Raw genomic sequence first — 57,671 nt, 5'->3', positions numbered from 1 at the left:
CCAACAGCAGGGGACTCATGCCCGTGGCGGCGTCGGTCACTTGACTGCCCTCCCCGCGGTGAGGCTGAAGGTGAACCCGATCACGGCGCACGCGATGCCGAGGATGCCGGCGACGTTGCTCAGCGACGATGCGAGCTCGCCTTCGACGAACCGGGAGATGATGAACAGGATGACCGCCGCCGCTCCGACGATGGAGATGGCGATCACCTGGATCCTGAAGACCAGGGTGGTGGTTGGTTTGTTGGCTGGGCTTCCGCTTGCGGTGCTCATGGGCCGTATCATCCTCGTCCACCCGGTCCACTCTCAAGCGATTCGGTTTCCCGGCTTGTGCAAAGCTTGGGCCCATGGCGCCCCTTGTGCTCACGTTCCCCGACATCGATCCCGTCGCGATCAACATCTTCGGACTCAAGATCCACTGGTACGCGATCATGTACCTGATCGGGTTCGCCGTCGCGTACATCCTGCTGCGGCGCAGGCTGAAGCACGAGCCCTACCGCTCCATCACCAAGCCCGAGAAGTGGACCCCGGCCGACATCGAGGACCTGCTCCTCTACGCCATCGCCGGCGTCATCGTCGGCGGCCGCCTGGGCTATGTCCTGTTCTACAAGCCCTCGTTCTACCTGGCCAACCCGCTGGACATCATCAAACTGTGGGACGGCGGCATGAGCTTCCACGGCGGCGCCATCGGCGTGATCGTCGGCATCGCAGTGCACGGCCTCATCAAGAAGCGCCCCTTCCTGCAGGTGGCCGACTTCCTCGTGCCGGCCGTGCCTTTCGGCCTGATGGCCGGCCGCATCGGCAACTTCATCAACGGGGAACTCTGGGGCCGCGAGGCCTCCGCGGACCTGCCGTGGGCGATGATCTTCCCCACCGGCGGCGACGTGCCGCGCCACCCGTCGCAGATCTACCAGGCCCTTCTCGAGGGCCTGCTGCTGTTCGTCCTGCTGTGGCTGTACGCCCGCAAGCCCCGCTTCCGCGGCCAGGTGGCCGGCGCGTTCCTGTTCGGCTACGGCGCCTTCCGCTTCATCGGCGAGTTCTGGCGCGAGCCCGACTCCTACCTCGGCCTCCTCGGCGGCGGCCTCAGCATGGGCCAGTGGCTCTCCGTCCCCATGGTGGTGGCGGGCCTCATCATCTGGACCTGGTCCCGCACCCAGGCGATCAGCGACGTCGAGGCGGGCGGCGACGAGGCGACTGGGGATGCCCAAGGTGAGGGCGAGCCGGCCTCCGATCCTGACGGGTCCGCGGAGCCGATGGGGGACAAGTCCTCCGAACCTGAGGACGAGACGTCTGACGATATTGCCAACGCCCCCGAGGGTGCCCCCGAAACCACTGTTGACGAGGGTTCGGACCCGGCTGAGGTTCCTGAGGAACAGCGTTAAACGAACTGTGGATAACTCCGGTCAAGTTGTGGAAGAACTCCCGGCCCGAGCCTGATGGACCCAAGATCCGGACCTGTGGGTAGCACACTTCCCGCGCGGATGTGGAATCTTGCGAGACGCGGTTTCCACGCGTGATTCACGCTCGATTCGGCCCTTCGGCCACTTTTGAAACCGGGACCTTTCCCCAAGGTTGTGAACAACTGTTGAAAACTGGGGATCAAGGTGTGGTTGACGCTTGGAAACTGTGGGCAACTTGTGGAAACGGATGTGTATCCGAGGGTGGGTCAGGGGGCCGTTTCAAAAGTCGCTTCGGAGATTGGTCTCGGGCCCTTCGAGGCTCGCTGCCGCTCGGGCCTCAGGGCGACTGGGTGGGGCTGGGCCCTTCGAGGCTCGCTGTCGCTCGCGATTCAGGGCGACTGGGAGGGCGACTGGGTCAGGGCAGGTGGGCGACCAGGGCGGTGGGGCCCCCGAGGGTGAAGCGGCCCGGGGCGGGCTCGGTCGGGGGGTGCCAGGCCGCCAGGACCTCGGCGCCGGGGCCCAAGTCCACGTCCACGGGGCGGGTGGCGCGGGTGGCGGCGACGGCGAGGTTGCCCCGGCGCATCAGGAGGGTGTCGTCGTCGATGATCTCCACCCGAACGGCGGCCAGTGACGGGTCGAGGGCGTCGGGGTGGGTGTGCCGGATGCGGATCAGGTCCCGGTACCACGCCAGCATGCGGGCATGGGTGGCCTCGTCGCGTTCGTCCCAGCGCAGGACGGCGCTGCGGAAGGTGGCCTCCGCCTGCGGGTCGGGGGTCTCCTCGGCCCAGCCCATCTCGCCGAACTCGCGGCGGCGGCCCTCGGTCACCTTCGGCCCCAGCTCCGGGCCCAGGTGGGAGAAGTAGGGGAAGGGCGTGCTGGCGGCCCACTCCTCGCCCATGAACACCATGGGGGCCAACGCGGACAGCAGGTACAGCGCCGCCCCCGCGGCCTGTGCGCCCGCCTCGACGGTGCGGCCGATGCGGTCGCCGGTGGCGCGGTTGCCCACCTGGTCGTGGTTCTGCAGGAACGTCACGAACGAGTGCCCGTCGTAGAGCCCGGAGTTCGGGTCCACGGGCGCTCCCCAGTCCTTGCCGCGGAAGGTGGAGTACCCGCCGTCGTGCACGAACACCCCGGTCAGTGCCTTGCGCAGCACGTCCACGGAGCCGAAGTCCACGTAGTAGCCCTGCGTCTCGCCGGTGAGGAAGCTGTGCAGCGCGTGGTGCACGTCGTCGGCCCACTGCGCGTCCATGCCGCGCGCCCCGGGCACGGACCCGGTGGGAGAGACCATCTCGACGCGGTTCAGGTCGGACTCGGCGATCAGCGCCAGCGGCCGCCCGGTCTCCGTCTCCCAGCCGGTCACCGTGTCCGCCAGCTCGGCCAGGAAGTGGCGCGGCGAGTCGTCCACCATGGCGTGCACGGCGTCGAGCCGCAGCCCGTCGAGGCGGTAGTCCACCAGCCACAGCCGGGCCGCGCCCAGCAGGAACGCGCGCACCTCTGCGGAGTCGACGTCGTCGAGGTTCAGCCCGTCGCCCCAGGGCGTGTGGTGCCGCGGGGTGAAGTACGGCCCGAACTGCGCCAGGTAGTTGCCCTCCGGCCCGAGGTGGTTGTGCACGACGTCGAGCACCACGCCCATCCCACGGGCGTGGGCGGCGTCGATGAACCGGACGAACGCCTCCGGCCCGCCGTAGGCGCGGTGCACGCCGTAGAGCCCGACGCCGTCGTAGCCCCAGCCGCGCTCCCCGGGGAAGGGAGCCACCGGCATCACCTCGACGTAGTCCACGCCAAGCCCCGCCAGATGGTCCAGCCGCTCGACTGCCGAGTCGAACGTACCCCCGTCGGTGAAGGTGCCCACGTGCAGTTCGTAGCCGACGCCGCCACGCACGTCCCTGCCACCCCAGTCCGGACGGCGGGTGAACAGTTCAGGGTCGACGACGGCGCTGGGCCCGTGCACCCCGTCGGGTTGGGCGAGGCCGCGTGGATCGGGCAGCGAGGGCCCGCCGTCGAGGCTGAACGCGTAGCGGGTGCCGGGCTCGAACCCGTGCTCGTCGACCCACCAGCCGGCGCCCCCGGAGGGTCGCATCGGGCGGCGGAACTCGCCCGCCACCACGTCGACGCGGGTGGCGTGCGGGGCCCAGACCTGCAGTGCCATGGTCACCAACTCCCTGCGCTCGTGCCGCCGCCCCCGCCGCCGCCGCCACCGCCGCCGGAGAAGCCGGAGGATCCGCCGGAGCCGCCGCTGCTGGACCAGCCCCCGCTGTAGGAGGAGGAGGGCGGCGCGGGCAGGGAGGCCACGTTGGCGCTGCTGGTGAGCGTGCGCAGGCTGCGGGAGAAGTCGTCGGGTGAGAAGTCGGCGGGGAACGCCGTCCCCAGGGGGGCGATCTTGCCGGCGGCGGCCAGCTGCTTGCAGATCCTCGTCCAGCGCTCGGTCAGCCCGAACAGCACCGCCCACGGCAGGTAGCGGGAGTAGATGTCCTGGTCCGCCTCGAAGTCCAACTGCGCCGCCTCGGCGGTCTCCAGGTACAGCCTGAAACCGCGGATCTGGTCCAGCAGCGCGGAGCCGGTGGCGCCCAGTGAGCGTTCGGCCTTGGCCGTGCCCACGATCCCCAGCGCCACGAAGCCCCCGACGGCCAGCCCGATGCCGCCCAGGCGCAGGATCCAGTTGTCCAGGAACACCGCGAGCAGGATCCCCGCGATCGGCACCCCCACTCCCAGCACCAGGATGCCGAGGCCGCGCCACCTGCTGGACGGGCTGCTGCTCGACGGCTGGAAGTAGCGCTTGTCCCGCACCACCTTCAGTTGGTGGGAGTTCACGATCCGGTTCAGTGCCTGCGCCGTGGCAGCGAAGGCCGCGCCGGAACCTTCATCGTGGTCCAGTTCCGCGGCCAGTTCCAACTCCAGTTCTCCCGTGACGGCGTCGGCGTCGGCCAGCTGCACGGACAGGGGCGAGGACTTCACCCTCACCGCCCCGTTCACGGCCATCTGCGTCAGTACCGCGGCCGTGTGGGTGCCGCGGAACTCACGGTCCAGGAACAGGCCGGCGGTGGCGACGTCCACCTCGGGCGGCTCGAACTGCACCGCCACCTGCGGGTGCTCCCGCACCGTGGCGGTGCGGCCGCCGGAATCCACCAGCCCAGGGCTGACGTCGGTGTAGCGCAGGTCCTGCGCCCGGGAGGACCGCCTGCGGACCCACAGCCCCGCCACCACCATCAGCCCGACCCCGCCGATGGCCGTGGCGGTGGAGCCCACGGCGGTCATCCGGTTCGCCCGGTCCCGGCTCGGCTCGACGATGGCGGTGGCCCCGCCCACGGCGTCGGCCGGCAGCGTCACCTCGAAGCGCATCAGCGAGGTGCTGGAGGCGCCCGTGGGGCTGTCCAGGGTGACGGTGTCCCCGTCCACCACCAAGGTCTCGTCGTCCGCGCAGCCGCGGCGTCGGTCGTTGCCGTCGAGGTCCAGACGCACGCAGTCGGCCCCCTGCACCTCGCTCGGCAGCCGCCAGGTGAAGGTGGAGGCGACTTCCCCGTAGTGGTCGGCGTCGCCCAGCGGCAGCCGGAAGGTGGCGGTGCCGTCATCGGAGTCCACGGCACCCTCCATGCGGTAGCTCACCACCACCGTGGCGGTGGGTGGCACCACGGGTGCGTGGACCTCGATGTGGAGCGTCTCCTCGCTCTCGTCCTCGCCGCGGATGCGGGTCTCGATCTCGTAGGGCGCCCCGAGCTCGTTGGTGGCCACGAGGTCCGTGACGCGCCAGAGGCGGTCCACATGGCTGTTGAGTGGGGCCCGGGTGTCGATCCTCAGGTCCAGAGTCTCCTCGTCGGCGTCGTCGGGAAGGGCGTAGACGAGGGTGTGCTCGACGGTGGTGACCCCAGCCTGGTCCACGGTGAAGGTGCTGTCCTGCCGTGCCAGTTCGGGGATGATGAGGCGGCGGTCCTCGAGGATGGGTTCGGCGTTGGCGACGGAACCGGCCGGGAAGGCGGCGACGGCGGTGATGGCGTCGCCCTCCTCGACGTCGCTGCCACTCAGCGTGGCGACCCCACCCGCCACCTGCTGCTCGCACTCCTCGGAGCCCACCAGGCAGCGCGCCCGGTCCACGCCGTCGGGTCCGGTGACGGTGACGGTGAACTCGTCGATGGGCGGGTAGTCCCAGCCGGTGACGTCCCAGTTCAGTTCCGGCACGCCGTCGAAGGTCCGCATGGCCCCGACGACGGTGTAGCTGATCTCGTAGGTGGCGGTCTCGGTGTCCAGCGCCTTGTCCGGGTCACCGATGCGGAGCATGACCTGGCCGTCCGAGCCGTAGTCCAGGACCGTCTCGTCCCACATCGCCGGTGCCCCGCTGGGGGAGGAGACCTGGATGTCGGAGACCTCGTAGACCACGTCCTTGGAGCGGTCCTGGTCCCAGGACTCGCGGGTGGCGATGCCGAACTCGATGCCGCGTCGGCCCTTCTCCCCGAAGTCCCAGTCCAGCAGGTAGCGCACGTCGACGGAGCCGTCGGCGTTGACGTCGAAGGTGGCCTGCAGGTTGCGCACCGTGTCCGTGGCGGCGTGTGCCGGGGGCGGCGCCATCACAGGGACGAGGACGGCGAGCACCAGGGCGAGGGCGGTGGCGGCGAGGCGGGCGAGGTGGGTCATGGCGTTCCCGACGATACCGGTGGGGCGGCTCCCGAGGACGACTCAGGCCGAGCGGATGACGGCCGTGATGTAGCCCATGAACGAGCCCAGGGCCACCCCGCAGGCGATCGGCAGCCACAGGGCTGCGGGTTCGGTGAACACGAACAGGTGCAGCAGGACCGCGGCGGCGGGCAGCAGCAGGGTGAACACCACGCCGCCCACCACCAGCGCCGTCACCTTGGCCGCGCCGCTGCTGCGGCGCACGTGCGCCCCGCCGGGCAGCCCGATGCCCAGCACCAGACCGGCCGCGGCCACGACGCACACCGCCAGACCGATGACGAGGTGCACCGCGAAGTCCCGGCCGTTGGGGTTGGCGAGATCCAGCGCCACGCCCGGCACGGAGTCCCCGGGCACGTGCACCTCCAGCAGGGAGGAGGTGGCACCCCTGCGGTACGGCAGCGTGTCCAGGACGACGGTGCCGCCGTCAATGCGGGGACTCTCGCGCAGGGTGCAGGTGCAGTCCACCACCAGCACCGCGCCCGGGAACCGGACCATGGTGGTGGCCTCCTCGGCGGCGCTGATGTCAGTGACGGCCAGGGGCCAGCGAAAGGTCGCGGTCTCGTCGGTGTCCTCGCTGGTGCCCACGGCACCCGCGACGTCGTAGGCCAGCACCACGGTGGTCACGGCCTCGGTGGGTGGGAGTTCGGCGGTGACGGTGGCGTGCTGGTTGCGGTCGAACCCCTCGGGCTCGGTGACCTCCACCGCAAGCGGCGTCCCGTCGGCGCGCTGCAGCGAGATGTTGGACACGACCAACAGGCGGTCCGTGTCGTCGTCGTGGCGGGCCCGGACGGGGATCTGGAAGCGCAGCTGGTCCGGGTTCAGCAGTTGCGGCACGGCGTAGGTGAGGGTGTGTTCGACGTGGGTGCTCCCGCCGGGATCCACCACCAGCTCACTGTCCTGGGCGATCACCTCGGGGGCGTCGGCGCGGGGCTGTTCGAGGATCGGCTCGGCGTTGCTGACGGACCCGGCCGGGAACTGCGCCACGGCCACGAGCTGCTCCCCGTCCGCCGCCAGGATGCCGTGCATGGTGGCCACCCCGTCGACCACCTCCCGCTCGCACTCGTCGGGGCCGACGTGGCAGCGGGCCATGGTTACGCCGTCGTGGCCGGTGACGGTGAACTCGAAGTCCTCCACCAGGGGGTAGCTCCAGTCGGTGACCCGGTGCACCAGTTCGGGGACGCCGTCGGTGGTGCGCAGCGCACCGCGACGTCGTAGCTGACCGCGTACCGCAGGGTGCGGCCGGTGGAGTCCGGGTCCCCGATCCGGAGCTTGACCTGGCCGTGGGAGCCGGCCTCGTAGCCGGTCTGCTCGTACTCGACCGGATCGCCCTGCGGGGTGGTGACCTGAAGGTTGCTGACCTCCCGCACCAGGTCCTTCGGGGAGCCGCCCTCGTCCCAGGGCTCGCGCGTGATGATGATGAACGGGGCGGTTCGGAACTCCCCGCCGAAGTACCACTCGACGTCGTAGCGCACGCTGAGCGTCCCGTCGGCGGCCACGTCGAGGGCCACCTCGAGGCTGCGCACGGTGTCCTCGGCCGCGTGCGCGCTCACGGGCACGAGCAGTGTGGCCAGCGCCAGCAGGAGGGCGGTGACCGCGGACAGGGCGCGGGTGGTGCTCATGGTGCCACGAAGGTACCGCGGGGCGGGGTCCCTACCAGCTGCTCGCGCTGGTACCGCCGCCACCGGAACCGCCGCCGCCGGAGGAGAACCCGGACGAGCCGCCGGAGCCGCCGCCGGAGGAGGAGGTGGGCGTGGTCAGGCCGGCCGACGAGGCGCGGGCCTGCAGGCTGCCGAGGCTGCTGGTGAGCTGCGCCGTGCTGACGCCGCCGGCGAAGGAGGTGTCCAGCGGCGGGATCAGCCCGGCCGCGGCCAGTTCCTCGCAGACCTCCGTCCAGCGCTTCGTGAGCCCGAACAGCACCGCCCAGGGCAGGTAGCGGCGGAAGATGTCCCGCTCCGCCTCGAAGTCCAGCTGCTTCGCCTCCGCCGTGGCGATGTAGGTGCGGAAGCCCCGGATCTGGTCCCGCAGCGCCGTGCCCCCGGCCGCCAGGGGCGTGCGGGCTCCGGAGCGGACCAGCCCGCGCAGGCAACCGAAGAAGGAGCCGAACGCCACCCCGGCCAGGCCCAGGAACAGGCCGAGCGTGAGGTCCCAGGGCCCGAACAGCGCCACCCAGATGGCCGCCGCGGGCACGGCCAGCATGAACACCGCCATGAACACCAGCCGGACGGCGCAGCCGCCGGTGACGGCGCGGAACAGGGACCTGTCGGCCAGCACCGTCTTCTGCACCCGGTTCACCGCCCGGTTGACCTTGCGCACCTGCTCCGCGGACATCCGCTTGCCCGGCTTCTTCGGGATGGCGTTGTAGACGGCGTGCCCGACGGTGCCGTCGGCCTTCGCCCGGCTCCGGCGCACCAGCCGCAGCGGCTTGGTCTCGATCCCGATGGCACCGTCGACGGCCAGTTGGGTGAGCGCGGCGGCCGTGTGCCGGGCGTTGTGGGCGCCGTCGAGGATGACGCCGGCCTTCACCAGGTCCAGCTCCGGCGGGTGGAAGCGGACCGGGACCTTGGCGTCGCGCTTGGTGGGACCCACCGCGCCCCCGTCGCCGGTGAGTCCCGGCGGCACGCCGACGAAGCGTTCGTCCTTGCGCTGCATCAGCCCGCCGACGCGCCCCAGGCCGAAGATGAGGGCCGTGAGCCCGACCAGCCCGCCACCGGCGCCGGCCACCAGCCCGAGGGTGTTGGCCAGGTCCTTGCTGGGGGCCAGTTCGAACTGGGCGCCGCCCACTGCCGCCGCGGGCAGCGTGACCTCCAGCAGGTGGGTGCGCGGGTTGGGCCCCATCTCGCCGGCGGGCACGTGGACCGTGTCCCCGGCCACGGTGACGGCGCCGTCGAAGCAGCTGCCCCGGTCCTCGCCGGAGAGGCTGATGGCCACGCAGGTGGCGCGGTCCACCTCGCCGGGGAATCGCCAGGTGGCGGTGGCCTCGGGGGCGTGGGTGAGGTACTCGTGGGTGATGGGCCAGCGCAGCGTGGTCTCGCCCGTCTCCTCGACGAGGCCGATGGCGCCCGCGACGTCGTAGCTGAGCACCACCGTCGCGGCGGAGTCCACCGCCGTCACCTCCACCCAGACGGCGCCCTCGTCGAAGCTGTCCTCGGGCTCGGCGAAGGAGGTGCGGTGCTCCAGGGCGGCGCCGGCGGCGTCGGTGACCGTCAGGTTGGAGACCGTCAGCACCCGGTCCTGCGTGGTGCTGTGCGGGAGCCGGATCGGGAACAGGTAGAGCCTGCTGCTGGTGGGGCGGTCCACCGGGAACCGGTAGGTGATGGTGTGCTCGGCGTGCAGGCCGCCGCCCTCGTCGACGTCGAGGGTGCTGTCCTGGCCCACCACCACGGGGGAGGTGAGGCGGCGCTCCTCGAGGATCGGCTCGGCGTCGGCGATGGAGCCGGCCGGGAAGGCGGCCACGGCGGTGATGGTGTTGCCGCGGGCGACGTCGGAGCCGGTGAGGGCGGCCACGCCGTCGGTCACGGACTGGCCGCACTCCTCCGGTCCCGTCAGGCAGCGTGCCCGGTCCACACCCTCTGGGCCGGTGACTGTGACGGTGAACTCCCGGATCTTGGGGTAGGAGCCGCTGGTGACGTCCCAGTGCAGCTCGGGGACGCCGTCGAAGGTGCGCAGCGCGCCGCGCAGTTCGTAACTGATGACGTAGGTGGCGTCGCGGGTGTCCAGGGTGGTGTCCGGGTCCCCGATGCGGAGCCGGAGCTCACCGTCGGAGCCGGCCTCGTGGTCCGTGCGCTCGAACTGGTCGGGTGCGCCGCTGGGGGAGTCCACCTTGAGGTCGCTGACCTCGTAGACCACGTCCAGCATCGGGTCGGCCTCCCAGGGCTCCCGGGTGGCGATGTTGAAGTCGATGCCGTGGCGGCCGGTCTCGGCGAAGCGCCAGTGCAGCTCGTAGCGGACGCCGACGGAGCCGTCGGCGCGGACGTCGAAGCTGACGGCCATCGAGGTGACCTCGTCCTCGGCCGCGTGTGCGAGGCCCGGGGCAACGACGATGGCTGCCATGGCGAGCAGCAGCGAGAACAGGGCACACATGGTGCGGCGAAAGGTCTGGGTCATCGCCTGAGACCGTACCAACCCCGCGGGCCGTCAGCCCTCCGCGACGACGTCGAGCACGGCCTGCCCGTAGCGTTCCAGCTTGGCCTCGCCGACGCCGGAGACGCCCCGCAGTTCGCCCAGGCTGGTGGGCCGGACCTGCGCGATCCCCGCGAGGGTGGCGTCGTTGAACACCACGTAGGCGGGCACGCCCTGCTCCTTCGCGACGGCGCCGCGCCAGCTGCGCAGCTGCTGGAACAGGTCCTGCTGCGGTTCGTCCAGTTCCACCGGTGCGGTCCGGGCCCGCGAGCGCCGCGGCGTGCGCACCCGCTCCTGTTCCCGGCGCAGCCACACCTGCTGCTGGCCGCGCAGCACCGGACCGGCGGCCTCCGGCAGGGAGAGCACCCCGTACTCGCCCTGCACCTCCAGCAGCCCCTGCGCCAGCAGTTGACGCACCACGCCGCGCCACTCCTGCTCGCCCAGCTCGGTGCCGATCCCGAAGGTGGTCAGGCCCGTGTGCCCGAGGCGGGTGACGCGTTCGGTCTCGCGGCCGAGCAGGATGTCCACGAGGTGGCCGGCCCCGTAGCGCTGCCCGTGCTCGCGCTGCAGCCGCACGACGGTGGACATCAGCTTCTGCGCCGGGACAGTGCCGTCGAAACCCTCGGGCGGCTCGAGGCAGGTGTCGCAGTTGCCGCAGGCCTCGCTGTCCTCGCCGAAGTAGCGCAGCAACTGGCGGCGGCGGCACTGGACCGTCTCGCACAGCGCGAGCATGGCGTCGAGGTGGAGCGATTGCGCGCGCTTGCGCTGGGCGTCGCCCTCGCCGTCGGCGATCATGCGACGCTGCTGCACCACGTCCGCCAGGCCGTAGGCCAGCCACGCCGTCGACGGCAGCCCGTCGCGCCCGGCGCGGCCCGTCTCCTGGTAATACCCTTCGATGCTCTTGGGCAGGTCCAGGTGGGCGACGAAGCGGACGTCGGGTTTGTCGATGCCCATCCCGAACGCGATGGTGGCCACCATCACCACGCCCTCCTCGCGGAGGAAGCGGGACTGGTTGGCGGCGCGCAGTTCCGCGGGGAGGCCGGCGTGGTACGGCAGGGCCGTGACGCCCTTGCCCGAGAGCCACTCGGCGGTCTTCTCCACGGATGCGCGGCTGAGGCAGTAGACGATGCCGGCCTGCCCGGGGTGCTCGGTCTCGATGATGCGCAGCAGCTGCGAGCGGGCGTCGCGCTTGGGTGCGATCCGGTAGGAGATGTTGGGCCGGTCGAAGCTGGAGACGAACACGCGGGCCTCGTCCAGGCGCAGGTTGCGGATGATCTCCTCGCGCGTCTCCGCGGTGGCGGTGGCGGTGAGCGCGATCCGCGGCACGTCCGGCCAGCGCTCGTGCAGCATGGTCAGGCCCAGGTAGTCGGGGCGGAAGTCGTGGCCCCACTGGGCCACGCAGTGGGCCTCGTCGATGGCGAACAGCGCGATCCGCGCCCGGTCCAGCAGCCCCGCGGCCACGGGCAGCCGCTCCGGGGCCAGGTAGAGCAGGTCCAGCTCCCCGGCCAGCAGGCGGCGCTCGACGTCGCGGCGCTCGTCCGGGATCTGCGTGGAGTTCAGGAAGGCGGCGCGCACGCCGAGCTGTTCGAGGGCGTCCACCTGGTCATGCATCAGCGCGATCAACGGGCTGACCACCACGCCCGTTCCCTCCCTGACGAGGGCGGGGATCTGGTAGCAAAGGCTCTTGCCGCCGCCGGTGGGCATCAGCACCAGCGCGTCGTCGCCGCGGGTCACCGTCTCGATGATCTCGGCCTGCTGGCCCCGGAACGCGTCGTAGCCCCAGATGTTGTTGAGGGCATCCAGAGTGGCGGTCACGCAGGCCACCCTATGCGAGCCCACTGACGTCGCCTCGGGGGCGGGTCACCAGGTGAAGTCGCCGTCGTCGAGGGGTTCGGCCCAGTAGATGAACTCCTGGCCGTCACGGAAGGGCTCAAGCACCTCGAAGTTCTCGAAGCTGGTGCCGCCGGGGATGGGGGACTCGCTCGCCCAGTAGGCCCAGCGGCCGTTGACCAGCACCTCCAGTTGCGGGCTCGGGTCCGGCACGCGCCAACCCTGCACCGCGCGGCGACCGACGTAGCTCCAGTGCTGCGCGGTGCCCGGTGCGGCGACCGCCTCGTGCGGGGCGCGCTCGTCGGGGGTGGCGGCGACGACGACCCCACCGTCGGGCGCCGGCTGCAGCTCGGAGAGGCCGAAGCGGCCGTGGTCTGCGAAGTCCGTCCGCTGGAAGCCCGGCCACAGCTCCTCCGCAGTCACCACCCGCTCGCGCAGGTGGAGCTGCCGGAGCCTGGCGAAGTTGCCCATCGTGGCGGTCAGGACGCAGTGCACCAGCTCCGCCGATCCCGGGCGTCGGAACGCGGCCAGGGAGACCTCGTGCGGACGGTCGGCGCGGAACCGGACCCGCACGGAGACCTCCGCCCCGTTCTCGAACCGCTCGGAGTGCACCCAAACGCTCAGGTGCTCCACGCCGTCGACCTCCTCGACGACGCCGCGGGTGGGTGCCTGGGGGTCCTCCGGCACGTCCGCTCCGAGGGAGTCGGAGCTCCAGAACCGCTTGCCCGGCAACCCGTCCAGGGCGCTCGGCTCCAGCTCGGAGAAGCCCCGGGCGTGCTGCCCCGCCACCACCGGCTCGACGGCGACGAAGTTGAGCAGCCGGTTGCGCTCGTGGTCCAGGTACGGGGTGAACAGGCGCAGCAGGCCGCGTGGACCGGGCGTGGGGGACAAGCCCACCTGCAGCCCGTCGGGATGTCCCCAGCGGGGCTCGGCGGGGTGGTCGGCCGAGGGTCGCAGCCACTGGCCGTCAGTCTCCGGCAGCTTGCCGACGTCCTGGAATGGTGGGGTGTTCGCGTTCAACGGGGGCCTCCTTGCCACTCGGCTCCCAACGCTACGTCATCGGCGCCAGTTCGGCGGCGGACACCGCCACGTCGTCGTCGGGCTGCTGCACCTCGGGCGACGATGGGCGGGGCTGTGTCAGGTACAGCACCAGCATCAGTGCGGTGGTGACCAGGTAGAAGCTGTGCAGCACCCAGATCGGGCCGGCCGGCAGGCTGAACACGTAGACCGAGTGCACCAGGTTGCCCACGTTGGCCAGCGCCAGGTTGCCCGGACTGTAGGAGGACAGGTCATGGGTGCGGACTGCCTTGAGGACCATCGGCAGCACGCTGACCGCGAAGATGACGCTGGAGACCGTCCCGGCCAGCAACGCAACGTCGATTCCCATGCCGCACCCCCTCGTCGGGCCCCGGATTCGGGGCACCCTCCGAAGCTACGGCCGCGGGTGAGGGCCGCGAATCGGCCGAATGCCCCATCTTCCGGCAGCGGCATGGGGCATTCGATGCAGGCAGGTCGGTGGAGCGGACGGCACCGGAGACGGAGCCGTCCGCTCCAGCCACGCGCGCCGGTCAGGAGTCGGCGGGCACCAGTAGCGCCACGGGCAGGTCGGTGAGGACGTCGGCCAGCAGCGCCTGGCCACCTTCCACCTCGCGCCCGGACAAGACGTCCCGGAACCGACCCTCCGGCAGGATGATCGCGTGCTCGGCCCAGCCCTGCTCGCCCAGCTGCGACGGCAGCCTCGTCGCGACGGTGATGGCCGTCACGCGCTCGGCCCCGGCCTCGGCCCGTGCGAACGCCACCGCGTGGCCCGACGTCGTGGCCACCGGCCGGTACTCCGCACCGGCGCCCCGGAACGCGTCCGGGTGCTCCGCGCGCAGCCGGAGCGCCCGCGTGGTGACGAGGAGTTTTTCGGTGTCGAGGGATCTCGACACGGGCGCGGGGCGCCCTACTCGATCAGCGGTGCTGGGCGCTGCTGGGTCGGCTTTCAGCGCGGCCAGCAGGTCACGTCGCAAGGCGTAGTCCACCGCGCGGCGGTTGTCCGGGTCCACGAGGGAGAGGTCCACCAGTTCGCAACCCTGGTACACGTCCGGGACGCCGGGCATGGTGAGCTGCAGCAGCGCCTGGCCCAGCACGTTGGCGCGCACCGACGGGGCCACCGCTTCGGTGAACGCGTCCAGGGCGGCCGCGCACGCGTCGTCGGACAAGGCGTGCAGCGCGAGCCCGATGACGGTGTCCTCGTAGGCGGTGTTGGGTTCGGTCCAGGTGGTGTGGGACTTGGCCTCGCGCAGCGCCTTGGTCAGGTAGTCCCGCAGCCGCTCCTCGGAGATCGGCGCGGTGCCGGCCGCGCTGCCGGGCAGCCGCCAGGTGCCGGCGAGGGTCTGCCACACGAACATCTCGGTGGCACCGTCGAGGGGTTCGGCCCGCTGCTCCTCGGTGGCCGCGCGCAACTCCGTGACGCACGACTCCCACTCCTTGGGGTACTCGGTGAGCGTGGACAGGCGGGCGCGGACGTCGGCGGAGCGCTTGGTGTCGTGGGTGCTGAGCGTGGTCATGGTGGCGGGCCACTGTTCGGTGAGGGTGCTGCAGAAGTCGTGGAAGCCGTCGGGGGTGATGCCCACCATGGTGGGTTCGCTGCCCACCTCGTTGACGCCGATGAACCGGTTCCAGCGGTAGAAGGCGGTGTCCTCCTTGGACTTGGCCATCACGGGCCCGCAGGTCTGGGCGAAGCGCACCATGAACTCGGCACGCAGTTCCAGCACGTCCGGGCTCTCGTCGGGCAGTTCCGTGGTGACGGGACCGTGGCCCGGCTCGGGCAGGGTCTCGGCGCCGCGGCCCTCGTCCCCGGTGCCCGGGTCGCCGCAGGCCAACGCCACCACCAGGTCCAAGGTGTCCAGCTCGTCGGGCGCGAGGGTGGCGCGTGCCCGGTCCGCGGCCTCGGCCACCACCTCGCGCTCGGCCTCGGCCGCCGGTTGCCCGGGCTCGACGTAGGCGCGGTAGCGGTCCATCTCCACCAGCAGACGGCGGATGGCGTTGCGGAGTTGGCGACGGGTGTGGTCGCGCAGCCGGATGTCGCCGTCGCAGATGGCCACCGCGATGGAGGTGAGCCGGTTCACCTCCGCGAACAGGATGGAGCGCACCACCTCCTGCTTCGCCTGCGTCAGCACTGACCCGAACCACTCGCTCGAACCGGAAACCCGCTCCCACAAGGCGTTCAGGCGGGGCAGGCCGGCGGCGTCCTGGAACAGGCCGCAGATGCGCAACAGGGCGTCGTAGCCGGTGGTGCCGTCGCACTCGAAGCCCGTCGGCAGGGTCTCGTCGGCCTCGAGGATCTTCTCCACCACCACCCAGCAGCCGCCGGTGAGGCCCTGCAGGTCAGCGAAGTACTGGCGCGGGTTGGCGAGCCCGTCGGGATGGTCGATGCGGAAGCCGTCGATCAGGCCCTCGGAATGGAGGTCCGCCAGCAGTCGGTGGCTGGCCTCGAACACGGACTCGTCCTCCACCCGCACCGCGGCCAGGGTGTCGACGTCGAAGAAGCGCCGGTAGTTGAGCTCCTCGCTGCCCACCTTCCAGTGCGCCAGCCGGTACCACTGGGCCTCCAGCAGTTCCGGCAGCGGCAGGTCCTCGGTGCCGGGGCGGACGGGGAAGACGTGGTCGTAGTGCACCACCACGGGCTCGACGACGCTGCCGCCGTCGGGCGTCGGCACCGGCCGCTCCTCCACGGTGATGGTGCCTGCCTCCAGTTCCTGCCCGATCCGGTTGCCGAGCACCGGCATCAGGATGGCCTGCTGGCCGGTGAGGTCGACGTCGAACCAGCGCGCGAACGGCGAGTCCGAGCCGCGGCGCAGCACCTCCCACAGTTCGTGGTTGTGGAACAGGGGAGTGGGCACCGCCATGTGGTTGGGCACCACGTCGACGACGATGCCCAGCCCCAGCGCCCGCGCCGCCTCGGCGAACCGCCGGAAGGCCGCCTCCCCGCCCAACTCGTCGGAGATTCGGGAGTGGTCCACCACGTCGTAGCCGTGCATCGATCCCGGCGCGGCCTGCAGGATCGGGGAGCAGAACACGTGCGTGATGCCCAGCGCAGCCAGGTGGTCCAGCTGTGCCACGGCGTCGTCGAAGGTGAAACCGGCGTGCAGCTGGAACCGGTAGGTGGACGTCGGAACCGGGTGTGTGCTCACGCCTCCACTCTAGGGACGGCCGCGGCTTTCCGGCGGAAGGTTGATTCGCTTGGACTCCAACGAAATTGTCGCGGCCACCTCTGGGACGTGCCACGATGGCGGCATGGCCCAATCCAATCTGAGACGTGCGGACCCGAACTCGGTCCGGAAGTGGAACGAGTACCTGGTGGTGTCCGCGCTGGGGGAGGGACCGCACAGGATCTCGGCCCTGGCAAGGGCCACCGGGCTCACGCCCGCCCCACTCGGCGAGGTGCTGCGTGGGCTCGAGGCCAAGGGGTGGGTGGCCTCCAGCCGATCCACCGGCGGCGGTCCCGGCCGCCCCGCCCAGGTCTACTCGCTGGTGGTCCCGAAGGGTTCGGTGATCGGCCTCGACGTCGGGGGTCGTGCCTTGCGGTGCGTCCGGTTCGACCTCGAGGGCGGCCAGCGGGCAAAGGTGGAGCGACGGCTGCCACGCGGCGCCGACGAGGCCCTCCGCCGTCGCACCATCGCCGAGGTCACGCGGGAGGCCCTGGGGGACGGCGGCCCGCTCTGGCTGGCGGGGCTCTCGGTGACGGGCAACATCGGCGTCGACGGCCGGATGGTCGAGTCCGCCGCCATGCCGGAGCTGAATGGACAGTCGCCCGAGGACCTGTGGGCCGAGGCCATCGGAGGGCGAACCTTCGTGGTCAACGACGTCCGCGCCGCCGGCTACGCCGAACACCGCGTGGGCGCGGCCCGTGACCACGGTGACGTCCTGCTGATCCAGTTGGGCCGACGCCCCACGCTCGGCCTGCTGTTCGGCGGCACCCCCCGCGGCGGCGCCCACGGCGGTGCCGGCGACCTTTCCCACAACAACTTCATCCCCACTGAGGCCGGCATGGAGTGGCTGGAGCCGTTCCGCGACTCCGAGGACCCCATCGGCGACGGGGTGCGCGCCATCCTCGACGGTGACCAGCAGGCCCTGGCCGGAGTCAAGACCTACATCGAGGCGATGGCGCCGTCACTGGCGCTCACCACCGCTGTCGTCGACCCGGGAGTGGTGGTGCTGTCCGGGGCGTTGACCCCCGTGGCGCCCCACTTCATCGATGACCTCGCCACCGTGATCCGCGAGAACGTCGCCCGCACCCCGCCCGTGCGGATCTCGGAGCTGGACCAGTTCTCCGCGGCGGTCGGAGCGGGCCTGGCCGCCCTGCAGCGGCTGCGTTCCTCCCTGGCCGACCCCACCACCGGCGTCCAACCGTTCACCCTCGAGGCGTTCGCCGGGCTCCCACTGGGGACGGATCCCACCGCCAGCGACGTCCGGGTCACCGACTGACGCCCGCCGGCTGCCTGGGTGTGGTGATTCTGCTGGTGCACCGTCGCAATCACCACACCGAGCCGACCGGGCGACCCACTGGCGACGCCGATTCGCCAGTCAGCGTCGGCGAAAGCGCTTGCCCCAAGGGGTAGCATGTCCGGGCTGCCCCGAACAGGGCGGCCGGTAGGGAGTGGAGGGCGACGGTGAGCACGCACAGGGAATCGACCAAGGGTCATGTCCCCCCGCTTCCAGAACTCCTCGCCGTGATCGGACCCCACGTCCGGCCGCACATCGGCAGGCTGGTGCTGGCGCTGCTGGCCACCATGGTGGGCTCAGTGGCGGCGCTGCTGATGCCGCAGGTGCTCGGACGCCTCATCGACGGCCCCATCGCGGCCGGTGACCGCGGTGCGCTGATCCCGGCGACGCTGCTGGTGGGCGGGCTGGGCCTGTTCGAGGCGGGCATGGTGTTCCTGCGCCGGATGGTGATGATCCCCGCCTCCACCACCACCGAGTTCAGCGCCCGGATGGCCCTGTTCACCCGCCTGGTGGACTTGGACACCACCTTCCACGACCAGTGGCCCTCCGGCCAGTTGCTCACCCGCGTCACGCAGGACCTGAACCTGATCCGACGCTGGTTCGCGTTCGGCCTGATCATGCTGATCAACGACATCGTGATGATCATCGTCGGCACCGTCCTGATGGCCGGCACCAACGTCATCCTGGCCGCCGTGTTCCTCGTCGGCTCCGCGCCGCTGGTGTTCCTGATGCTGCGCTTCGAGCGGCAGTACACCCGCCTCACCCGCCGCGCGCAGGACAAGTCGGGCGACGTCGCCACCGTCGTCGAGGAGTCCGTCAAGGGCATCCGCATCCTGAAGGCGTTCGGCCGCGCCCCCGAGGCGCTCGAGCAGTTCGGCTCCGAGGCGGAGGAGCTGCGAGACCTGGAGGTGGCCCGCGGCCTCGCCGACGCCCGGATGTTCCGCTGGCTGACGCTGATCCCGAACGTCGTCATCGCCGTGAGCCTCGTCGTGGCCATCTGGTTCGCCGCGCTCGGCTGGGTCACCATCGGCGGTGTGGTGGCGTTCTTCGCCACCGCCACCATCCTGCGCAACCCGGTCTCGTTCCTCGGGTTCCTCGTCGCGTTCGCGCTGGATGCCATGAGCGCCCTGGCCCGCTACAAGGAGGTGATGGACCGGGAGCCGCGCATCACCGACCCGACGGATCCCACCACCATCCCCACCCCGCTCGACGGCGCCCCCCACGGAGCACGCCTGGAGTTCCGCAACGTCACCTTCCGCTTCGACGACCAGGGCCCCGGCGAGGACCCCCTCCTGAGCGGCCTGGACCTCGAGGTCAACCCGGGTGAGCGGATGGCCATCGTCGGCCTGACCGGCTCCGGCAAGTCCACCCTGATCAACCTCGCCGCCCGCCTCTACGACGTCACCTCCGGCTCGATCCTCGTCGACGGCGTGGACGTGCGCGAGGTCTCCCGCCACCACCTGCGCGAGCAGCTCACCGTCGCCTTCGAGGACCCCACCCTGTTCTCGGCCTCCATCCGCGACAACGTCCTGCTGGGCGACCCGGACGCCCCGCAGGAGATGCTGGACAAGTCCCTCGCCGTGTCGGCCGCGGACTTCGTCGACGAACTGGACTCCGGTGTGGAGACCGTGATCGGCGAGGAGGGCCAGGGGCTCTCCGGCGGCCAGCGGCAGCGGCTCGCGCTCGCCCGCGCCATCGCGGCCAGGCCCAGGCTGATGCTGCTCGACGACCCGCTGTCCGCGCTCGACGTGCACACCGAGGCCAAGGTCACCGCCGCGCTGGATGACACCCTCGGCGACACCACCGTCCTGATCGTCGCGCACCGCCCCTCGACGGTGGCGCTCGCGGACCGCGTCGCCCTGATGGACCGCGGCCGCGTCGTCGCCGTCGGCACCCACACCGAACTACTCGCCACCAGCGAGCGCTACCGCTACGTGATCTCCTCCTTCGACGAGGACGACGATCCCAGCACCGAGAAGGCAGGTGACCTGCGATGAGCACCAGGCCCGAGAAGAAGCTGCCGCGCCGCCAGGACTCGCCCTCCACCGTCCGCGGCACCATGGGCGAGGAGGCCGAGCACCACACCCGCGCGGAGAACGTCGCACTGCGCCGCCGCTCCATGCGCCTGCTCGGCTCGCTGCTGCACCCGGTGCGCTGGCAGGTGGCCGAGGTGGCCGCCGCCACCCTCATCGGAACCGCCGCGAAGGTGGCCGTGCCCGCCCTGGTGGGCCTCGGCGTCGACGCCGGCTTCCACGCCCTGGACACCGGCCAGTGGTCCCGGTTCATCCTCATCGCGACGGCCACCCTGGTCAGCGCGCTGCTGGCCGGCCTGCTGGAGGGCCACGCCAAGGCCGTCACGCCCAAGTTCGCGCAGGCGCTGGTGCTGGAGCTGCGCCGTCGCCTGTTCGCACACTCGCAGCGCCTCAGCATCGCCTTCCACGAGCGCTACACCTCGGGCCGGCTGATCTCGCGCCAGACCAGCGACGTCGAGGCCATCCGCGAGTTCGTCGCCGGCGGCATCTCCCAGTTCGTCAGCTCGCTGCTGTTCCTCGGCATGACCGTCGTCGCGCTGATGCTGCTCGACGTCCCCTCCGGCCTGATCCTGCTGGCCGGGCTGGTGCCGACGGGGCTGTTCGCGTTCTGGTTCGTCATCCAGTCCCGCAACCGGTTCCGCAAGGTGCGGGTGGCCTCGGCCAGGATGATCGGCTCCTTCGTGGAGTCCATGGTGGGCATCCGCGCCGTCCAGGCGTTCCGCGCCGAAGAGGTCCGCACCGGAGAGTTCAAGGAACGCGCCGAGAGCTATCGCGACACCAACGCCGACGTGTTCTTCGTGTTCGCCGTCGCCAACACGTTCATCGTCGCCCTGTCCGGGATCGTCTCGGCCGTCCTGATGTTCTACGACGGCAGCCGCGTGCTGGCCGGCACCCTGCCCGTCGGCGTGCTGCTGTCCGCAGTGCTGTACGCGCGGCAGTTCTTCGACCCGGTCACCGAGATCATGATGTTCGTCAACCAGCTGCAGGGCGCCACCACCGCCCTGGAGAAGATCTCCGGCGTCCTGGAGGAGGAGCCCACCCTCGCGGACCCGGAGGTGCCCGTCGCGCTCGACGGCGCCAAGGGGCACATCGAGGTGGACGGCGTCACCTTCTCCTACACCGACGGCACGCCGGTGCTGCCGCGCATCGACCTGAACATCCCCGCCGGCCAGGTGGTGGCGCTCGTGGGCGAGACCGGCGCCGGCAAGACCACGCTGGTGAAGCTGATCGCCCGCACCGTCGACCCGCAGCAGGGCGCCGTGCGGATCGACGGCACGGACCTGCGCGACGTCACCGACGCGGACCTGCGCCGCACCATCGTCTCCGTCACCCAGGAGTCCTACCTGTTCTCCGGCACGGTGGCCGACAACATCGCGCTCGGCCGGCCCGGGGCCTCGCGCGCCGACATCGAGGCGGCGGCCATCAACGTCGGCGCCGACGGCTTCATCCGCGCCCTGCCCGACGGCTACGACACCGACGTGCGCAGCCGCGGCGGCCGGCTGTCCGCCGGGCAGCGGCAACTGGTCTCGTTCGCGCGCGCGTTCCTGGCGGACCCGCAGGTGCTGATCCTCGACGAGGCCACCAGCTCCCTGGACCTGCCCAGCGAGCGCCTCGTGCAGCGCGGCCTGCAGACCCTGCTGAAGGGCCGCACCGCCATCATCATCGCCCACCGGCTCTCCACCGTCTCCATCGCGCACCGCGTGCTGGTGATGGCCGACGGCCGCATCGTCGAGGACGGTGACCCGGAGGTCCTGGTCGCCGAGGCCACGGGCCACTTCGCGTCGCTGCACGGGCAGTGGGAGACGTCGCTGCGCGGCTGACGCCGGCCCCAGCAGGGTGGCGCATCTGGCTCCGTCTCCGGTGCCGAACGCGCCAGCCAAGTGCGCCACCTTGGTAGCCCGCCGCACTTGGCTCCGTCTCCGAGGCCAAGTGCGCCACGTAACCGAGCCGGGCGTGCAAGACTCGGGACATGAAGGCGCCGAACCGATGGTCGCCGTGGTGGGCGATCGCACTGACGTGCGTGGCGCTGCTGGTGCCCGTCGGCATCCTCGGGGTGGGGCTGCAGCAGCTGTCGGTCGGGATGTCCGGCGCCTACATGTCAGAGCTGTCGCTGGCCATCGCACCCGTCGTGATCGCCATCGGCGTGTTCCTGCTGGTGCCCGGGGTGCTCTACTTGGTGGTGCGCCAGAAACTGCTGTTCGTGGCCACCATGGTGGTCACCGCCGGGGTGCTCGCGGTCCCGGCGCTCACCTACGCGTTCTGAGGCTCACCAACGCTCGTGCACGTGCGCGCGGATGTGCCTGTCATAGAGGTCCTCCAGCGCGTCGAGCTGCTCCTGCGTCAGCGGCAGCACGTCGGCGGCGGCCGCGTTCGCCGTCGCCTGCTCGGAGCGGCTCGCGCCCGGGATCACCGCGGAGACGCCGTCCTGCGCCAGCACCCAGCGCAGCGCGAACTGCGCGGGCGTGACGCCCTCGGGCACCAGCTCGACGAACTCCCGCGCGGCCGCGACGCCGACGTCGTAGGGGACCCCGGAGAACGTCTCGCCCTGGTCGAAGGACTCGCCGTGCCGGTTGAAGGTGCGGTGGTCCGAGGCGTCGAAGGTGGTCTGCTCCGTGAACTTGCCGGTGAGCAGCCCGCTGGCCAGCGGCACCCGCGCGATGATCCCCACCCCGGCAGCCTTCGCGGCGGGCAGCACCTGCTCCAGCGGCTTGCGGCGGAACACGTTGAGGATGATCTGGATGCTGGCGACGCCGGGGCGCTGCAGCGCGGTGAGGGCCTCGTCGACGGTCTCGACGGAGACGCCGTAGTTGCGGATCCAGCCGTCGTCGACCATCTCGTCGAGCGCGTCGAAGACCGAGTCGGTGGAGTAGACGGGCGTGGGCGGGCAGTGCAGCTGGGTGAGGTCCAAGGTGTCGACGCCGAGGTTGCGCCGCGAGCGCTCCGTCCAGGCGCGCAGGTTCTCACGCGTGTAGGTCTCGGTGGTGAACGGGTCCGCGCGGCGGCCGAGCTTGGTGGCGACGAAGAACGAGTCGTTCGGGCGTTCGGCCAGGAACGCACCCACCAGTTCCTCGCTGTGGCCGTCGCCGTAGACGTCGGCGGTGTCGAAGAACGTGACGCCCGCGTCGGCGGCGGCGTGCAGGACGGCGCGGGCGTCGTCGTCGCTGACGTTGCCCCAGTCCCCGCCGAACTGCCAGCAGCCCTGGCCGATGACCGAGACGGAGCGGAGGGTGCGGCCGAGCAATCTGGTTTCCATGCCCAAAGGCTAGTGGGTGCGTGCAAGACTTCGCCCATGTCCGACGTCACTTCCCGACGACGCACCACCCTGTTCTGGGTGCTGGGGACAGCGCTCGCCGGTCTGGTCTTCGACGGTTACGACCTCGCCGTCTACGGCGCCGTGATGCCGGAGTTCCGCGAGCGTGGCGGCCTGATCTTCGAGGCGCTCGCCCCGGAGCTGCAGACCGCGCTGACCGCGTCCGTGGGCGTACCCCCTGACCAGCTGACCGACGGCATGAAGGAGGCCATCGCCGCCGCCTCGGGACTCGGGGGCGTGCTCGGCAGCCTGGCGCCGTTGGGGATGCTGCTCGGGGCCCTCGGGATCGGGGCCGTGGGAGACCGGATCGGCCGACGCATCCCGATGCTGGCGTCCACGGCCTGGCTGTCGGTGGGGATGGCGCTGACCGCGATGGCGCCGGACGCCGCCACCTTCGGGGTGATGCGGCTGGTCACCGGTATCGGCATCGGGGCGCTGGCGGCCACCACCGCCGTCGTCGTCTCCGAGATGGCCCCGGAGGGGCGCAAGAACCTGTCGAACGCGATCGTCTTCAGCGGCATCCCCCTGGGCTCGATGTTCGCAGCCGCCTCCGCCCTGGTCGCGTTGGACCTCATCGGCTGGCGCGGCCTGTTCTGGCTGGGTGCGCTCCCGCTGGTGACGTTGCTGCCGCTGACGTTCTGGAAGCTGCCGGAGTCGGTGGTCTGGCTGGAGTCGCGCGGCAAGCACGAGGAGGCCCGACTGGTCTCCCAGCGCCGCGGCATCCCAGTGCCGGGGGCGCCAGTGTGGCCTGTCGACGAGGAGACCGGGGGCGGTTTCATGGAACTCTTCGGAGGACGCTTCCTGCTGCCGACGGTGGTGCTGGGCCTGCTCAGCGCCGTCGGAATGCTGCTGGTCTACTCACTCAACACGTGGCTGCCGCAGCTCACCGAGGGCCTGCTCGGCGAGCAGTCTTCCCTGGTGTTGCTGCTGGCGCTCAACGTGGGTGCCGTGGCCGGTGGGCTCGGGGGCTCGTGGGCGGCCGACCGCTGGGGCGCCAAGCCGGTGATCGCCGTCCTGTTCGCCGTCGGCGCCGTGGGCATCGTGCTGGCCACCACCACGGCCACCCCCGGCCTGACCTCGCTGATGATGACCGCCGTCGGCATCGTGGGCATCGGGACCTCCGGGACCCAGACCCTGATCTACGGCTTCGTCGCGAACTACTACCCGACCACCTCGCGTGCGGCGGCCACCTCCTGGTGTGCGGGGTTCGGCCGCCTCGGGGGCGTGGCCGGCCCCCTCGTCGGAGGTGTGCTGGCGGCGGCCTTCCCCGAGGACCTCTCGAGGGTGTTCTACGTGTTGGCGGCCATCTGCGTGTTCGGGGTGGTCCTGGTGATGGTCACGCCCCGCTCACCCGAGGCGGACCAGCCCGCGTGAGCGGACCTCAGGAGCCCCGGCCGTCGGAGGCGTCGAGCTGTGCCAGGCCCTCGACGGCGAGCTGGTTCCCCAGCGCAGCAGCCCGCTCCAGCAGCGCCCGGCCGCCGTCGGCGTCGCCCTCCTGGAGCAGCCGCATCGCCAGGAACACCATCGAGTCGGCGTTCCCGCCCTCGACGGCGCGCCGCCAGTGCTGCTTGGCGAGGTCCACCTCGCCCGCCTCGTAGAGCGTGAAGCCGAGGATGTGCATCGCCGGCGTGTACCCGGCATCCGCCGCGCGACGCCACTGTTCGCGGGCGCCGTCGACGTCGCCCTCGTCATTCAGCACGACGCCCAGGTAGTAGCTGCCCTGCGGGTGGCCGGTGTCGGCCGCGCGCCGCAGCCACGCCGTCGACTCCGCCGGGTTGTCGTCCACCAGGAGCAGGGCGTACTCCACCATGGCGTCGGCGTCGCCGGCCTCGGCACGGGCGTGCAACTCGGCGTGGCCCGCCAGTGGCGCGCCCTTTCCGGAGCTACCGCGGCGGCCGGTGATCCTGTCCCAGATGCTCATCATCATCCGACTGTAGGCGACGCTGCGGCGGCCCGAGTTGGGCGCGGGCCGCCGGCGCGTGGCGCTAGATGGTGGCCAGGTCGGTGTTGCCCAGCAGGCCGTAGTGGCCGTGGATCTGCACCTTGCGCTCCAGGTCCTCGATGATGGCGATCGAGAAGTTCTCGTCGTAGAGCTGGGACGCGCTGCCCAGCCCGCCGGGGCTGAAGACATTGACCTCCATCAGCTTGTCACCGACGATGTCCAGCCCCACCAGGAACATGCCGTCGGCCACCAGCTTCGGGCGCACCACGTCCACCAGGCCGAGCATCTCGTCGGTGACCTGCACTGCCTTCGCCTTGCCTCCCACGCTCATGTTGGAGCGGATGTCGCCGCCCGAGGGGGTGCGGCGGAAGGCGGCGTACTTGCCGTTGCGCATCAGCGGGCGGCCGTTCATCACGAACATCCGCACGTCGCCCTCCTGGGCGGCGGTGAGGTACTCCTGGGCGACGACGTAGCCGTCGCGTGCGATGGCCTCGGTGATCTGCTTGAGGTTGGGCGACTCCTTCTCGTTCACCAGGAACACCCCGCTGCCGCCGGAGCCCTGCAGCGGCTTCAGCACCGCCTTGCCGCCGAGCTCGTCGACGAAGGCGGCGATCTTGGCCTGGTCGCGCGAGATCATCGTGCGTGGCCTGACCACCTCGGGGAAGTGCTGGAAGTAGGCCTTGGACAGGGCGTTGGCGAGACTGCCCGGGTCGTTGACCACGAGGACGCCGGTGTTGGCGATCAGCTGACCGAACGCGACGCCGGCATTGTTGGCCCACGGGGCCTCGGAGGCGTCGGCGGCAGGGTCCGAGCGCAGCATCACGACGTCGAACTCCGAGAGGCTGATCTGTTCCTCGACCTCCGGCTTCTGCACGTCGTCGAGGTAGCGCTCGGTGGAGCGATAGTTCTTGCCGCCGACGCCGCGCGCCTTGGCGCTGAGGCTGCCGTCGACCTCGTAGGCGAAGTCGCCCATTCCCATCAGGAACGCCTCGTGTCCCATGTTGGAGGCCTGCATCGCAAGCCTGACGGTGGTGTAGACGGGATCTTCAGTGGCGACGTCGTTGACGACGAATCCGATTCTCATGCTGCTCCTTGGATCAGTTGGGCGGGGTCGGTCTGGGTGGCGGCCTCGGCGAGGCGTTGGCGCCCTTCCTCGTTCTCGTACCAGTGGGGTAGTAGGACGGGCTCGTGCAGTACGCCGCGGTTGTTCAGCTCCTCGACGAGGGGTAGGTCCTCCAGGGCGAACTTGCCCAGGAACAGGGCGTCGAGGGAGCCGCCCCGCGAGAGGTGCTCGAGCAGGTCCAGCAGGCCGCGCAGGTAGATCGCGTCCTTGGTGAGGCCGCCGGAGCGGAAGACGCGCATGGTGGTGGTGAACGCGCCACGGCGCGGGAAGCCGGCGTCGACGAGGTCCTGCCAGCACTCCACGAAGGAGGCGCCCTCCACCATCGAGTGCACCGTTACGACGCGGCCCGCGAGCTGCCGCATCCGGCCCGTGGTCAGCGCCCCGGCGGCGATCTCGGCCAGCACGGCGAGGCCCTCCTGGGTCTCGTCGTAGCCGGCGAGCCCGGTGCCCAGGACGTTCAGGGGCTGGTGGGAGCCGTTGACCTGGGTCACCAGGTGCGTGCCGATCTCGTGCTGGATGAGAGCGTTGGCGCGCCCGGTGGCCACCTTCGACTCGGGTCCGACCAGCAGGACGTTTTCGCTGACCATGATTCCGGTGGAGTCGTGGCGGATCTCGGCGTGGATGTCGATGTCGGGGTTGCTCTGGCGGTAGCGGTCGATCTCCGCCTCGGCCATGGCGAGGAACTCCTCGGCGTCCAGGTGCTCGCCGCGGTACGGCTCGGGGTCGACCCGTTCGATCACCGACCTGGCGGCCGTGAGCAGGTTGGGTGCCACGCCGCCGTAGAGCTCGAGGCTGAGGGCGTGGAAGTCGCTGGTGCCGCGGGAGCGGAGCATCGCGAGCTGCAACTCCAGCTCCCTGTGCTTGCCGCGCAGCAGCGCGCCGACGGTGTTGTCCTCCACGCTGGCCACGTCGACGTCGGCGAGCATCTTCGCCGCCACCTCCGGGTCCACGCCCACCTCGCGGTAGGTGAACTCGGGTTCGTGGGGTCGCTCCAGGAAGGCGACGCTGACGTCGTCGGCGTCGACGGGGGTGACGTCTAGGATGAACCGGAAGCTCGTGCCCAGCTGGGAGAGCTGGTGGTCCACCGCCTGGTCATTTGTCGAGAGTGGGTTGTCGGCGGGTGTCATCACTTGGGCAACGCCCCCAGCATGGGCTCGAAGCAGCGGGCCAGGCCGTCTGCGAGGAAGTCGATCCGCTCGCGGTCCGGCTCACCGGTCCACTCGTCCATGAACTCCTTCTTGAACTCGAGCGCGAGCACGCAGCCGGTGCGCGGGTAGCGTTCGTGCACCCACCAGGCGAGGTTCTGGCCCTTGAACTTGACGTTCTCGCGGACGTCGAAGTGCTGGGCCGCCATCGCGAGCCGGAAGGCGGCGTCGACGTCGCCGAAGAGGTCCATGTTGAGCGATCCGGTGCCGAGGTTGATCTCGGGGTTCTCCATCACCGGCTCGTCGGGCTGCCGGGGTCCCTCGCGGCGGAAGTTGTAGGAGTGGACGTCGAGCACGATGAACGGGCCGCGGGCGGCCACCTCGTCGAGCCGCTCGCCCAGTGCCTCGAAGAACGAGTCGTAGACCTCGAGGCTGCGGCCGATGACGTCCTCGGGCAGCGGGTACTCGTCCCACAGCTCGAGCCCCCACGCGTCGGCGGGGTTCTTGTAGACGGCCTTCTCACGGATCCGGTTGAGGTCGGTCTCGAAGCGGGACCGGTTCACCACGACGCGGGCGGGGGCACGGGCTCCCAGCAGGTCGGTGAACGGGTCCTCCTCGCGCAACCGGGTGGCCTCGTCGAGGACGAGCCGCTCGGCGATCTCGGGCCGCAGGTCGTGGCCCGCATGAATGGCGGTCGCGATCAGCTGACCGCTCCAGTCCCCCTCGAACGTGAATGGATCCATGTGTCATGTCTACCGGTATCCGGGGCCAACCGTGCAAAACCTGGGTGAAGACACCGGCCCTGTTCCTCGTTACCTGCCTTGTAGGGCAGGTGTCCGGGAACAGGGCAGGTGACGGGGGGATCAGGGGATCAGGTATCCGGCTTTCTGCATCAGCCCGTACCACTCGGGGCGGGTGAGCGGGATCTCGGAGCCCTTCGCCGACGCCGAGACGCGCGCGGGCGTCGTCGTACCGAGTACCACCTGCATGCCGGCGGGGTGGCGGGTGATCCAGCCGGTGGCGATCGCCTCGGGCTCGACGCCGTACTTGGCGGCAAGCTCGTTGATCATCGCGTTCAGCTGCGGGTGGTGCTCCGAGCCGAGGAACACGTGGCGGTCCGGTACCCGGGTCTGCATGGGGGACCACGCCTGGATCGTGATGTCGTTGAGGCGGCAGTAGTCGACGATGCCGCCGCCGTCGAGGTTGTACGCCTCCTGGCGGCCCTCGACGTTGATCGCGATGCCCTGCGCCAGCAGCGCCGCGTGGCCGATGGACAGCTGCAGCTGGTTGGCGACGAGGGGCTGCTGCACGTACTTCTTCAACAGCTCGATCTGGCCCGGCGTGTGGTTCGAGACGCCGAAGTGGCGCACCTTGCCGGAGCTGTGGAGCTCGTCCAGCGCGCGGGCCACCTCCTCGGGGTCCACGAGCGCGTCACTGCGGTGGAGGAGCAGGATGTCGATGTAGTCGGTCCCCAGCGCCTCCAGTGAGCCCTCCACCGTCGAGACCAGGTGCTCGTAGGAGAAGTCGTAGTACGGCCCGTCCTTGATGATGCCGGCCTTGGTCTGGATGGTGACCTGCTCGCGCTCCGGCGGGCTGAGCTGCATCGCCTCGGCCCAGCGGCGCTCGCAGGTGTGGATGCCGGTCCCGTAGATGTCGGCGTGGTCGAAGAAGTCGATCCCCTCGTCGCGCGCCGTACGCGTCAACTCCCGGATCTCGTCGTCGCTCTTGTTCTCGATGCGCATCAGTCCGAGGACGACGTTGGGGGCGACGATGTCGGTTCCGGGCAGCGTGAATGTCTTCACAGTTGTACACCTCTTCCTTGAGTCTCGATTGAAACGTTACTCCCGTCCGAACGGGCGGGCGCCCAAAGCCCACCCAGTGACGCGGATTCGGGTGTCGGGAGCGCACTTCCCGAGAAGGAGGATAGGGCCGTCAGCGCTTCCTGCGGTAGTTCTGCAGGCGCAGGCTGTTGTGGACGACGAGCACCGAGGACAGGGACATCGCCCCGGCCGCGATCAGCGGGTTCAGCAGCCCGATGGCGGCGATGGGGATGGCGGCGACGTTGTAGCCGAACGCCCAGAACAGGTTCACCTTGATGGTGCGCAGCGTCTTCCGCGACAGCCCGATGGCGTCGGCGATCACCATCAGGTCGTCCCGCACGAGGATGATGTCGGCGGCCTTGAGGGCGACGTCGGTGCCGGTGACCACGCCGAGCCCCAGGTCCGCGGTGGCCAGCGCGATCGCGTCGTTGATGCCATCTCCCACCATCGCGACCCGCTTGCCCTGCGCCTGCAGCTCCTTCACGACGTCGGCCTTGCCCTGCGGCAGCACCCCGGCATGGACGCTGCCGATGCCGAGCTCGCGGGCGATGCGCTCGCCGGCCTGCTGCGAGTCGCCGGTCAACAGCACCGTCTCGAGCCCCTGCTCGTGGAGTGCGGCGACGGCGCGGGCGGCGTCGGACTTGATGGCGTCGGTGAGCGCCAGCAGGCCGACGAGCTCCCCTTCGCGGGCCACCAGGACGATGGTGTTACCCTCGGCGTCGGCGCGGTCAATGGCCGCCTGCGCGGCGGGGGTGATCTCGACGTCCTGCTCGCCCAGCAGCTTCGGGTTGCCCACCACGACGCGTGCACCGTCGACCCGTGCCGCGGCGCCGAGGCCGGGCAGGGTCTGGAACTCCGTCGCCGGGCGCAGCACGAGCGCGCGCTCCTCGGCGGCGGCCTCGACGGCGCGGGCGATGGCGTGCTCGGAGCCGCGCTCGACGGCCGCGGCCAGGGCCACGACGTCGTCGTCGGAGGCGGTGAAACCGGAGACCTCGGCGACGCTCATGCGTCCGCTGGTCAGGGTGCCGGTCTTGTCGAGGACGACGGTGGTGATGCCGCCGCTGGCCTCGAGGGCGTCGTGGCCCTTGATCAGGATGCCGAGGGTGGCGCCGCGGCCGATGCCCACCATCAGGGCGGTGGGGGTGGCCAGGCCCAGGGCGCACGGGCAGGCGATGATCAGCACGGAGATGCCGATGCCGAAGGCCACCACCGGTGCGGTGCCCAGCAGCACCCAGACCAGGCCGACGACGATGGCCAGGGCAACCACGACGGGCACGAACCAGGCGGTGATCCGGTCCACGAGCTTCTGGACGCGGGACTTGCGGGCCTGCGCCTGCTCGGTGAGCACGGCCATCTGGGCCAGCTGGGTGTGGGCGCCCACCTTGAGCGCCTGCACCTCGATGCGGGCGTCGGTGGAGATGGTGCCGCCGGTGACGTCGTCGCCGGGGCCGCGTGGGACGGGCATCGGCTCGCCGGTCATCATCGACGTGTCGACGGCGGCGTTGCCCACCAGGATCCGGCCGTCGGCGGGGATGGACTCGCCGGGCAGGACGACGAATGTGTCGCCCTTGCGGAGCTCGGCGATCGGCACCACGGACTCGACGCCGTCGCGCAGCACCCGCGCGGTGCTGGTGGCCAGGGCGTTCAGCGCGCCCAGGACGTCGCCGGCGCGCCGCCGCGAGCGGGTCTCGAAGTAGCGCCCGGCCAGCTGGAACGTGGTCATGCCGGCTGCGACGTCGAGGTAGATGGAGTTGGCGCCCTCCGGGGTGGCGCCGAAGCCGAGCCAGAAGCCGGTGTCGGTGGCCTCGCCCAGGCCGAACAGCAGTGTCGCCACCGCCCACCCGAAGGAGGCGGTGATGCCAATGGAAACGAGCGTGTCCATGCTGGCCGAGCCATGGCGCAGGTTGCGCAGGGTGGCGCGGTGGAACGGCCAGGCGCACCAGGTGACGATGGGCAGGGCAAGCAGGATGCACAGCAGTTCCCAGCCGGGGAAGCGCCAGTCCGGCACCAGCGCGAGGACGATGGTGATGTCCATCAGCGGCACGGTCAGGATGGCCGACAGGATCAGGCGGCGTCGCAGCGAGACGATCCGGTCCTCGGTGGCCCGCTTCGACCACTCGTCGTCGGCGCCGTCGTGGACGTGGGCGCCGTAGCCGGCCTTCTCCACCTGGGCGAGGACTTTCTCGACGCCGTGGGCGCCGTAGCCGGTGACGTGGGCGCGGGCGGTGGCGTAGTTCACCGTCGCGGAGACGTCCTCGAGCTTGTTGAGGGTCTTCTCGACGCGGTTCGCGCACGCGGCGCACGTCATCCCGGAGATGTCGAGTTCGATCATCTCCTGCGCTGCGGGGGCACTGGTGTCCAGGGTCACGGCTGCGGGTCCTCCTTCACGGGGGCCTTGGGTGCCTGCGGGTTGCGCTGGGCGAGCCGCGCGAGCATGGCGTTGTAGTCCTCGAACTCCTGGTCGCGGCCGGAGTCCATGTGCCGGTCCTTGCGGGCGGCCTCCTTGCGGTCCTGCCTGGCCCACTGGATGCCGAGCGCGATGATCACCACCAGTGCGGGGATCTCACCGCCGGCCCAGGCGACGCCGCCGCCCAGTTCCTGCGCGGCCGCAAGATCCATCCACGGCAGGTCGAGGTAGGTGTAGAAGGTGGCGGCGATGATGGTCTGGCTGCCCATCAGGATGACGCCGAAGAACGCGTGGAACGGCATCGCGGCCATGATCAGGCCCAGCCGGCCGAGGTGCGGCAGCGGCTTGGGGGCGCGGTCGACGCCGATGATCAGGCCGTAGTAGAGGTAGCCCACCAGCAGGAAGTGCACGTTCATCAGCTGGTGCGCCCAGTGGTAGCGCACCATCGTCCCGAACAGCTCGGTCAGGTAGAGCACGTAGTAGGAGCCGATGAAGGCGATGAACACGATCAGCGGGTTGTAGAGGAACCGCACCACCTTCCAGCCCATCGCCTGGCTGACCCAGTCGTGCAGGTTGTGCTGGGTGTCGCCGTCGGCCTTGTTGGCGCGCAGCAGCAGCGTCAGGAACCCGCCCAGCACCAGCAGCACCGGCGCCATCATGGACAGGCTCATGTGGACCATCATGTGGATGCCGAAGTGCGCGGCGGAGTACTTCCCGAAGCCGGAGCTGGTGGCGAAGACGACCAGCGCCCAGCCCAGGGTCCAGGCGATGGTGCGGCCCACGGGCCACTCGACCCCGCGGCGGCGGGCCGCGCGCAGGGCGACGAAGTAGGCGGCGACGGCGGCCACCGCGATCGCCAGCAGCAGCACGTTGGGGCGCCAGTTCGTGAACAGCACCAACGCGGTGGGGGCGGCGTCGACGTCGAAGCCCAGGAACGTCTGGGTGATGCTGGTGGGCACGAAGTACTGCGGGGTGGGCACGCGCAGGTGGGCGACGGTGACGCCCGTCCAGCCCGCGATCGCCAGCGCGGCCACGGACAGCGCCAGCCGGGCCCGGGCCTGCGACGGGGCGGGCGCGTCGTCGGGGCGGCCCAGGACTCGGCGCGTGGACAGGACCCCCACCGCCACGAGCACGGCCAGGCAGGCCCAGCGGGCAACGATGAACCAGCCGCTGAGCGAGGAGAACAGCCCCGTGCCGGCCAGCAGGAAGACGGCCAGGACGACGTCGGTGACGACGATCACGGGCACTGCGACGGCGCCCAGCAGGGCCGTGCGGCGCCGGATGCCGGGGGTGATCTCGTGCCCGGCCCAGGCCCGCAGCGCCAGCACCGCCAGCACGCCGAACAGGGACTGGGTGGCGAACAGCTGGATGACGACGGCGTCGCTGCCGAAGTCGTGGTCCGGGCCGACCAGCACGTGGCCCACGACGACGGGTGCGAGGACCGCCCAGGTGGCCGCCAGCAGCGGGAACAGCAGGCCGGTCCAGCGGCGGGCGAAGTGGGCGCCGAGGGTGACGATGGTGGCGCCGAAGAATTGCACGAACACCGACAGCGGCGCGTAGGCGGCGGTCTGCACGTAGGCCAGCGCGCCGGGCATCATGATCTGGGCGAGGTCCACGCCGGAGGTGTCGAGCGGGTCGAACAGCATCAGGCCGGCGGCGGCGAGCATCCACAGGCTGGAGGCGCGCTGCAGCACCGAGAGTTCGAACGAGTGCCCCAGGTCCTGCGCCTGCCTGGAGGCGGCGTCGCGCAGGAACAGCAGCACCACGATGGCACCGACGCTGACGAGCGCCGCACCGTCGGCAACGGTCCGCAGCACCGTGGTGGTGATCGAGACCAGCGGGCCGGGGAACACGCGCACGATCTGTTCGTACGGCCCCGCGCCCAGCAGGGCGGTGACGGTGACCGGGATGGCCAGCAGGAGGGCGACGGCGAGCAGTCCCGTCAGCGCGCCCGGGACGCGGCTGGTCGGGGTGGCCGTGGGGGTCTGGACGGTGGCGGTCACGCGGCTGCACCTCCGTGCTGCGCGGCGCGCTGCGGCGTCGTCGGGATGGACCCGCACGCACTTCCTGTCCGACGGACCAGTTCCGCCACCTGCTCAACCTTCACGGCACCGTCCTTGATCGACCGCCGCAACTCTACAACACGTAGTTGTGGGGGTACCCGCCTGCTGCTAGCGTTCCACTACAAGTTGTAGAACAGAAGGGGATGCGAGGTGGACCAACCGCTGGCGCAGTGGGCGTTCACCGTCGTCTTCGGAGTGCTCGCCTGCTACCTGCTGGGCCGGGTGGTGGCCGAGATCCGCAAGCCGCTGCAAGTGGTGATGCACCTACTCCACCTCGCGATGGCCGTGGTCATGGTGGCCATGGTGTGGCCGTGGTGGGGGTACGTCCCGGCCCTGCCGCAGGTGCTGTTGTTCTCCGCCGGGGCGGTCTGGTTCGCGGTGCTGGCCGTGCTGCTGGCCACCAAGCGAATCTCGCACTACGACACCGGCTGCCACGGACCGCTGTTCCAGGTCTCGCACGCCGCGAGCATGCTCGCGATGGTGTGGATGGTGGTGGTGATGGCGCCCACGGGGGACGCGCCCGTCGCGCACCAGCACGCAGACCCGGGTGCCGTCGGCGTGCTCACGGGGACCGCTGCCACCGCTGCCATGGCCGTGTCCGCCGTCGCGATGCTGGTGGAGACGTTCGAGGCCGTGCGCCGCCCCCGGTCCGTGCCGCCCGGACCGGTGGACACGGGCTCGGGCGTGGTCATGGCCGCCGGCATGGCGGCGATGTGCTGGATGATGTTGGGCTGAGGGAAGAGGATTTCATGGGTTTCGAAGCTTGGACTCGCGCTGGGGCCGACCGGGCGCCCGGTGGGGGCGACCCGACACGCCGACGATTCCGGGCGGAAGGGGCGCCGGTGCCCCCTGCGGCTGTTCGACGCGGCGTGTCGGGTCGCGCCCGGGTGGCGACGGTGATGGCCGTCGGTGCGCTCGGCCTGGCCTGGGCGGGGGCCGGGGTGGCCGCGGCGCACGTCGGCGTGACCTCCACCACGGACGAGGCCGGGGCGTATGCCGTCCTCTCGTTCAGCGTCCCGCACGGCTGCGAGGGCTCGCCCACCACCGAGATCGCCGTGCAGGTGCCCGCCGGGATCAACTCCGTCACCCCCACCCGCAACGCCCTCTACACGCTGGAGACCGTCACCGAGACCCTCGACGAGCCCGTCGCCGACAGCCACGGCAACGAGGTCACCGAGCGGGTGGCCGAGGTGGTCTGGACCGCCACCACACCGCTGCCCGACGGCCAGCGCGACGTGCTGGAGCTCTCCCTCCAGTTGCCCGCCGAGGCCGCCGGCACCACACTCCACTTCCCCGTGGTGCAGACCTGCGAGGAGGGGGAGTCCGCCTGGGTGGAGGTCCCCGCCGCCGGCCAGGACCCGCACGACTTGGCGTTCCCCGCACCGTCACTCGATGTCGTCGCGGGCTCCGGCGGCCACGGCCATTCCGACGACGAGTCGGGTGGGGCCGACGACGCGGGCTCGGGTGAGGGCGACGACCCGGGCTCGGCCGAGGCGGGCTGGGCTGCCGGTCCCGACGCGTGGAGCCTCGCCGGGCTGGGTGCCGGTGCGCTCGGCGTCGTGCTGGGCGCCGCTGCGCTGGTGCGCTCGCGCAAGGGGTCATGACCCACCGTCGCCGCTCAGTGCTGCCGTTGTCGGTCAGTGCTGCCCGTACAAGAGCAGCATCCACGACAGCGGCAGCATCCACGAAGACGGCAGCGTTGAGGGCCCGCCCGGCCACCGGACGCCGACTGCTCGCGGTGGTGCTGCTGGCACTGCTCGCGGTGCTGGGCTCCGCCCGACCCGCCGCGGCCCACGCCGAACTCGTCTCCTCCACCCCCTCCGACGGCGCGGTCCTGGCCGAGGCGCCCAGCACGGTCGAACTGCGCTTCAGCGAGTCCGTCGGACTGGTCGAGGGAGCTATCCGCCTGCTCACCACCGACGCCGACCCGACGCCCCTGTCCGCCACCGCCACCGACGCGACGGTCACCGTCGAACTGCCGCCGCTGCCCACCGACGCCACCTACGCCGTCGCCTACCGAGTGGTCTCGGCCGACGGGCACCCGGTCAGCGGCGTCGTGACGTTCAGCGTCGGGGATGCGGCACCCGGCGCCCCGCCCGTAACCGCGTCGGCCACGCCGGCGGCCACGGAACTGCTGGTGCGGGTCCTCAGCGGCGTGTTCTACCTGGGGCTGCTCGCATTCGCCGGGCTGGTCTTCTGTGCGCGGGTGGTGCTGCGGGGGCCGGGCGGAACCGTCGGCGCCCTCGTTCAGGCGGAACGGTGGACGCTCGGCGCGGCTTGCCTGGCCTCTGCGCTCCTCGTGCCTGCCTCGGGGCTGCGGGTGGTGGGCGCCGGACCGGGCGCGCTCCTGGATCCGGGCGCCTGGGCGCCGGGAGTCTCGACGATGGTGGCGCTGGTCCCGCTCGCGGTGGCGGTGCTCGGCTGGTCCGCGCACCTGCTCGGCCGGCGGAGCGGCGAATTCACCCCCCGCGACGCCCAGTCGGTGCTGCTCGCGGCGGTTGCCGCGCTGGCGCCGGCGGCCGTGGGACACACGCTCGCGTTCAACCCGCCCGCCATGCTGCTCGCGGACGCGGGGCACCTCTTGGGAGGCGCGTTCTGGCTCGGCGGGTTGCTGGCGATGTTGCTGTTCTTCCACGCGCGGCCGGAGAAGCGGGAGATGCGCGCAGCCCTGGCGCGGTTCTCCCGCTGGGCGCTCTGGGCTGTCGCCCTCATCGTCGTCACCGGCACGGCCATGGGGACCATGGTCCTGGGCTCCGTCGAGAACCTCCTGGGCACCGGTTACGGACGCCTGCTGCTGGTCAAGGTGATGGTGGTGTTCGCGGCCCTGGCCCTGGCTGCCTGGGTGCGGTTCCGGATGCTGCCCACCAGCCGCTCCCGTCCCAAGTTCTTCCGGGCCCTGCGCCACGAGGCGGCGCTGCTCGTCGGCGCGGTGCTGCTCACGGGGTTCCTCGCCAACACCAGCCCCTCCCACGGCCACGACCACGGGCCGCAGCAGGTGGCCGTCGAGTCGCAGGGCCTCACGGTGGAGGGGGTCCTCAGCCCGGGGGCGGTTGGCACCAACAGCTTCGCGTTCACCCTCGCCGTCGACGGGACGGCCCCGGCCCCGGAGGAGGTCGAGGTGTCCTTCCGAATGCCGGAACAGGACCTCGGACCCGTGCCCGCGGAGGTGGTGGCCGAGGACGACGGCTCCTGGGTGGCGACGGTGCACCTTCCGGTTGCCGGGGCCTGGAAGGTCCAGGTGGCGGCGCGCACGTCCAAGTACGAACGGCCCATCGCGGTCTTCGACGTCAGGATCGGCTGAGCCCCATCGCCACGGGGCGGGGTCAGATCTGCACGGGCACCGGCAGCCCGCGGGGCTCGCTCCCGCTGCGGAATGCCTCCAGCCGGGCAGCCCGCAGTTCCAGGCCGGGATCGTCGCTGAACCGCCCGATCCGGGCGAGGGCCCCGGCGAGGGTGAGGGTGCCTGCCTGCCGGGCGGCGACGTCGTCGGCGACGAGTTCCACCAGCAGCAGGGTGGCGCTGCGCAGCGCCGCACCGGCGGGCAGCCAGCGCGGCAGGCACAGTGCGTTCAGCTCGGCGATCCGCACCACCAGGCCGTGACGGTGGCGCAGGTGGGCGTACTCGTGCGCGAGCACGGCGCGGAGCTGCGCGGGGGTGAGGGCCGCCTCGAGGGCGGAGGACAGCAGGATCTCGGGGCGTCGGCCTGGGACGGCGACGGCGAGGAACTCCTCCGAGGTGAACCGCACGAGCGTGAACGGGCCCCTGTCCTCGCGGGACGTGGCCACGGGCGCGAACCGGCGCAGGCTGCGCCGATAGGAGTCCACCAGTGGCTGGGACAGTCCCGAGAGCAACCCGATGAACGCACCCGCCGCGGTCAGTGACACCCAGGCGACGACCGTGACCACCGCTCCGCCGGAGGCGCCGTCGTCGCCGGCCGAGGCAGCCAGAGCGGCCGCGGCGAGTGCGGTCCCGACGAGGGCTGTCGCCACCAGCGCCACACCGATTGCCAGCGCGGCGAACCAGGCTCCGAGCGCGAGGCGCGGGCGGGCCACCTGCCAGTTGCCGCGGGTCAGCAGCCACGGCGACAGGGTCATCAGGAGGGCGGCGGCGACGAGGCAGCCGATCACGGTGGGCATGCCTACCCGCGCAGTCTGGCGTTGGCGTCGAGGGCCCGACGCAGCACGTCGACGTCGTGGGGCTTGAGGTTGCCGGCGAACTTCAGCAGCACGGCCTCACGGTCCGTGGCGCCACCGAGGGCGGAGAGCATGGTGGTGCTGGCCTGTTCCTCGCCGGACTGGGCGGCGGCGAAGCGCACCTTGCGGGGGCCGTCGCCGCAGCGGCGGACGAGGCCCTTCTTGCGGAGCCGGTCCAGGACGGTGAGGACGGTGGTGGTGGCGGGTTCCGGGCCGGAGAGTGCCGCCTGGACCTCGCGGGCGCTGATGGGCTCCGCGTGGTCCCACAGGACCTGCATGATCTCCGCCTCGAGCGCGCCGGGTGCACGTTTCCTGCCGATCAGCGCAACCACCTCCCTGCGCCGGGACTCTACAGCATGTAGTAGTTGGTGGGGAGGGGACGACGCCGCGGATGAACACGCGGTGAACTGGTGCGGGCGGCTTCTGGTTTCGGCTGACCGCGACACCGTGCGGGGATAGCGTTGGGTAATGGGTCCCGAACCTGGGGCCGCTGAACAAGGAGCCATGATGTCCACCCCTCGCGAGTTCATCGACGCCTACATCCACGCCTATGAAGCCCTCGACGTCGAGGCCTTCCTCGCCCTCTACGCCGACGACGCCCGGGTCTTCGATTCCGCCGAGCCCGCCGAGTACCCGGACAAGGCCGCCTGGCGTCAGCAGGTGGAGGGCTGGTTCGGCGCGTTCGAGCCCGGCCGCGAGGCCAAGTGCGACTTCGTCGACGTCGAGATCATCGAGGCCACCGAACTCGCGGTGGTCAACGGGCACGTCACCTACTCCGGCACCATCGTCGGCACCGACGAGCAGGTGGAGCTCGAGGCACGGGCCACCTTCGTCGTGCAGCAGCTCGGCGGGCAGTGGCTCGTCATCCACGAGCACACCTCCATCCCTGTGGAGTTCGACGAGGATGACGAGGACGAGGAGGAGGTCGCGGTGGTGGTCAGCAGCACGGACAACCGGTTGGGCGACCAATCGGATCTCGCCGTGGAGGGGGAGGGACACCGCTCGGGCCTGCTCGGCGACGGCGAGCACCATCCCCACCACCACAAGCTGCTGGGCGACGAGGAGTCCCTGAAGGTGCAGGGCGAGGGCCACCGGGGCGGACTCTTCGGCGACCACGGCGACGGCGACAAGCCCACCGAGGCGCTCAACCAGTAGACAGCCCTGCCCAGCCTCAGTTGGCCTCCTGCCCCGCGACCACCAGGTGCAGGGACTCCTGGATGCGCCGCACCGAGTCCGTGGTCAGGTCCCTCCCCTCGGCCCTGACCGCGCGGGTGAGTTTCCGGATGGCCTGGTCCACCTCGGTCCGGTCACCGGTGAGGGCCAGGAGTTGGATGCCGCGCACCGTGAGGGTCTCGTCGGCGCCGGCCGCCATGTGGCCGCGGGCGAGCGCCCAGCGCGCCGCGTCCCGGTCTCCCTGCTCGAGTGCGCGGTCGAACAGGACGGTGGCGGCGTCGGTGACCATGCTGACCATGTCCATGCGGAGCTGCTCCGCCCAAGGCCATTGGAACGCGACGTCCTCCAGCGGTTCGCCGCGGACCAGCTCGAGGGCTTCCTGCAGGAGCGCCGAGCTGGCGTGGTTCACGCCGCCGGCGAGCAGCATCTGGAACCTCTCCCAGTCGGACTCGACGTCGGGGTGGAGTTCCAGGCGGCCCGAGTAGCCGTCGGGCAGGTACGGGCTGCCCGACTCGTCGTCACCGAGCCAGCTGCGCAGCCGGCTGACCATGGACCGACGCGTGGACTCGGCCACCACCAGGTCCCGGGCCATCCGGCTCGGGGTCGATCCGGGATGGGTGAGCAGCCACGCGCAACACTCGGCGCTCGCGGCCCTGGAACGCGACGGTGCCGGTCCGGTGCAGCCACGCAGCTCGACGGGGCCGAGCAGCAGGAGGGTCGGGTGTTGTGCATCCAGTGGCCGGGCTGACATCGCGTTGTCCTTGGTGGGTTCGAGCGTCTTGCGGGGCAGGACCTTCACGTTCGGGGGCAGGGGGTCCTCGTCCCACCAGGGGGCGGGCTCGGTGGTGTCGTCGTTGGCGCCGGCGAAGAGTTCCACCACCGCGTGCCGCGCCGGCGCGGACAGCAGCTGGGGCATGAACGCCGTCCCGGCGGGCAGCAGGACGGCGCGCTCGGCCGACTCCAGCCGCACCAGGTGCCAGCGCTTGGCCGGGACGGTGCCCTCGGCCACGGCCGCCACGGCGCTGACCCCGACCTCGCCGAGGGAGAGGCAGTCGTCGATGCGGCGCAGCGCCGCCTCGGGCACCGGGCCGCAGAAGACGAACACCACCGGCGCCCAGGCGCTGGCCAGGTCCTCGTCCCCGCGCAGTTGGGCGAGGTTCGAGCTACCCATCTCGATCCTCCTGGAGGCGCACAGCTTCTGCAGTTCCACGAGGCCCTGCTCAAGGCCCGACACGCCCGTGAGGCGGGGGTCGTCGAGGCTCGCCTCCCAGTCGTCGGGGGACTGGACCGTCACCACCTCTACCCCGACCGACCACGGTGCGCACATCAGGCTGGTCAGCATCGCGGAGACGGCGGCGAGTGAGTCCTCCGGCGAGCCCTGCGCGAGGGTGCACCGGTTCGCCTCCAGCTCGCAGGTGACGTCCCGGTCCTCCTCCCAGCCCAGCAGGACCCCGGTCGGGGGCATGTCCGTCGGCGGCGTTGCCTCGCTGCCGCGCTTGGTGAGGGAGGACCAGAACCGCTGCAGCTCCGGGCGCAGCGGCAGGACCCGACGGCCGACGGCACGCTGCAGCAGTTGCGTGCGACGCCGGGCCGCGACGCCGGCGAACACACCGGCGGCCAGCACCGCTCCCAGCGGGCCAAGGATGTCGTGCTGGCGGGCGGCGTCCACCTCCACGCTCGGCTCGGGTTCCGGTTCCGAAGGGTGCGTCGCCGAGGTGGGCTGCGTCTCCGTGGGAGCGGGGCGGGGGGTGGCCGTGGCTGATGTGGTGGCCGACGGCGTTGTCGCGCTGCTGGGGGTGGCCGTGGCCTGCGGTGTGGTCGGTTCCGGATCCGGAGGTGGGGTCTCCCCGACGGTGGTCTCCGGACCGGTCTCGGTGGGGCCGTCGGCGACCGCCGAGGGGGCGGGCTCGGCGTCGGGCGGCTGGGGGTTGGCGGCTTCGGAGGTTGAACTGTCCGGCACGTGGAGCTCCCAACCCACCTGGATCTCGTCCGGGTCCTGGACCAGGTCCCGGTTGGCCTCGTGCAGCTCGGGCCAGCGGTTCGCCTCGCCGAGGTGCTCGTCGGCCAGGTCCCACAGGGTATCGCCATGCTCGACCGTGATCCGGGGGACGTCGTCGATCCCCGCCGAGGCGTCGGGCTCCGTTCCCTCGGGCAGGTTGATGGCGTTTCCCGGGCGCAGGTGCGCGTCGTGGGTGAGCCCGGGGTTCACCTCGAGGATCTCCCGCCACCTGTCACCGGAGCCCAGCATCCGCTCGGCCAGAGACCAGAGCTCGTCGCCCGGTTGGATGACGTAGCGGCCCGATTCGGGCGCGGCGTCCTGCTCCGGCGTCGGGTCCGCGCCGGTGTGCGCGACGGCGTCGTCCCGGTCCTCCAGCGGGGCGACGGCGGCGGCCGGCGGTGGTGCCAGATCGGGATGGGTCCCGGCCATCGCGGAGCCCAGCAGCGGCGCGGCAACCGCCGCAACGAGCGAGGCGACCACTGGGCGCAGCCACCCGGTGCCCGGGAGGCGCAGGTCCACCACTCCTCTGGACACGGTGCGCAGCAACTCCAGCACGGTGGTCACGGCGAGCACCGCCCACGCGGCCCATCCGAGCAGGGTGAGGATACCCAGGGTGATGCGGCCGTCGTCGGGCCGCAGCAGGGCCGTGGACCAGTCCACCTGCGCCAGTTCGGCGGCGCGGCCCCACTCGAGCAGCGCCCAGGGCACGCCGAGGAGCAGCGCCGCCAGCAACAGCAGCGCCGCCAGTGCCTTGAGCGACCTCATGTCCCGATCACGCCCCGGCCGGTCATCAGAAGGGGAGTTCGCCCTGCACGAACGTCGTCACGGCGGTGACGATGATGAAGGCGACGGCGACCGCGCCGGCCAGCAGGATGGCGTTCTCGGTGGACTGGGACAGTCCTCGTTCGTCGCGGGCCGTGGGGCGCGTCAGCTGCAGCCAGAGCCCGGTGATCCAGTGGTGATTGTTCATTGGTCCGTTCCTTGTCTCTCTCATACTTTGGTAGTTCGTCGGGCCGAAACTTTTTTGTCCACAGGCTGCGTCACATCCCCCACAGGGTGAGTACCGGTGGGATGACGAACGTGAGGCCCAGCAACAGTGCGGGGATGGTCATCCAGATGGTCAGTGCTTCGGTGTCCTCCTGCGCTTCACTGCGCTGCTTGGTGACATGGGCCTCCCTGAGTTCCTTGACGCGAGCCTGCAGCACGTCGGCCAGTGCCGCGCCCTGCTCCTCCAGCCGCATCACGTCGGCGAAGTCCGTGAGCTCGGGCAGGTCCCACTCGCGTGAGATCCTGGCCAGTTCCACCCACGGTGTGGTCTGTTCCAGCCGGGAGCGTTCCAGCCCGGCGGAGATGCGCCGGAACAGGGGCGCGTCGGAGATCCTGGCGGCGGTCTCGACGGCCTGTGCGGCGGAGGCGTTCGCGAGCCGTTCCAGGGCCACCAGGTCGAAGAACGTGTGGATGCTCTCGGTGGTGGAGCGCCTGACCGCTCTCGCGCCGCGGGCCAGGTTGAGGTCCGCGAGGAAGTAGCCGGCGACGGCACCGAGCAGTCCGAAGAGGGCTGGGAACGGGTCGGGCCGGGAGCCCGTCAGGTACTGGAGCGCCACCCAGAAGCCGGGCAGGAGCAGCCCCGCCAGGCCGAGCACCAACTTCTCCGCGAAGAAGTCGCCGATGGTGCGGTCCTGGAGCAGCAGGAGTTGCTGCTGCTTCTCGGTCACGGGTAGCCGGAGCCTTCTCTGCAGTCGGGCGCCGAGTCCCTCCAGACCGCCCGAATCCGTCCCCTGCACCACCGGTGTCGGTGCGGCCGAGCCGTCGAGGACCGCCAGCGCGTCCCCGAGGCGGGCGGTCCGGCCCATGGTGCCCAGGACCGCGAGGAACGCCCCGAGGCCCACCAGCAGTCCCGCTGCGACGGCGAGCCCGAGGCCGGTCATGCCGACCCCCGCAGGAACCTCGTGGCCGGCGCGGGCACCGTGCGTCGCCGCAGGATCGCGAGGGAACCGACGTAGGCGGCGCCCAGACCCAGGGCGAGGACCTGGCCCAGCGGGGTCCTGTACGCGGCGAAGAACTGGCCTCCGAGGAGGATCGAGGCACCCAGGACCACCAGCGTGATGATGGTCACCTGCCTGACGACGGCTCTGGGCTTGGCCCGTTCGGACGCGATCTCGCGGAGTGCCCGCAGCCGGTCCTGGGTGTTGGCGCCGAGCGCGGCCAAGGTCTGTCGGGTGCCCACCCCGCCGCGGCTGGAGGCGATCGCCAGGGCCGCCAGCACGGCGTCCCCGTCGGCCGAGTCCAGTTCGTCGGCCATCGTGAGCAGGGCGTCGCGGGTGGTCCAGCCCTGGTCGATGCGGCCCACCAAGCGGGTCACCGGCTGGGTGAGCGCCGGGGGCACCTGCTGACGGGTGGCGATGACGGCGTCGCGGATGGACTTGCCGGTGGCGATCGACGGTGCCAGCAGCCGGACCCAGCGGTCAAGCGCGGCCAGCACGTCGATCTCACGTTGCGGAGGCTCCCTGAGCAGCGCCGGGATGCCGATGGCGAACGCCGGCAACAGCACCACGGCGACCAGCCAGCCCGTGAGGACGGCGAGCAGGACCCCCGCCCCCAACGAGCCGATGACCCAGAGTTTTGAACGCTTCGAGGAGGATTCCCACAACCGCGAGACCCTTTTCCACAGATCTGGGGACAACTGTGTGGATTGTTCTCGTTTCCGCAGGCCGGCGACGACGAGGACCAGGCCCAGTGCCACCGTCGCGCCGAGGGTTCCTGCGATCACCGGTTCCATGTCACGCCCGCCTGGAACTGTTCGAGCTCGGCGGACATCCCCGCCTCGGGCTGGAACAACTGGCCGGTGCTCGCCGTGGCGGCCCGGTACACCAGGTGCGTGGTGGGTCGCCCGCCCTCGATGGAACCCGTCAGCTGCCGCACCTCACTCACCAACCGACGTCTGGTGCCACCGCGCCACGCGTTGTCCTCCAGCACGACGTGGACGATGAAGTTGATGTTGTGCGCCACCTGCCGCAGCGCCTCCTCCATCCCGATCACGCCACCCTGCGCGACCCGGGCCGCGAGCCTGTCGATGGTGGCCGTCGCCGAGTGGGAGTGCGTCGTCGACAAAGTGCCCGCCCCGGCCTGCATGGCCTCGAACATCGCACCGGCCTCAGTGCCTCGCACCTCGCCCACCACGAGACGGGACAGGTTCTGCCGCAGGGCCTCCGGGATCAGGTCCGCGACGCTCCAGGAACCCAGCTCGCGCCCGGAGGAGTTCTCGCCGAGCCCCACCTTCGCCTGCAGGGCGAGGATGTTCTTGCGGTCCCGGCGCAGATGGGTGAGCAGCTCGTAGTCGGTCTCCAGCGTCCCGAAGCGTTCGCTGGGGTGGATGGCGGCGATCAGTGCCCGCAGCAGCGTGGTCTTGCCGGCGCCCTGGTCCCCGGAGATCACGATGGACTTGCGCGCCAGGACGGCCGCGTGCAGCAGCTGTGCCACCTGGCGGGGGAGCATGCCGTCGTCGGCCAGGTCCGCGAGGGTCACGTCGGTGAGGATGTGCTGCCGGATGGTGATCGACGGCCGGTAGCTGAGGCCGAAGCCGATGGCGTGGAGCCGGAACCTGTCCCCCAGGGCGAGCGTCATCGTCGGGTGCGCATCGTCGAAGGGCCGTGGCGGGTGTGCGGTCTCTCCGAGGAAGCGGATGGCATCCACCAGTTCCTCGTCGGAGTCCGCGACGGGGGCGTGGGACTCGCGGTGGCCGTCGCCGTACTGAACCACCACCGAGTCCCAGCCGTGGATCTCGATGTTCTCGGCCTCGGGGATCTCGAAGAGGGGCTGCATCCGGCCGTAGCCGAAGATGGCACTCTCCACGGCGGCGGCGTAGCGGTCCTCCAGCGCCATCGGCCACATCGCCTCGCCGGTCTCCGTCAACTGTTCGGCGTGGGCGTGCACCACGGAGCGGATGACGGCGCGGCCACGGACCCGCCGGTCCTCCTCCGGGATCGGGGTGTGCCGCTCCTCCTGCCACTGTTCACTGATCTGGCTGATCCGTTCGGCGGCGCGCCGACGCAGCACCACCACCAGCTGCCAGTCCACCTCCAGGGTGGTCGACGGTGGCCGCGGGTCAGGGGTGTGGCCGTCGCTGCGACGCGGCGGCGGGCTGGGATGCCAGTCGGAGGCGGCCAGCGAGGTGAAGGCCCCGCCGAGGCTGGGAACCTGCGAGACGGGACTAGACATGGGCGGCCCTCGCCAAGAGTGCCCGTTCCACCTCGCGGGCCCCGGTGATGCGCTCTCCCAGTTGCATCCCCGCGGCACGCAGCTGGCTCATCAGGCTGCGGCTCGCGAACCGCTTCGGCTCGGGCTCGCCGTCGGACAGGACCGCTGCCAGTGCGGGATTCCACTCGATCTCGGCCCAGCACTCGAGCCCGAACTGGGTGGAGATCTCACGCGCCGAGTACGGGCGCTCGGGTCCCACCAGGACGAGGCCGAGGAGCTTGTCGACGGGCAGTTCAGCCAACTGCTCGGCCAGGGCGGGCAGGTAGAGTCGCGCTCCCGCCAGTGCGCGCAGCGACGTCCGCGTGAAGAAGCACACGGCGTCCGCCCGGGCCAGCAAGGGCAGGGGGAGACCGTCGCGCCCGACGTGGCCGGCGTCGACGATGACGTCCACGCCGCGGGCGTCCAGGGAGGCGAACGCGTCCGCCAGTTCCGGCCAAACGACGTCGAACAGGCGGACGGCCGCGGGCAGCGAGAACCCGGGCAGGAACCGTCGCTGGACCTCCTCGCCCTCGGTGAGTGCGACGGTGTGGTGCCACAGCTCTGGTGGGATGGGCCGGTTCTCGCGGTGGACCCGCGCCAGCCCGCCGAGGCCGCGGCCACCGTGGTCCAGCCCGCGCAGGTAACCGGCCTGGACGGACTGGGACGGCTCCCGGTCACAGTCGGCCAGCAGCACGTCGCGGTGCCAGGTCAGGGCCAGTCCCAGTGCGCTCGTCGTCACCCCCGGGGCTCCCGATGCGCCGACGCACACGATGACCGCCATCAGCCCTCACCCACCGCGACCAGGGCCAGCTGCTGCGTGGCGGCCAACCGGGCGACGGCGTGGGCGGCCTCGTCGGGGACCACGACGTCGAGCACGAACCCGGTGCCGTCGTCGGTCAACACGGGCGCCTCGGCGACGACGGCGTCGGTTACCGAATCGTCGCCCTCCGCGAGGCTGACCAGCTGCACGGGGGTGCCCGGGACAAGGTCCGTGCCCGGCATGCGGCCGGGTCCGAGCTGGAGCCCGACGAGACTGTGACCGTCCGGGATCGGGTCCTCGCCGAGCAGGCGTCCCGTGGGGAATGACCCGGCGGGCAGGTCCGTGCGCGCGGTCCGTCCGACCAGATCGGACAAGGCGTCGCCGTCGGTGACCTCCACCTGGAATCCGGCCGGGACGGACACCACAGCCAGGTCCTCCGCGGCGAGCTGCTCGCCACGCACCACGTCGGTGGCCATCACCACGGCCGTCCGCTGGTCCACGCTCGCCGAGTAGAGGGCCGCCGCCCCGAGCGCCCCCAGCACGACGAACACCACGCCCAGCGCGACGAGCCTTGGACTTCGTCTGGGGCGCAGCTGGACACCCTCGGGCCGGCTCGCAGCCGGGGGAGACTGCTCTCCCGTTGCGGGGTTGCGCTCGCGCAGCATCGGATCACCACCTTTGGTCTCGATGGGCAACAACCTATGAGGTGGAGGGGGTCACCGTCGCGGGGGTGCCGCCAATCTGTGGATAACTCAGTTGCTGCGGTGTTTGGGGTGCTTCTTTGGGCGCGCACCTCCGGAGCGGCGGCGCAGGAGGTCACGCACCCCAACGGCGGCGGCGAATCCGAAGGCGAGCGAGCACACTCCCATCACCACGCTGAACACGGGCACGGGGAGGTCGTACCGGACAGAGCCGGTGCCGGTGCGGAAGGAGGGCACGCCGTCGACTTTGTAGGCGATCCAGCCCGAGACGGCGGCGCTCGCCAGGGCCAGGGACAGCCCGGCGAACAACAAGATGGCGGAGACCAGCCCCATGTTCGACCGCTGCTTCTTCAGACCCTTGCGCTGGGGCCGCAACATGGTGATGGCAAGGGCCAACACCGGGCCGAACACCCCAACGCCGGCCAGTGCAGCGAACCACTCGGCGCTCCACACCGGCGCAGTGAACAGCGAAACGATGCAGGAGACCACCACCACCGCGCCCACCACCCCGGCCACCACCATCTTCCAGGGCTCGATCGGTTTGCTGCGGGCTGCCATGGGCGCTGATCATACGGCCCGGCGGGTCCGTCACCTGTGGAGCGATTGGCATAAGGTTTTCCACAATCCGTGGACAACTCCGGTGGGTTGTCCACTGTGGTCACCGTCGGTTGGTCATCCGTTAACCCGGTGTTTGCCAGCAGCGAAAACGCAGGTCAACGCGGAATTGACCTTGGGGACAAATGTGGACAACTCTGGGGAGAACTCCACACCTGATGGAGGGATCGCAGGATCCGCCGGGTGCGCTGCGGGTTGTGGATTCTCAGTCCTGCGGCACCCTGCCGTCCAGCACCCAGCCGAGGAACTCGCGCAGGTGGCCGGTCTCGCCGTCGCGACCGCCGCGGCCCACCTCCAGCGACGGCAGGCTGGCGGTCAGCTTCACGCCGGTGATGCGTTCCTTCCAGCCGCCGGGGACGGTCAGCACCTGGTAGCCGCCGTCGGTGTCGATGGCGATGGAGTGGTTCTGCCGGATGTACCAGCCCTGCTTGTCCGTGCGGACGAGGTGACCGTCCATGGTGCGGGCCTTCAGGGGAACGGGTGCGAGCCCCTTTGCGCGCGCCTTGGTGATGAAGTCGTCGATGATCACCTGCGCGGCCTGCGCCTCGAGGCGTGCGGCCTGCTTGCCCAGTTCCACGCGGCGCTGGGCGTCGGCGGCCCGTTCTTCCCTGCTCATGCCCACGAGCCTATCGCCGGGCCGGCGCCCGGGCGGCGACCCCCTTCGCCGCTACGGTGGATGGTCCAATCACGGGGAACTCGAAAGGAATTCATGCTGTTTCGTCGAACCAGTCAGGTAGGGGTCGCGATTTCAGGGGCGCTGCTGCTGTTGCTGAGCGCGTGCGGGGTCGGTGCAGTACCGGAGGATGACGTCGAGGAGCAGGTGAGCAAGGTGCTGGCCGAGACGGTTGGCCAGGCCCCCGACGAGGTGGACTGCCCCGACGACCTGCCGGCCGAAGTGGGCGCCGAGATGCGCTGCACGCTGACCGCCGACGGGGAGAGCATCGGGCTGACGGTGACCGTCACCTCCGTCGAGGACAACAACGTCAACTTCGACGTCAAGGTCGACGAGCTCTAGGGGCCCCGTCGGGACGCCGTGCCGCACGGCGGCGGGACGTTCCGGCCTACGCGTGACCAGCTCCCCGGTCCTCCGGAAGCTCCAGGACCTCCGCATCGGGTTTGGCCGGCTCGCCCTGCGCCCTGCGCTTGAGCCCCGCGACGCAGATGTTGCCCGGCCTGAGGGACTCGATGTCCACGTCGGAGTCCGTGGACTCCAGGTAGCCGCGCATCATGCCCAGGTGCACCTGGCAGATGGTGGCCAGCGTGGGCTGGCTGACGGAACGGTAGGGGCAGCTGTGGAACTCGACGGCCCCCTCGTCGGGGGTCTGGATGGCGAAGCCCATTCCCGCGGTGTGCTCCAGCAGCGCGCCGAGCCCGTCCTCGCCGCGACGTGACCCCGAGCCGTCGGCAGCCACCTCCTGGCCCCACGCCCGGCCGACGTCCTCGGCCACCCGCCCCGGGTCCGGCGCGTTCTGGATGAGCTGGCGCACCAGCACCTGTGTCAGGTCGCGCAGGTGGTTGCCGTCCACCACGGGCGCGGACTCCGTCGAGTGGTAGAGCGTCTTCGGGCGGCCCTGCCCCTTGGGTGGTTCGTGGCTGCGGGTGGCGTAGCCGGACTCGACGAGCGCCTCGAGGTGGAACCGGATGGTGTTGGAGTGGAGGTCGAGGTCCTTGGCGAGCGCGGAGACACCCACCCCACCCTCGATCTCGGTGAGGCGGTTCAGTACGCGGGCGCGCGTGGGCCCCAAGCCGTGTCCCGCAGTTTCGTTCGCCACGCCCTTCATTGTGCCCCGCAACATCGATTTTCACGAACATATTGGGGAATCCAGCTCCTGATTTCGAGTCTAGGCTGGACGGGTCGAAGGGGAGGCGCCATGGAGAAGTACGACGTCAGGCGTGAGTTCAAACACCTCTACGCGCCCGGCGCCAAGGACTTCGTCGAGGTGGAGGTCCCGACGTTCGGCTACCTCGCCGTCGAGGGCAGCGGCGACCCGAACACCTCGGCCGCCTACTCGCAGGCCATCGAGGCGCTCTACCCGGTGGCGTACGCGCTGAAGTTCGCCGGCAAGGCCCAGGGCCGCGACTGCGTCGTCGGGCCGCTCGAGGCCCTGTGGTGGGCGCAGGACATCTCCACCTTCCTCACCCGCGACAAGGATGCCTGGAGCTGGCGCGCGATGATCTCCACCCCGCCCTGGACCGACGACGCGGCTGTGCGTGACGCCGTCGCCGCCACCGCCGCGAAGAATGACCTCCCCGGCCTGGAACTGCTCCGCTTCGAGCAGCTCACCGAGGGCCGCTGCCTGCAGATCCTCCACGTCGGCCCGTACGACGACGAGGGCCCCACCCTCACGCGTCTCCACGAGGAGGTCATCCCGGAGCGGGGGCTGCGGTTCAACGGTCACCACCACGAGATCTACCTCTCCGACCCGCGCCGCACCGCCCCCGAGAAGCTGCGCACCATCCTGCGCCAGCCCGTTGCCCCGGCCTGAAGGGGGCGTGCCCATTGACAGCGGCTACAGTGGCGACGTGTCAGAACTCGCAGTCCACAAGCCGCTGGTAGACGCCTTCGGGCGCACCGCGCGGGACCTGCGCGTCTCCCTGACGGACCGCTGCAACCTGCGCTGCACCTACTGCATGCCGGCCGAGGGCATGGAGTGGCTCCCCAACGACAAGGTGCTCAGCGACGACGAGGTCATCCGGATGGTGCGGATCGCCGTCGAGACCCTCGGCATCGTCAAGGTCCGCTTCACCGGCGGTGAGCCCCTGCTGCGCAAGGGCCTCGAGGAGATCGTCGCCGCTGTCTCCCAGTTCCGCACCGTCGACGGCGGCCGGCCGGAACTGATGCTCACCACCAACGGCCTGGGACTCGAGCACCGCGCCGGGGCGCTGAGGGAAGCCGGCCTGGACCGGGTCAACATCTCCCTCGACTCCCTGGAACCCGAGCGCTACGCCCGTCTGGCCCGCCGGGACCGGCTGCACGACGTGCTGGCCGGCATCGAGGCCTCCGCGGCGGCCGGCCTCACGCCGGTCAAGGTGAACTCCGTGATCATGCGCGGCCAGAATGAGCAGGACATCGTGCCGCTGGCCGACTACTGCCTGCGCCGCGGCCACCAGCTGCGCTACATCGAGCAGATGCCGCTGGGCCCCCACGACCAGTGGGACCGGACCGACATGGTCACCCAGACCGAGATCCTCGACGCCCTCTCCGAGCACTACACCCTCACGCCCGCCTCCACCCCGCGCGGCGCCGCCCCCGCCGAGCTGTGGGACGTCGCTCCCGACGCGGACCAGGCCGGCGGGCGGATCGGCGTGATCGCCTCGGTCACCAACCCGTTCTGCGGCTCCTGCGACCGCACCCGCCTCACCGCCGATGGCCAGATGCGCAACTGCCTGTTCTCCCGCACCGAGACCGACCTGCGAGGTCCGCTCCGCGACGGCGCCACCGACGAGCAGATCGCCGAGCTCTGGCTCGGGGGGCAGGCGTCCAAGCTCGCCGGGCACGGCATCGGGGAGCCGACGTTCCAGCAACCGGAACGCAACATGAGCGCCATTGGAGGCTGACATGGAGATCCGATTCTTCGCCGGGGCCGCCGAGGCCGCGGGCACACCGTCGCGAATCCTCGACGTGGCCCCCGAGCAGACCATCGACTCCGTCGTGCAGCGGGTGGTGGGCGACGACGAACGCCTCGCCAAGGTGCTGGGCGCCAGCTCCCTCCTGCTGGACGGTGCCCGAGTGCACGATCGCACCGCATCCGTCGGTGCCGCCGCGCAGCTGGACGTGCTGCCGCCCTTCGCCGGCGGCTGACGCAGCGCCGTTTGGCTCCAGGCATGCGCCGGGCCTGACTACCGGCGTGACAGGATCTCGCGACACGCCGAGGGGCGTGCCCTCCGATGCAGAGAAACCGGTTGCTCGCGAGCGCTGGTCACGGTCGGGTCAGCGACCCTGTCCCGCGCCGGCAGCCGGATCCAGTACGCGCACCAGTGCCGCAGTCCAGCGGTCCGGCTGCGCGAGCGGCGCCAGGTGGGTGCCGTGGGGGAGGACCACCAGCCTGCCGTGCGGCGCGGCGGCTGCGAAGGAGCGCTCCTGGAGCCTGAGTTGGTCGAAGCGGCTGCTGAGGATGGTGACGGGGACGTGGATCCTCGCCAGGTCTGACCGCAGGTCCCACCCTGCAACCGCGGCCAGTGCGGAGCGGACGGCGTCGTCGGAGGCGGTTCCGCCGCGGACGTAGGCTGCGGCGCCGGCCTCTCCGAGCAGGCGTCGCAGCAGCGGGCCACCCGCTCGGGCCGGTGCTCCGGGCAGGCCGTGGAGCGCGCGGATGCCGAGGCCGTACAGGCCCGCCGTGCGACGTCCCGGCTGCGTGGCGCAGTTCACCGCCACCAGCGATTCCACGTGCTCCTGAGCCGTGGCGGCAGCGTGGATCGCCACCATCCCGCCCAGTGAGCAGCCAACGAGCGCCACGCCCTCGCCCTCGTCGGCTGCGGCCAGCGCGTCGGCCACCACTGCGACGGCGGTGTCGGGAGTGAACGGATCATCACGGCGGGTGCCGTGGCCGGGCAGGTCCGGGGTGTGCACGCTCCGACCCGTGGCCTTGAGGATGGGCAGTTGCTGGTCCCACATCGTCGACGACGTGCGCAGCCCGTGCACCAGCACCACGGGGAGGGGAGTCACGGGTCGATCCTACGGGTGGGGACGTCCGCGGGCCGGTGTGGCGGACAGGCGCGGGGTGGTTTCGACACGGTCCGGCTCGTTCCTCGCGCGGACCTGCTCAACCGACGAGGGGGGCGGACCTGTTCAACCGACGAGGGGGCGGACCTGCTCAACCGACGAGGGGGCGGACCTGCTCAGCCGGCGGCGGGCTTGCGCGCGGGGTCCGTGGTGGCCGGCGAGGTGGCGATGTCGATGGCACGGGCGAGCGCGGCGTCGGCATCCTCGCCCTTCGCGACGGCCATCCCCACGGCCAGGCCCACGCCGTAGGCGGTGACCGGCACGGCGGGGCGGGCGACCTCCTTGGAGACCACGGCGGCGAGCTTCAGGATCTGGTCCACGTCGAAGGGTGCGTCGGAGATCCTGAGTTCCTCGGCCAGCACGTCGCGCCAATTGTGGACGCGCTCGACGACGCCCGGGTCGTCGCGACGTTCCCGCGGGAGTTCGATGCCGGCCTCGATGGCCTGTTCGGGGGTGTCGACGTCGGCGATGAGGTCGTGGTCCACGACGACCCGGGCCAGGTTCAGCAGTTCGCCGAAGCTGCGGACGGACGCGCCGCGCACCCGACCCAGTTCACCCAGGGCCCGGCGCAGCGAGCCGAGGCGGTAGCGGCCGAACAGGTACTGCGGCCAGCCCTGCTGGTCCTGCAGCACGACGCCGTCGGGGCCGGGGCGGGCGGCGCCGAGTTCACCGGCGGCATCGCTGACCGAGGGGGCGTCGACGGGCAGGACGATCACCTCCTCGGCGTCGGAGCGGTCGGACAGCTGTGCCACGCCCGCCGCGATGCCTGCGACGGGACCGCCGAAGGGCGGGTTCTCGAGCGTGAAGCGCACCTCGGGCCAGCGGGGAGCGGGTGTGAGTTCCACCTCCTGGGCCACCACGATGGCCAGCGTGGCGTCGGTGACGGCGTCGACGGCCCGCTCCAGCAGGGTGCGGCCCTCGAGGGTCAGCTCGCCCTTGTTGGTTCCCATGCGCTTGGAGCGCCCGCCTCCGATGATGAGTGCAACCGTCATGCCCACAGAGTCTATGCCCGTCGCCGCGAGCGCACAGGGATCAGGAAATACGGCATGGTCGCGTCACCTATTAAAAACCAAAACATTGTGAAAAACTCCCGGTGATTCACCTGAATTTCCCCATGACGAGTGTTTCGATAGGAACCATGACCACGGAATCTGCCCGTCTCGACGGACCCGCCAGCGATGCCCTGCTCAAGATCGGAAAGTTCTTCACCGGATGGGACGAGACCCCCGACGGTCGCGCCGTGTTCCGTGAGGGCGGCCGTGCCGGCGACGTGTTCTACCGCGACCGATGGAGCCATGACAAGGTGGTCCGCTCCACCCATGGTGTGAACTGCACCGGCTCGTGCTCCTGGAAGGTCTACGTCAAGGACGGGATCATCACGTGGGAGGCGCAGCAGACCGACTACCCCAGCACCGGCGACGACCGCCCCGAGTACGAGCCCCGCGGCTGCCCGCGCGGCGCGTCGTTCTCCTGGTACACCTACTCGCCGACGCGGGTGCGCTACCCCTACGGCCGCGGCGTCCTGATCGAGATGTACCGCGAGGCGAAGGCCCGCCTCGGCGACCCCGTCGAGGCGTTCCGGGAGATCACCACTGACCCGGTCAAGCGCAAGCGCTACCAGCAGGCCCGCGGCAAGGGCGGCCTGGTGCGGATGACGTGGAACGAGGCCCTGGAGATCGCGGCGGCCAGCTACGTCAACACCATCAAGAACTACGGCCCGGACCGCATCGTCTCGTTCTCTCCGATCCCCGCGATGAGCCTGGTCAGCCACGCCATCGGCACCCGCTTCACCCACCTCCTGGGCGGCGCGATGACCAGCTTCTACGACTGGTACGCGGACCTGCCCGTCGCCTCCCCGCAGGTCTTCGGGGATCAGACCGACGTGCCCGAGTCCGGCGACTGGTGGGACTCCACCTACCTGATGATGTGGGGCTCCAACGTCCCCGTAACCCGCACCCCCGACGCCCACTGGATGGCCGAGGTCCGCTACCGCGGCACCAAGGTTGTCACCGTCGCGCCGGACTACGCGGACAACGTGAAGTTCGCCGACGAGTGGCTGCCCGCCCAGGCCGGCACCGACGGCGCACTGGCGATGGCGATGGGCCACGTCATGTTGAACGAGAACTTCGTCGAGAAGCGGGTCCCCTTCTTCGAGAACTACGTCAAGCAGTTCACGGACATGACCATGCTGGTCAGCCTCGTCGAGCACCCGGACGGCCACGGCCTGACCGCGTCCAAGTTCATCACCGCCGAGGACCTCGGGCAGGACGTCTCCGACGCCGCCTTCAAGACGGTGCTGTGGGACCGCGCCACCGGCGCCCCCGCCGTCCCGAACGGCTCCATCGGCTACCGCTACAACGACGACGGCCAGGGCAAGTGGAACCTGGACCTCGAGGACCTGGACCCCGCCCTCAGCCTCCTCGACGACGGCTCCGGTGAGGTGGAGTACGTCGAGATCGCGCAGCCCTGCTTCGAGGACCCGCGCGGCGAGGGCTCCATCCTGCGCCGCGGCGTCCCCGCCAAGCGCGTGGCCGGCAAGCTCGTCACCACCGTCTTCGACCTGATGCTCGCCCAGTACGGCGTCGGCCGCGAGGGCCTCCCCGGCGTCTGGCCCACCGGCTACGACGACGCAACCGTCCCCTACACCCCTGCCTGGCAGGAGCCCATCACGGCCGTCCCCGCCGAGGCCTGCCTGCGCACCGCCCGCGAGTTCGCCAAGAACTCCGAGGAGTCCGAGGGCCGCACGATGATCATCATCGGCGCCGGCATCTGCCACTGGTACCACGCGGACACCACCTACCGCGCCATCATGGCGCTGCTGATGATGACCGGCTGCATCGGCCGCAACGGCGGCGGCTGGGCCCACTACGTCGGCCAGGAGAAGGCCCGCCCCATGACGGGCTGGTTCAACATGGCCAACGCCATGGACTGGTCGCGCCCGCCGCGCACCATGATCGGCACCGGCTACTGGTACATGCACACGGACCAGTGGCGCACCGACGGCTTCTCCGCCGACGCCATCACCAGCCCCCTGTCCACCGGCAACCTCGACGGGCTGCACGCCGCCGACGCCCTCGCCAAGTCCGCGCGCCAGGGCTGGATGCCGTTCTACCCGCAGTTCGACCGCAACCCGCTGGACCTGGCCGACGAGGCGCAGGCCGCCGTCGATGCGGGGGAGGCCCCCGACGTCGGCACGTACGTGGCGCAGCAGCTGAAGGAGGGCAAGCTGGCCTCGGCCATCGAGGACATCGACGCGCCCGCCAACTGGCCGCGCACCATGATCCTGTGGCGCTCCAACCTGTTCGGCTCCTCCGCCAAGGGCAACGAGTACTTCCTCAAGCACCTCCTGGGCACCCACAACAACCTGATGCCCAACGAGCACGGCGCGGACCGCAGGCCCACCGACATCAAGTTCCACGAAGAGGCACCCGAGGGCAAGCTCGACCTCCTCATCACCGCGGACTTCCGCATGACGTCGTCGACGCTGCTCAGCGACCTCGTGCTGCCGGCCGCCACCTGGTACGAGAAGTACGACCTGTCCAGCACCGACATGCACCCCTACGTGCACGCCTTCACCCCGGCCATCAGCCCGCCGTGGGAGACCCGCACGGACTTCCAGCTGTTCCACGACCTGGCCGAGACCGTCTCGAAGATGGCCAAGGGCCGCCTGGACACCCGCCGAGACCTGGTGGCCGTGCCGCTGCAGCACGACACCCCCGGACAGGTGAAGCAGCCCGGCGGCATCGAGCGGGATTGGAAGACCGACGGGATCGAGCCGGTGCCCGGGGTCAACATGCCGCAGCTGATGGTGGTGGAGCGCGACTACACCGCCATTGCGGACAAGCTCGCCACCGTCGGCCCGCTCGCAGACCGGCTTGGCTTCACGGTGAAGAACATCACCTACGACGTCAAGCACCAGGTGCAGCAGCTGGCCGAACTGCACGGCGTCTACCCGAGCGGGCCCGCCGCCGGCCGCGCCGCCATCGACACCGACGAGCGCATGGCCGAGGCCATCCTGATGTTCTCCGGCACCACCAACGGCGAACTCGCCACGGCAGGCTTCCGGGACCTGGAGAAGAAGACCGGGCGCAAGCTCGCCGACTTCTCCGAGGGCTCCGAGGAGCGCCGCATCACGTTCGTGGAGACCCAGCAGGCGCCGCAGCCGGTGATCACCTCACCCGAGTGGTCCGGCTCGGAGACGGGCGGGCGTCGCTACGCGGCGTTCACCATCAACACCGAACGCCTCAAGCCGTGGCACACCCTGTCCGGGCGGATGCACTTCTTCCTGGACCACGACTGGCTCACCGACGCCGGCGAGAACATGCCGATCTTCCGGCCCCCGCTGGACATGTCGCGCTCCTTCGGCGAACCCGAACTGGGGCCGAACGGCGAGAAGTCCATCGTGCTGCGCTACCTCACCGTCCACAACAAGTGGTCCATCCACTCGGAGTACCAGGACAACCTGTTCATGCTGAGCCTCGGCCGCGGCGGACCGCAGGCCTGGCTGAGCGTGGCCGACGCCACCTCCATCGGGGTGCGGGACAACGACTGGATCGAGCTCACCAACGCCAACGGCGTGTTCGTGGCCCGCGCCGTCGTCTCCCCGAAGATCCCCGACGGCGTCGCCTACGTCCAGCACGCCCAGGAGCGCACCATCGACGTGCCCAAGTCCGAGGCCACCGGCAAGCGCGGCGGCATCCACAACTCGGTGACGCGCATCCTGATGAAGCCCACGCACCTGATCGGCGGCTACGCCCACCTGTCGTACGCGTTCAACTACCTAGGTCCCACCGGTGTCCAGCGAGACATCGTCTCGACGGTGCGCCGTCGCTCCCAGGAGGTCCAGTACTGATGAGAGTCATGGCACAGGTGTCGATGGTGATGAACCTCGACAAGTGCATCGGATGCCACACGTGCTCGGTCACGTGCAAGCAGGCGTGGACCAACCGCGCCGGCACCGAGTACGTCTGGTTCAACAACGTCGAGACCCGCCCCGGCCTCGGCTACCCCCGCACCTACGAGGACCAGGAGAAGTGGCAGGGCGGCTGGGTCCGCACGAAGTCCGGGCGCCTGAAGCTGAAGTCCGGCGGCCGGTTCAAGAAGCTGCTGAGCATCTTCGCCTCGCCCGTGCAGCCCGGCCTCGACGACTACTACGAGCCCTGGACCTACGACTACGAGAACCTGATCCAGTCCCCGATGATCGACGACTTCCCGGTGGCCCGGCCCAAGTCGCTGATCACCGGCGAGGACATGGCCATCAAGTCCTCCGCCAACTGGGACGACGCCCTGGGCGGCATCCACGAGACCATCGAGCAGGACCCGATCATCGCGAAGCTCCGCAAGGAGTCGGAGGCCAAGATCAAGGCGGAGTACGAGAAGACGTTCATGTTCTTCGTGCCACGCATCTGCGAGCACTGCCTGAACCCCTCCTGCATGGCCGCCTGCCCGTCGGGCGCCATCTACAAGCGCGAGGAGGACGGCATCGTCCTCGTGGACCAGGACCGCTGCCGCGGCTGGCGCCAGTGCATCACCGGCTGCCCCTACAAGAAGATCTACTTCAACCACCGCACGGGCAAGGCCGAGAAGTGCCACTTCTGCTACCCGCGCATCGAGGTGGGGTTGCCGACGGTGTGCTCCGAGACCTGCGTCGGCCGCCTGCGCTACATCGGCATCGTCCTCTACGACGCCGACCGCGTCACCGAGGCCGCCGCCGTCGAGGACCCGAAGGACCTCTACGAGGCCCAGCTGGACCTGATGCTGGACCCGCGCGACCCGGAGGTGATCGCCGCGGCCCGCGCCAGCGGCATCGCCGACGACTGGCTCGAGGCGGCGCAGAAGTCGCCGATCTACGCGCTGTGCAAGTACTTCAAGGTGGCGCTCCCGCTGCACCCGGAGTACCGCACCATGCCGATGGTCTGGTACATCCC

At 70.8% G+C, this 57,671-nt stretch carries 49 protein-coding genes (2 of these 49 running past the window's edge); 16 read left to right on the top strand and 33 right to left on the bottom strand.

The features are described 5' to 3' along the window. Together ACYU7G_RS01295 and ACYU7G_RS01290 are read right to left on the bottom strand one after the other, a co-directional pair. A protein-coding gene (locus tag ACYU7G_RS01295; protein WP_461103957.1) for a hypothetical protein crosses the window boundary here: on the bottom strand, positions 1–40 show its beginning. The gene continues 173 nt to the left of window position 1, outside the view; 40 of the gene's 213 nt are visible here — the first part of the coding sequence; its start codon is at positions 38–40; its stop codon lies beyond the left edge, outside the window. After that, positions 37–270, bottom strand: a complete 234-nt coding sequence (locus ACYU7G_RS01290) for a hypothetical protein (protein ID WP_461103955.1) — start codon at positions 268–270, stop codon at positions 37–39. Before ACYU7G_RS01290 ends, ACYU7G_RS01295 begins: the two co-directional genes overlap by 4 nt. 74 nt (positions 271–344) lie before the next feature. Here ACYU7G_RS01290 and lgt point away from each other — a divergent pair, with 74 nt between their 5' ends. Then, entirely contained in the window at positions 345–1,379 is a 1,035-nt protein-coding gene (gene lgt / locus ACYU7G_RS01285) for a prolipoprotein diacylglyceryl transferase (RefSeq protein WP_461103953.1), read from the top strand. A gap of 433 nt (positions 1,380–1,812) precedes the next feature. On the opposite strand, the gene treZ is transcribed toward lgt, so the two are convergent. From treZ to treY, 9 genes are all read right to left on the bottom strand, one after another. Next, entirely contained in the window at positions 1,813–3,546 is a 1,734-nt protein-coding gene (treZ, locus tag ACYU7G_RS01280) for a malto-oligosyltrehalose trehalohydrolase (RefSeq protein ID WP_461105126.1), read from the bottom strand. A 2-nt stretch (positions 3,547–3,548) separates the two neighbouring features. Beyond that, complete coding sequence (locus tag ACYU7G_RS01275; protein ID WP_461103951.1) at positions 3,549–6,023, bottom strand: DUF2207 domain-containing protein; 2,475 nt, start codon at positions 6,021–6,023, stop codon at positions 3,549–3,551. 42 nt (positions 6,024–6,065) lie between these two features. Further along, positions 6,066–7,229, bottom strand: coding sequence for a hypothetical protein (locus ACYU7G_RS01270; RefSeq protein WP_461103949.1), 1,164 nt, complete (start codon positions 7,227–7,229; stop codon positions 6,066–6,068). Continuing rightward, positions 7,154–7,681: a hypothetical protein gene (locus ACYU7G_RS01265; protein WP_461103947.1), complete on the bottom strand. Its 528-nt coding sequence runs from the start codon at positions 7,679–7,681 to the stop codon at positions 7,154–7,156. The genes ACYU7G_RS01270 and ACYU7G_RS01265 overlap by 76 nt, the downstream gene beginning before the upstream one ends. Before the next feature lie 31 nt (positions 7,682–7,712). Continuing rightward, positions 7,713–10,166, bottom strand: coding sequence for a DUF2207 domain-containing protein (locus tag ACYU7G_RS01260; RefSeq protein ID WP_461103945.1), 2,454 nt, complete (start codon positions 10,164–10,166; stop codon positions 7,713–7,715). Between the two features lie 30 nt (positions 10,167–10,196). Further along, positions 10,197–11,996, bottom strand: coding sequence for a DNA helicase RecQ (gene recQ, locus ACYU7G_RS01255; protein ID WP_461103943.1), 1,800 nt, complete (start codon positions 11,994–11,996; stop codon positions 10,197–10,199). 45 nt (positions 11,997–12,041) lie between these two features. Continuing rightward, the gene (locus ACYU7G_RS01250) at positions 12,042–13,031 is read right to left on the bottom strand and encodes a hypothetical protein (protein ID WP_461103941.1); all 990 of its coding nucleotides are present in this window, start codon (positions 13,029–13,031) and stop codon (positions 12,042–12,044) included. Positions 13,032–13,062: 31 nt separating this feature from the next. Then, positions 13,063–13,398 carry a hypothetical protein gene (locus tag ACYU7G_RS01245; protein WP_461103939.1) on the bottom strand — a complete coding sequence of 112 codons (336 nt, stop codon included), beginning with the start codon at positions 13,396–13,398 and terminating at the stop codon, positions 13,063–13,065. Between the two features lie 181 nt (positions 13,399–13,579). After that, positions 13,580–16,189 (bottom strand): malto-oligosyltrehalose synthase, encoded by a 2,610-nt coding sequence (treY, locus tag ACYU7G_RS01240; RefSeq protein ID WP_461103937.1) that lies wholly within the window; start codon positions 16,187–16,189, stop codon positions 13,580–13,582. A gap of 103 nt (positions 16,190–16,292) precedes the next feature. Here treY and ACYU7G_RS01235 point away from each other — a divergent pair, with 103 nt between their 5' ends. The 4 genes from ACYU7G_RS01235 to ACYU7G_RS01220 all read left to right on the top strand — a co-directional run bounded on the left by ACYU7G_RS01235 (position 16,293) and on the right by ACYU7G_RS01220 (position 21,797). Then, positions 16,293–17,483: an ROK family transcriptional regulator gene (locus ACYU7G_RS01235; RefSeq protein ID WP_461103935.1), complete on the top strand. Its 1,191-nt coding sequence runs from the start codon at positions 16,293–16,295 to the stop codon at positions 17,481–17,483. A gap of 185 nt (positions 17,484–17,668) precedes the next feature. Next, positions 17,669–19,498, top strand: coding sequence for an ABC transporter ATP-binding protein (locus ACYU7G_RS01230; protein ID WP_461103933.1), 1,830 nt, complete (start codon positions 17,669–17,671; stop codon positions 19,496–19,498). After that, positions 19,495–21,354, top strand: a complete 1,860-nt coding sequence (locus ACYU7G_RS01225; RefSeq protein WP_461103931.1) for an ABC transporter ATP-binding protein — start codon at positions 19,495–19,497, stop codon at positions 21,352–21,354. The genes ACYU7G_RS01230 and ACYU7G_RS01225 overlap by 4 nt, the downstream gene beginning before the upstream one ends. A gap of 149 nt (positions 21,355–21,503) precedes the next feature. After that, positions 21,504–21,797, top strand: coding sequence for a hypothetical protein (locus ACYU7G_RS01220; protein WP_461103929.1), 294 nt, complete (start codon positions 21,504–21,506; stop codon positions 21,795–21,797). Positions 21,798–21,800: 3 nt separating this feature from the next. Here the strand turns inward: ACYU7G_RS01220 and ACYU7G_RS01215 are convergent, their stop codons facing one another. Beyond that, positions 21,801–22,787, bottom strand: coding sequence for an aldo/keto reductase (locus tag ACYU7G_RS01215; RefSeq protein WP_461103927.1), 987 nt, complete (start codon positions 22,785–22,787; stop codon positions 21,801–21,803). Positions 22,788–22,823: 36 nt separating this feature from the next. On the opposite strand from ACYU7G_RS01215, the gene ACYU7G_RS01210 reads away from it, so the two are divergent. Beyond that, positions 22,824–24,218, top strand: a complete 1,395-nt coding sequence (locus ACYU7G_RS01210) for an MFS transporter (RefSeq protein WP_461103925.1) — start codon at positions 22,824–22,826, stop codon at positions 24,216–24,218. A gap of 7 nt (positions 24,219–24,225) precedes the next feature. Here the strand turns inward: ACYU7G_RS01210 and ACYU7G_RS01205 are convergent, their stop codons facing one another. The 7 genes from ACYU7G_RS01205 to ACYU7G_RS01175 form a co-directional block, all read right to left on the bottom strand. Continuing rightward, positions 24,226–24,768, bottom strand: a complete 543-nt coding sequence (locus ACYU7G_RS01205; RefSeq protein ID WP_461103923.1) for a tetratricopeptide repeat protein — start codon at positions 24,766–24,768, stop codon at positions 24,226–24,228. A gap of 61 nt (positions 24,769–24,829) precedes the next feature. Then, positions 24,830–25,870, bottom strand: a complete 1,041-nt coding sequence (locus ACYU7G_RS01200; RefSeq protein ID WP_461103921.1) for a glutathione synthetase — start codon at positions 25,868–25,870, stop codon at positions 24,830–24,832. Further along, positions 25,867–27,036, bottom strand: coding sequence for a flavohemoglobin expression-modulating QEGLA motif protein (locus ACYU7G_RS01195; protein ID WP_461105124.1), 1,170 nt, complete (start codon positions 27,034–27,036; stop codon positions 25,867–25,869). Before ACYU7G_RS01195 ends, ACYU7G_RS01200 begins: the two co-directional genes overlap by 4 nt. Continuing rightward, a complete protein-coding gene (locus ACYU7G_RS01190) occupies positions 27,036–27,797 on the bottom strand; it encodes an N-formylglutamate amidohydrolase (protein ID WP_461103919.1) in 762 nt (253 codons plus the stop codon). Before ACYU7G_RS01190 ends, ACYU7G_RS01195 begins: the two co-directional genes overlap by 1 nt. 120 nt (positions 27,798–27,917) lie before the next feature. Next, on the bottom strand, positions 27,918–28,856 hold the full coding sequence (locus tag ACYU7G_RS01185) for an aldo/keto reductase (RefSeq protein ID WP_461103917.1): 939 nt from the start codon (positions 28,854–28,856) through the stop codon (positions 27,918–27,920). Positions 28,857–28,986: 130 nt separating this feature from the next. Then, the gene (locus tag ACYU7G_RS01180) at positions 28,987–31,206 is read right to left on the bottom strand and encodes a heavy metal translocating P-type ATPase (RefSeq protein WP_461105122.1); all 2,220 of its coding nucleotides are present in this window, start codon (positions 31,204–31,206) and stop codon (positions 28,987–28,989) included. Between the two features lie 32 nt (positions 31,207–31,238). Further along, a complete protein-coding gene (locus tag ACYU7G_RS01175) occupies positions 31,239–33,284 on the bottom strand; it encodes a cytochrome c oxidase assembly protein (RefSeq protein WP_461103915.1) in 2,046 nt (681 codons plus the stop codon). 210 nt (positions 33,285–33,494) lie between these two features. On the opposite strand from ACYU7G_RS01175, the gene ACYU7G_RS01170 reads away from it, so the two are divergent. From ACYU7G_RS01170 to ACYU7G_RS01160, 3 genes are all read left to right on the top strand, one after another. After that, positions 33,495–34,079 (top strand): DUF5134 domain-containing protein, encoded by a 585-nt coding sequence (locus tag ACYU7G_RS01170; protein ID WP_461103913.1) that lies wholly within the window; start codon positions 33,495–33,497, stop codon positions 34,077–34,079. 134 nt (positions 34,080–34,213) lie between these two features. Then, positions 34,214–34,948, top strand: coding sequence for a YcnI family copper-binding membrane protein (locus ACYU7G_RS01165; RefSeq protein ID WP_461103911.1), 735 nt, complete (start codon positions 34,214–34,216; stop codon positions 34,946–34,948). 95 nt (positions 34,949–35,043) lie between these two features. Then, positions 35,044–36,645, top strand: coding sequence for a copper resistance CopC/CopD family protein (locus ACYU7G_RS01160; protein WP_461103909.1), 1,602 nt, complete (start codon positions 35,044–35,046; stop codon positions 36,643–36,645). A gap of 22 nt (positions 36,646–36,667) precedes the next feature. On the opposite strand, the gene ACYU7G_RS01155 is transcribed toward ACYU7G_RS01160, so the two are convergent. Continuing rightward, a complete protein-coding gene (locus tag ACYU7G_RS01155) occupies positions 36,668–37,480 on the bottom strand; it encodes a M56 family metallopeptidase (RefSeq protein WP_461103907.1) in 813 nt (270 codons plus the stop codon). Positions 37,481–37,482: 2 nt separating this feature from the next. Continuing rightward, positions 37,483–37,869 carry a BlaI/MecI/CopY family transcriptional regulator gene (locus ACYU7G_RS01150; protein ID WP_461103905.1) on the bottom strand — a complete coding sequence of 129 codons (387 nt, stop codon included), beginning with the start codon at positions 37,867–37,869 and terminating at the stop codon, positions 37,483–37,485. Positions 37,870–38,044: 175 nt separating this feature from the next. Between ACYU7G_RS01150 and ACYU7G_RS01145 the strand changes: the two genes are divergently transcribed. Continuing rightward, positions 38,045–38,692, top strand: a complete 648-nt coding sequence (locus ACYU7G_RS01145; protein ID WP_461103903.1) for a YybH family protein — start codon at positions 38,045–38,047, stop codon at positions 38,690–38,692. Between the two features lie 16 nt (positions 38,693–38,708). Here ACYU7G_RS01145 and ACYU7G_RS01140 read toward each other — a convergent pair whose 3' ends face one another. The 9 genes from ACYU7G_RS01140 to ACYU7G_RS01100 form a co-directional block, all read right to left on the bottom strand. After that, a complete protein-coding gene (locus tag ACYU7G_RS01140) occupies positions 38,709–41,474 on the bottom strand; it encodes a LysM peptidoglycan-binding domain-containing protein (RefSeq protein WP_461103901.1) in 2,766 nt (921 codons plus the stop codon). A 25-nt stretch (positions 41,475–41,499) separates the two neighbouring features. After that, on the bottom strand, positions 41,500–41,679 hold the full coding sequence (locus tag ACYU7G_RS01135) for a hypothetical protein (protein WP_461103899.1): 180 nt from the start codon (positions 41,677–41,679) through the stop codon (positions 41,500–41,502). Positions 41,680–41,749: 70 nt separating this feature from the next. Continuing rightward, positions 41,750–42,637, bottom strand: a complete 888-nt coding sequence (locus ACYU7G_RS01130) for a type II secretion system F family protein (protein WP_461103897.1) — start codon at positions 42,635–42,637, stop codon at positions 41,750–41,752. Next, positions 42,634–43,488: a type II secretion system F family protein gene (locus ACYU7G_RS01125; protein ID WP_461103895.1), complete on the bottom strand. Its 855-nt coding sequence runs from the start codon at positions 43,486–43,488 to the stop codon at positions 42,634–42,636. The genes ACYU7G_RS01130 and ACYU7G_RS01125 overlap by 4 nt, the downstream gene beginning before the upstream one ends. Further along, positions 43,476–44,927, bottom strand: a complete 1,452-nt coding sequence (locus ACYU7G_RS01120) for a CpaF family protein (protein WP_461103893.1) — start codon at positions 44,925–44,927, stop codon at positions 43,476–43,478. Before ACYU7G_RS01120 ends, ACYU7G_RS01125 begins: the two co-directional genes overlap by 13 nt. Then, positions 44,920–45,726 carry a hypothetical protein gene (locus ACYU7G_RS01115; RefSeq protein ID WP_461103891.1) on the bottom strand — a complete coding sequence of 269 codons (807 nt, stop codon included), beginning with the start codon at positions 45,724–45,726 and terminating at the stop codon, positions 44,920–44,922. The genes ACYU7G_RS01120 and ACYU7G_RS01115 overlap by 8 nt, the downstream gene beginning before the upstream one ends. Next, positions 45,726–46,370 carry an SAF domain-containing protein gene (locus ACYU7G_RS01110; RefSeq protein WP_461103889.1) on the bottom strand — a complete coding sequence of 215 codons (645 nt, stop codon included), beginning with the start codon at positions 46,368–46,370 and terminating at the stop codon, positions 45,726–45,728. The genes ACYU7G_RS01115 and ACYU7G_RS01110 overlap by 1 nt, the downstream gene beginning before the upstream one ends. A gap of 87 nt (positions 46,371–46,457) precedes the next feature. After that, positions 46,458–46,964 carry a hypothetical protein gene (locus tag ACYU7G_RS01105; protein WP_461103887.1) on the bottom strand — a complete coding sequence of 169 codons (507 nt, stop codon included), beginning with the start codon at positions 46,962–46,964 and terminating at the stop codon, positions 46,458–46,460. A gap of 262 nt (positions 46,965–47,226) precedes the next feature. Continuing rightward, complete coding sequence (locus ACYU7G_RS01100; RefSeq protein ID WP_461103885.1) at positions 47,227–47,637, bottom strand: hypothetical protein; 411 nt, start codon at positions 47,635–47,637, stop codon at positions 47,227–47,229. Positions 47,638–47,730: 93 nt separating this feature from the next. Between ACYU7G_RS01100 and ACYU7G_RS01095 the strand changes: the two genes are divergently transcribed. Further along, entirely contained in the window at positions 47,731–48,036 is a 306-nt protein-coding gene (locus ACYU7G_RS01095) for a DUF4333 domain-containing protein (RefSeq protein ID WP_461103883.1), read from the top strand. 46 nt (positions 48,037–48,082) lie between these two features. On the opposite strand, the gene ACYU7G_RS01090 is transcribed toward ACYU7G_RS01095, so the two are convergent. Next, positions 48,083–48,793: a helix-turn-helix transcriptional regulator gene (locus ACYU7G_RS01090; protein ID WP_461103882.1), complete on the bottom strand. Its 711-nt coding sequence runs from the start codon at positions 48,791–48,793 to the stop codon at positions 48,083–48,085. 99 nt (positions 48,794–48,892) lie between these two features. Between ACYU7G_RS01090 and ACYU7G_RS01085 the strand changes: the two genes are divergently transcribed. The 3 genes from ACYU7G_RS01085 to ACYU7G_RS01075 are packed head-to-tail and all read left to right on the top strand — an operon-like array spanning position 48,893 to position 50,823. Continuing rightward, the gene (locus ACYU7G_RS01085; protein ID WP_461103880.1) at positions 48,893–49,507 is read left to right on the top strand and encodes a GyrI-like domain-containing protein; all 615 of its coding nucleotides are present in this window, start codon (positions 48,893–48,895) and stop codon (positions 49,505–49,507) included. 37 nt (positions 49,508–49,544) lie between these two features. After that, the gene (gene moaA / locus ACYU7G_RS01080) at positions 49,545–50,579 is read left to right on the top strand and encodes a GTP 3',8-cyclase MoaA (protein WP_461103878.1); all 1,035 of its coding nucleotides are present in this window, start codon (positions 49,545–49,547) and stop codon (positions 50,577–50,579) included. A 1-nt stretch (position 50,580) separates the two neighbouring features. Continuing rightward, positions 50,581–50,823, top strand: a complete 243-nt coding sequence (locus ACYU7G_RS01075) for a MoaD/ThiS family protein (RefSeq protein ID WP_461103876.1) — start codon at positions 50,581–50,583, stop codon at positions 50,821–50,823. A 129-nt stretch (positions 50,824–50,952) separates the two neighbouring features. On the opposite strand, the gene ACYU7G_RS01070 is transcribed toward ACYU7G_RS01075, so the two are convergent. Beyond that, positions 50,953–51,687 carry an alpha/beta fold hydrolase gene (locus ACYU7G_RS01070; RefSeq protein ID WP_461103874.1) on the bottom strand — a complete coding sequence of 245 codons (735 nt, stop codon included), beginning with the start codon at positions 51,685–51,687 and terminating at the stop codon, positions 50,953–50,955. A 173-nt stretch (positions 51,688–51,860) separates the two neighbouring features. Beyond that, positions 51,861–52,736 (bottom strand): NTP transferase domain-containing protein, encoded by an 876-nt coding sequence (locus ACYU7G_RS01065; protein ID WP_461103872.1) that lies wholly within the window; start codon positions 52,734–52,736, stop codon positions 51,861–51,863. Between the two features lie 146 nt (positions 52,737–52,882). Between ACYU7G_RS01065 and ACYU7G_RS01060 the strand changes: the two genes are divergently transcribed. Together ACYU7G_RS01060 and narH are read left to right on the top strand one after the other, a co-directional pair. Beyond that, entirely contained in the window at positions 52,883–56,596 is a 3,714-nt protein-coding gene (locus ACYU7G_RS01060) for a nitrate reductase subunit alpha (protein WP_461103870.1), read from the top strand. Then, positions 56,596–57,671 carry the 5' portion of a nitrate reductase subunit beta gene (gene narH / locus ACYU7G_RS01055; protein ID WP_461103868.1) on the top strand. Its footprint extends 490 nt past the window's final position, so 1,076 of the gene's 1,566 nt are visible here — the first part of the coding sequence; the start codon lies at positions 56,596–56,598; the stop codon falls past the right edge of the window. The genes ACYU7G_RS01060 and narH overlap by 1 nt, the downstream gene beginning before the upstream one ends.

The organism is Tessaracoccus terricola (assembly GCF_054776555.1).
This window is presented reverse-complemented; position numbering and strand designations above follow the sequence as displayed.

Bases quoted from the DNA above. Each gene is read 5' to 3' on its own strand.
- ACYU7G_RS01290 (WP_461103955.1), bottom strand. From the start codon at position 270: ATGAGCACCGCAAGCGGAAGCCCAGCCAACAAACCAACCACCACCCTG.
- lgt (WP_461103953.1), top strand. From the start codon at position 345: ATGGCGCCCCTTGTGCTCACGTTCCCCGACATCGATCCCGTCGCGATC.
- treZ (WP_461105126.1), bottom strand. From the start codon at position 3,546: ATGGCACTGCAGGTCTGGGCCCCGCACGCCACCCGCGTCGACGTGGTG.
- ACYU7G_RS01275 (WP_461103951.1), bottom strand. From the start codon at position 6,023: ATGACCCACCTCGCCCGCCTCGCCGCCACCGCCCTCGCCCTGGTGCTC.
- ACYU7G_RS01265 (WP_461103947.1), bottom strand. From the start codon at position 7,681: ATGAGCACCACCCGCGCCCTGTCCGCGGTCACCGCCCTCCTGCTGGCG.
- ACYU7G_RS01260 (WP_461103945.1), bottom strand. From the start codon at position 10,166: ATGACCCAGACCTTTCGCCGCACCATGTGTGCCCTGTTCTCGCTGCTG.
- ACYU7G_RS01245 (WP_461103939.1), bottom strand. From the start codon at position 13,398: ATGGGAATCGACGTTGCGTTGCTGGCCGGGACGGTCTCCAGCGTCATC.
- ACYU7G_RS01235 (WP_461103935.1), top strand. From the start codon at position 16,293: ATGGCCCAATCCAATCTGAGACGTGCGGACCCGAACTCGGTCCGGAAG.
- ACYU7G_RS01225 (WP_461103931.1), top strand. From the start codon at position 19,495: ATGAGCACCAGGCCCGAGAAGAAGCTGCCGCGCCGCCAGGACTCGCCC.
- ACYU7G_RS01220 (WP_461103929.1), top strand. From the start codon at position 21,504: ATGAAGGCGCCGAACCGATGGTCGCCGTGGTGGGCGATCGCACTGACG.
- ACYU7G_RS01215 (WP_461103927.1), bottom strand. From the start codon at position 22,787: ATGGAAACCAGATTGCTCGGCCGCACCCTCCGCTCCGTCTCGGTCATC.
- ACYU7G_RS01210 (WP_461103925.1), top strand. From the start codon at position 22,824: ATGTCCGACGTCACTTCCCGACGACGCACCACCCTGTTCTGGGTGCTG.
- ACYU7G_RS01205 (WP_461103923.1), bottom strand. From the start codon at position 24,768: ATGATGAGCATCTGGGACAGGATCACCGGCCGCCGCGGTAGCTCCGGA.
- ACYU7G_RS01200 (WP_461103921.1), bottom strand. From the start codon at position 25,870: ATGAGAATCGGATTCGTCGTCAACGACGTCGCCACTGAAGATCCCGTC.
- ACYU7G_RS01195 (WP_461105124.1), bottom strand. From the start codon at position 27,036: ATGACACCCGCCGACAACCCACTCTCGACAAATGACCAGGCGGTGGAC.
- ACYU7G_RS01190 (WP_461103919.1), bottom strand. From the start codon at position 27,797: ATGGATCCATTCACGTTCGAGGGGGACTGGAGCGGTCAGCTGATCGCG.
- ACYU7G_RS01180 (WP_461105122.1), bottom strand. From the start codon at position 31,206: ATGATCGAACTCGACATCTCCGGGATGACGTGCGCCGCGTGCGCGAAC.
- ACYU7G_RS01155 (WP_461103907.1), bottom strand. From the start codon at position 37,480: ATGCCCACCGTGATCGGCTGCCTCGTCGCCGCCGCCCTCCTGATGACC.
- ACYU7G_RS01145 (WP_461103903.1), top strand. From the start codon at position 38,045: ATGTCCACCCCTCGCGAGTTCATCGACGCCTACATCCACGCCTATGAA.
- ACYU7G_RS01140 (WP_461103901.1), bottom strand. From the start codon at position 41,474: ATGAGGTCGCTCAAGGCACTGGCGGCGCTGCTGTTGCTGGCGGCGCTG.
- ACYU7G_RS01135 (WP_461103899.1), bottom strand. From the start codon at position 41,679: ATGAACAATCACCACTGGATCACCGGGCTCTGGCTGCAGCTGACGCGC.
- ACYU7G_RS01130 (WP_461103897.1), bottom strand. From the start codon at position 42,637: ATGACCGGCCTCGGGCTCGCCGTCGCAGCGGGACTGCTGGTGGGCCTC.
- ACYU7G_RS01125 (WP_461103895.1), bottom strand. From the start codon at position 43,488: ATGGAACCGGTGATCGCAGGAACCCTCGGCGCGACGGTGGCACTGGGC.
- ACYU7G_RS01120 (WP_461103893.1), bottom strand. From the start codon at position 44,927: ATGTCTAGTCCCGTCTCGCAGGTTCCCAGCCTCGGCGGGGCCTTCACC.
- ACYU7G_RS01115 (WP_461103891.1), bottom strand. From the start codon at position 45,726: ATGGCGGTCATCGTGTGCGTCGGCGCATCGGGAGCCCCGGGGGTGACG.
- ACYU7G_RS01110 (WP_461103889.1), bottom strand. From the start codon at position 46,370: ATGCTGCGCGAGCGCAACCCCGCAACGGGAGAGCAGTCTCCCCCGGCT.
- ACYU7G_RS01105 (WP_461103887.1), bottom strand. From the start codon at position 46,964: ATGGCAGCCCGCAGCAAACCGATCGAGCCCTGGAAGATGGTGGTGGCC.
- ACYU7G_RS01100 (WP_461103885.1), bottom strand. From the start codon at position 47,637: ATGAGCAGGGAAGAACGGGCCGCCGACGCCCAGCGCCGCGTGGAACTG.
- ACYU7G_RS01095 (WP_461103883.1), top strand. From the start codon at position 47,731: ATGCTGTTTCGTCGAACCAGTCAGGTAGGGGTCGCGATTTCAGGGGCG.
- ACYU7G_RS01085 (WP_461103880.1), top strand. From the start codon at position 48,893: ATGGAGAAGTACGACGTCAGGCGTGAGTTCAAACACCTCTACGCGCCC.
- ACYU7G_RS01075 (WP_461103876.1), top strand. From the start codon at position 50,581: ATGGAGATCCGATTCTTCGCCGGGGCCGCCGAGGCCGCGGGCACACCG.
- ACYU7G_RS01065 (WP_461103872.1), bottom strand. From the start codon at position 52,736: ATGACGGTTGCACTCATCATCGGAGGCGGGCGCTCCAAGCGCATGGGA.
- ACYU7G_RS01060 (WP_461103870.1), top strand. From the start codon at position 52,883: ATGACCACGGAATCTGCCCGTCTCGACGGACCCGCCAGCGATGCCCTG.